At 63.5% G+C, this 55,775-nt stretch carries 53 protein-coding genes and 1 riboswitch (1 of these 54 running past the window's edge); of the genes, 24 read left to right on the top strand and 29 right to left on the bottom strand.

Going from position 1 to position 55,775, the window contains the following annotated elements; all coding sequences use genetic code 11:
- Positions 1 to 321: 321 nt before the first annotated feature.
- Positions 322 to 1,518: a formaldehyde dehydrogenase, glutathione-independent gene (gene fdhA / locus K7H91_RS09720; protein WP_230720036.1), complete on the top strand. Its 1,197-nt coding sequence runs from the start codon at positions 322 to 324 to the stop codon at positions 1,516 to 1,518.
- 257 nt (positions 1,519 to 1,775) lie between these two features.
- On the opposite strand, the gene nth is transcribed toward fdhA, so the two are convergent.
- On the bottom strand, positions 1,776 to 2,507 hold the full coding sequence (gene nth / locus K7H91_RS09725; protein WP_230720037.1) for an endonuclease III: 732 nt from the start codon (positions 2,505 to 2,507) through the stop codon (positions 1,776 to 1,778).
- A 24-nt stretch (positions 2,508 to 2,531) separates the two neighbouring features.
- Between nth and K7H91_RS09730 the strand changes: the two genes are divergently transcribed.
- The 3 genes from K7H91_RS09730 (at position 2,532) to tal (ending at position 5,198) form a co-directional block, all read left to right on the top strand.
- A complete protein-coding gene (locus tag K7H91_RS09730; RefSeq protein WP_230720038.1) occupies positions 2,532 to 3,017 on the top strand; it encodes a DUF2244 domain-containing protein in 486 nt (161 codons plus the stop codon).
- 75 nt (positions 3,018 to 3,092) lie between these two features.
- Complete coding sequence (locus K7H91_RS09735) at positions 3,093 to 3,977, top strand: methylated-DNA--[protein]-cysteine S-methyltransferase (protein ID WP_230720039.1); 885 nt, start codon at positions 3,093 to 3,095, stop codon at positions 3,975 to 3,977.
- 264 nt (positions 3,978 to 4,241) lie between these two features.
- Positions 4,242 to 5,198 (top strand): transaldolase, encoded by a 957-nt coding sequence (gene tal, locus K7H91_RS09740; protein WP_230720040.1) that lies wholly within the window; start codon positions 4,242 to 4,244, stop codon positions 5,196 to 5,198.
- Positions 5,199 to 5,222: 24 nt separating this feature from the next.
- Here the strand turns inward: tal and K7H91_RS09745 are convergent, their stop codons facing one another.
- Complete coding sequence (locus K7H91_RS09745) at positions 5,223 to 5,372, bottom strand: hypothetical protein (RefSeq protein ID WP_230720041.1); 150 nt, start codon at positions 5,370 to 5,372, stop codon at positions 5,223 to 5,225.
- 130 nt (positions 5,373 to 5,502) lie between these two features.
- Between K7H91_RS09745 and K7H91_RS09750 the strand changes: the two genes are divergently transcribed.
- The 9 genes from K7H91_RS09750 to K7H91_RS09790 all read left to right on the top strand — a co-directional run bounded on the left by K7H91_RS09750 (position 5,503) and on the right by K7H91_RS09790 (position 12,434).
- On the top strand, positions 5,503 to 5,739 hold the full coding sequence (locus K7H91_RS09750) for a hypothetical protein (protein WP_230720042.1): 237 nt from the start codon (positions 5,503 to 5,505) through the stop codon (positions 5,737 to 5,739).
- A 68-nt stretch (positions 5,740 to 5,807) separates the two neighbouring features.
- Positions 5,808 to 6,044 (top strand): hypothetical protein, encoded by a 237-nt coding sequence (locus K7H91_RS09755; RefSeq protein WP_230720043.1) that lies wholly within the window; start codon positions 5,808 to 5,810, stop codon positions 6,042 to 6,044.
- A 59-nt stretch (positions 6,045 to 6,103) separates the two neighbouring features.
- A complete protein-coding gene (locus K7H91_RS09760) occupies positions 6,104 to 6,340 on the top strand; it encodes a hypothetical protein (RefSeq protein ID WP_230720044.1) in 237 nt (78 codons plus the stop codon).
- A 60-nt stretch (positions 6,341 to 6,400) separates the two neighbouring features.
- Positions 6,401 to 6,610: a hypothetical protein gene (locus tag K7H91_RS09765; protein WP_230720045.1), complete on the top strand. Its 210-nt coding sequence runs from the start codon at positions 6,401 to 6,403 to the stop codon at positions 6,608 to 6,610.
- A 296-nt stretch (positions 6,611 to 6,906) separates the two neighbouring features.
- Positions 6,907 to 8,085: a Gfo/Idh/MocA family protein gene (locus K7H91_RS09770; RefSeq protein WP_230720046.1), complete on the top strand. Its 1,179-nt coding sequence runs from the start codon at positions 6,907 to 6,909 to the stop codon at positions 8,083 to 8,085.
- Between the two features lie 11 nt (positions 8,086 to 8,096).
- Positions 8,097 to 8,981 carry a carbohydrate ABC transporter permease gene (locus K7H91_RS09775; protein ID WP_230720047.1) on the top strand — a complete coding sequence of 295 codons (885 nt, stop codon included), beginning with the start codon at positions 8,097 to 8,099 and terminating at the stop codon, positions 8,979 to 8,981.
- Entirely contained in the window at positions 8,978 to 9,835 is an 858-nt protein-coding gene (locus K7H91_RS09780; RefSeq protein WP_230720048.1) for a carbohydrate ABC transporter permease, read from the top strand. The genes K7H91_RS09775 and K7H91_RS09780 overlap by 4 nt, the downstream gene beginning before the upstream one ends.
- Before the next feature lie 154 nt (positions 9,836 to 9,989).
- Positions 9,990 to 11,207, top strand: a complete 1,218-nt coding sequence (locus tag K7H91_RS09785) for an ABC transporter substrate-binding protein (protein WP_230720049.1) — start codon at positions 9,990 to 9,992, stop codon at positions 11,205 to 11,207.
- A gap of 90 nt (positions 11,208 to 11,297) precedes the next feature.
- Positions 11,298 to 12,434, top strand: a complete 1,137-nt coding sequence (locus K7H91_RS09790; protein ID WP_230720050.1) for an ABC transporter ATP-binding protein — start codon at positions 11,298 to 11,300, stop codon at positions 12,432 to 12,434.
- A gap of 66 nt (positions 12,435 to 12,500) precedes the next feature.
- Here the strand turns inward: K7H91_RS09790 and K7H91_RS09795 are convergent, their stop codons facing one another.
- The 11 genes from K7H91_RS09795 to K7H91_RS09845 all read right to left on the bottom strand — a co-directional run bounded on the left by K7H91_RS09795 (position 12,501) and on the right by K7H91_RS09845 (position 25,564).
- Positions 12,501 to 13,868, bottom strand: a complete 1,368-nt coding sequence (locus tag K7H91_RS09795; protein ID WP_230720051.1) for a GH1 family beta-glucosidase — start codon at positions 13,866 to 13,868, stop codon at positions 12,501 to 12,503.
- Between the two features lie 241 nt (positions 13,869 to 14,109).
- A complete protein-coding gene (locus K7H91_RS09800; protein ID WP_230720052.1) occupies positions 14,110 to 15,294 on the bottom strand; it encodes a Gfo/Idh/MocA family protein in 1,185 nt (394 codons plus the stop codon).
- A gap of 405 nt (positions 15,295 to 15,699) precedes the next feature.
- Complete coding sequence (locus K7H91_RS09805; protein WP_230720053.1) at positions 15,700 to 16,752, bottom strand: sugar phosphate isomerase/epimerase family protein; 1,053 nt, start codon at positions 16,750 to 16,752, stop codon at positions 15,700 to 15,702.
- Between the two features lie 141 nt (positions 16,753 to 16,893).
- Positions 16,894 to 17,808: a substrate-binding domain-containing protein gene (locus tag K7H91_RS09810; RefSeq protein WP_230720133.1), complete on the bottom strand. Its 915-nt coding sequence runs from the start codon at positions 17,806 to 17,808 to the stop codon at positions 16,894 to 16,896.
- Positions 17,809 to 17,916: 108 nt separating this feature from the next.
- Complete coding sequence (locus tag K7H91_RS09815) at positions 17,917 to 18,885, bottom strand: ABC transporter permease (RefSeq protein ID WP_230720134.1); 969 nt, start codon at positions 18,883 to 18,885, stop codon at positions 17,917 to 17,919.
- A 29-nt stretch (positions 18,886 to 18,914) separates the two neighbouring features.
- Positions 18,915 to 20,441, bottom strand: a complete 1,527-nt coding sequence (locus K7H91_RS09820; protein ID WP_230720054.1) for a sugar ABC transporter ATP-binding protein — start codon at positions 20,439 to 20,441, stop codon at positions 18,915 to 18,917.
- A gap of 224 nt (positions 20,442 to 20,665) precedes the next feature.
- The gene (locus K7H91_RS09825) at positions 20,666 to 21,844 is read right to left on the bottom strand and encodes an AI-2E family transporter (RefSeq protein WP_230720055.1); all 1,179 of its coding nucleotides are present in this window, start codon (positions 21,842 to 21,844) and stop codon (positions 20,666 to 20,668) included.
- A gap of 59 nt (positions 21,845 to 21,903) precedes the next feature.
- The gene (locus K7H91_RS09830) at positions 21,904 to 22,458 is read right to left on the bottom strand and encodes a gamma-glutamylcyclotransferase family protein (protein ID WP_230720056.1); all 555 of its coding nucleotides are present in this window, start codon (positions 22,456 to 22,458) and stop codon (positions 21,904 to 21,906) included.
- Positions 22,458 to 24,275, bottom strand: coding sequence for an ABC-F family ATP-binding cassette domain-containing protein (locus K7H91_RS09835; protein ID WP_230720057.1), 1,818 nt, complete (start codon positions 24,273 to 24,275; stop codon positions 22,458 to 22,460). Before K7H91_RS09835 ends, K7H91_RS09830 begins: the two co-directional genes overlap by 1 nt.
- Positions 24,276 to 24,281: 6 nt before the next feature.
- Complete coding sequence (locus tag K7H91_RS09840; RefSeq protein ID WP_230720058.1) at positions 24,282 to 24,932, bottom strand: thiamine diphosphokinase; 651 nt, start codon at positions 24,930 to 24,932, stop codon at positions 24,282 to 24,284.
- A gap of 92 nt (positions 24,933 to 25,024) precedes the next feature.
- Positions 25,025 to 25,564, bottom strand: a complete 540-nt coding sequence (locus K7H91_RS09845) for a MarR family winged helix-turn-helix transcriptional regulator (RefSeq protein WP_230720059.1) — start codon at positions 25,562 to 25,564, stop codon at positions 25,025 to 25,027.
- 121 nt (positions 25,565 to 25,685) lie between these two features.
- On the opposite strand from K7H91_RS09845, the gene K7H91_RS09850 reads away from it, so the two are divergent.
- Complete coding sequence (locus K7H91_RS09850) at positions 25,686 to 27,197, top strand: MDR family MFS transporter (RefSeq protein ID WP_230720060.1); 1,512 nt, start codon at positions 25,686 to 25,688, stop codon at positions 27,195 to 27,197.
- Here K7H91_RS09850 and K7H91_RS09855 read toward each other — a convergent pair.
- The 5 genes from K7H91_RS09855 to K7H91_RS09875 form a co-directional block, all read right to left on the bottom strand.
- Positions 27,189 to 28,376 carry an OpgC family protein gene (locus K7H91_RS09855; RefSeq protein ID WP_230720061.1) on the bottom strand — a complete coding sequence of 396 codons (1,188 nt, stop codon included), beginning with the start codon at positions 28,374 to 28,376 and terminating at the stop codon, positions 27,189 to 27,191. The two genes, K7H91_RS09850 and K7H91_RS09855, sit on opposite strands and share 9 nt — an antisense overlap.
- A gap of 5 nt (positions 28,377 to 28,381) precedes the next feature.
- Entirely contained in the window at positions 28,382 to 30,193 is a 1,812-nt protein-coding gene (gene mdoH, locus K7H91_RS09860) for a glucans biosynthesis glucosyltransferase MdoH (RefSeq protein ID WP_230720062.1), read from the bottom strand.
- A 73-nt stretch (positions 30,194 to 30,266) separates the two neighbouring features.
- Positions 30,267 to 30,443 carry a hypothetical protein gene (locus tag K7H91_RS09865; RefSeq protein WP_155122022.1) on the bottom strand — a complete coding sequence of 59 codons (177 nt, stop codon included), beginning with the start codon at positions 30,441 to 30,443 and terminating at the stop codon, positions 30,267 to 30,269.
- Positions 30,427 to 32,046 carry a glucan biosynthesis protein gene (locus tag K7H91_RS09870; protein ID WP_230720063.1) on the bottom strand — a complete coding sequence of 540 codons (1,620 nt, stop codon included), beginning with the start codon at positions 32,044 to 32,046 and terminating at the stop codon, positions 30,427 to 30,429. Before K7H91_RS09870 ends, K7H91_RS09865 begins: the two co-directional genes overlap by 17 nt.
- A 373-nt stretch (positions 32,047 to 32,419) precedes the next feature.
- Positions 32,420 to 32,857, bottom strand: a complete 438-nt coding sequence (locus K7H91_RS09875) for an FKBP-type peptidyl-prolyl cis-trans isomerase (RefSeq protein WP_230720064.1) — start codon at positions 32,855 to 32,857, stop codon at positions 32,420 to 32,422.
- A 227-nt stretch (positions 32,858 to 33,084) separates the two neighbouring features.
- Positions 33,085 to 33,183, top strand: a riboswitch (TPP riboswitch).
- Positions 33,184 to 33,219: 36 nt separating this feature from the next.
- On the opposite strand from K7H91_RS09875, the gene thiB reads away from it, so the two are divergent.
- The 4 genes from thiB (at position 33,220) to K7H91_RS09895 (ending at position 38,797) form a co-directional block, all read left to right on the top strand.
- The gene (gene thiB, locus K7H91_RS09880) at positions 33,220 to 34,239 is read left to right on the top strand and encodes a thiamine ABC transporter substrate binding subunit (RefSeq protein ID WP_230720065.1); all 1,020 of its coding nucleotides are present in this window, start codon (positions 33,220 to 33,222) and stop codon (positions 34,237 to 34,239) included.
- 673 nt (positions 34,240 to 34,912) lie between these two features.
- The gene (gene thiP / locus K7H91_RS09885; RefSeq protein ID WP_230720135.1) at positions 34,913 to 36,523 is read left to right on the top strand and encodes a thiamine/thiamine pyrophosphate ABC transporter permease; all 1,611 of its coding nucleotides are present in this window, start codon (positions 34,913 to 34,915) and stop codon (positions 36,521 to 36,523) included.
- A gap of 14 nt (positions 36,524 to 36,537) precedes the next feature.
- Positions 36,538 to 37,185, top strand: a complete 648-nt coding sequence (locus K7H91_RS09890; protein WP_230720066.1) for an ATP-binding cassette domain-containing protein — start codon at positions 36,538 to 36,540, stop codon at positions 37,183 to 37,185.
- Between the two features lie 103 nt (positions 37,186 to 37,288).
- Positions 37,289 to 38,797, top strand: a complete 1,509-nt coding sequence (locus K7H91_RS09895) for a M48 family metalloprotease (RefSeq protein WP_230720067.1) — start codon at positions 37,289 to 37,291, stop codon at positions 38,795 to 38,797.
- 20 nt (positions 38,798 to 38,817) lie between these two features.
- Here the strand turns inward: K7H91_RS09895 and K7H91_RS09900 are convergent, their stop codons facing one another.
- The 6 genes from K7H91_RS09900 to K7H91_RS09925 form a co-directional block, all read right to left on the bottom strand.
- Positions 38,818 to 39,681, bottom strand: coding sequence for an RNA polymerase factor sigma-32 (locus tag K7H91_RS09900; protein ID WP_230720068.1), 864 nt, complete (start codon positions 39,679 to 39,681; stop codon positions 38,818 to 38,820).
- Between the two features lie 207 nt (positions 39,682 to 39,888).
- Entirely contained in the window at positions 39,889 to 40,461 is a 573-nt protein-coding gene (locus tag K7H91_RS09905) for a CarD family transcriptional regulator (RefSeq protein WP_230720069.1), read from the bottom strand.
- Positions 40,462 to 40,905: 444 nt separating this feature from the next.
- A complete protein-coding gene (gene fdxA / locus K7H91_RS09910; RefSeq protein ID WP_230720070.1) occupies positions 40,906 to 41,244 on the bottom strand; it encodes a ferredoxin FdxA in 339 nt (112 codons plus the stop codon).
- Between the two features lie 177 nt (positions 41,245 to 41,421).
- Entirely contained in the window at positions 41,422 to 41,805 is a 384-nt protein-coding gene (locus tag K7H91_RS09915) for an RNA-binding S4 domain-containing protein (RefSeq protein ID WP_230720071.1), read from the bottom strand.
- 4 nt (positions 41,806 to 41,809) lie between these two features.
- Positions 41,810 to 44,959, bottom strand: coding sequence for a helicase-related protein (locus K7H91_RS09920; protein ID WP_230720136.1), 3,150 nt, complete (start codon positions 44,957 to 44,959; stop codon positions 41,810 to 41,812).
- A 361-nt stretch (positions 44,960 to 45,320) separates the two neighbouring features.
- Complete coding sequence (locus tag K7H91_RS09925) at positions 45,321 to 46,130, bottom strand: LytTR family DNA-binding domain-containing protein (RefSeq protein WP_230720072.1); 810 nt, start codon at positions 46,128 to 46,130, stop codon at positions 45,321 to 45,323.
- A 79-nt stretch (positions 46,131 to 46,209) separates the two neighbouring features.
- On the opposite strand from K7H91_RS09925, the gene K7H91_RS09930 reads away from it, so the two are divergent.
- The 3 genes from K7H91_RS09930 (at position 46,210) to K7H91_RS09940 (ending at position 47,335) form a co-directional block, all read left to right on the top strand.
- Positions 46,210 to 46,722 carry a DUF6622 family protein gene (locus K7H91_RS09930; protein WP_230720073.1) on the top strand — a complete coding sequence of 171 codons (513 nt, stop codon included), beginning with the start codon at positions 46,210 to 46,212 and terminating at the stop codon, positions 46,720 to 46,722.
- A gap of 239 nt (positions 46,723 to 46,961) precedes the next feature.
- Positions 46,962 to 47,117 (top strand): DUF3309 family protein, encoded by a 156-nt coding sequence (locus K7H91_RS09935; RefSeq protein ID WP_018067473.1) that lies wholly within the window; start codon positions 46,962 to 46,964, stop codon positions 47,115 to 47,117.
- A gap of 32 nt (positions 47,118 to 47,149) precedes the next feature.
- The gene (locus K7H91_RS09940) at positions 47,150 to 47,335 is read left to right on the top strand and encodes a hypothetical protein (protein ID WP_230720074.1); all 186 of its coding nucleotides are present in this window, start codon (positions 47,150 to 47,152) and stop codon (positions 47,333 to 47,335) included.
- A gap of 146 nt (positions 47,336 to 47,481) precedes the next feature.
- On the opposite strand, the gene K7H91_RS09945 is transcribed toward K7H91_RS09940, so the two are convergent.
- Positions 47,482 to 48,663: an acetyl-CoA C-acetyltransferase gene (locus K7H91_RS09945; protein ID WP_230720075.1), complete on the bottom strand. Its 1,182-nt coding sequence runs from the start codon at positions 48,661 to 48,663 to the stop codon at positions 47,482 to 47,484.
- A 199-nt stretch (positions 48,664 to 48,862) separates the two neighbouring features.
- On the opposite strand from K7H91_RS09945, the gene phaR reads away from it, so the two are divergent.
- The gene (gene phaR / locus K7H91_RS09950; protein WP_230720076.1) at positions 48,863 to 49,414 is read left to right on the top strand and encodes a polyhydroxyalkanoate synthesis repressor PhaR; all 552 of its coding nucleotides are present in this window, start codon (positions 48,863 to 48,865) and stop codon (positions 49,412 to 49,414) included.
- Between the two features lie 99 nt (positions 49,415 to 49,513).
- Here the strand turns inward: phaR and rpmF are convergent, their stop codons facing one another.
- The 3 genes from rpmF to K7H91_RS09965 form a co-directional block, all read right to left on the bottom strand.
- Positions 49,514 to 49,699, bottom strand: coding sequence for a 50S ribosomal protein L32 (rpmF, locus tag K7H91_RS09955; protein ID WP_230720077.1), 186 nt, complete (start codon positions 49,697 to 49,699; stop codon positions 49,514 to 49,516).
- Between the two features lie 179 nt (positions 49,700 to 49,878).
- Positions 49,879 to 50,526, bottom strand: coding sequence for a glutathione S-transferase family protein (locus tag K7H91_RS09960; RefSeq protein ID WP_230720078.1), 648 nt, complete (start codon positions 50,524 to 50,526; stop codon positions 49,879 to 49,881).
- 69 nt (positions 50,527 to 50,595) lie between these two features.
- Complete coding sequence (locus K7H91_RS09965) at positions 50,596 to 51,321, bottom strand: biosynthetic peptidoglycan transglycosylase (protein ID WP_230720079.1); 726 nt, start codon at positions 51,319 to 51,321, stop codon at positions 50,596 to 50,598.
- Between the two features lie 137 nt (positions 51,322 to 51,458).
- Here K7H91_RS09965 and K7H91_RS09970 point away from each other — a divergent pair, with 137 nt between their 5' ends.
- A complete protein-coding gene (locus K7H91_RS09970; protein WP_230720080.1) occupies positions 51,459 to 52,367 on the top strand; it encodes a polyprenyl synthetase family protein in 909 nt (302 codons plus the stop codon).
- A 29-nt stretch (positions 52,368 to 52,396) separates the two neighbouring features.
- Here the strand turns inward: K7H91_RS09970 and K7H91_RS09975 are convergent, their stop codons facing one another.
- The gene (locus K7H91_RS09975) at positions 52,397 to 55,357 is read right to left on the bottom strand and encodes a diguanylate cyclase (protein WP_230720081.1); all 2,961 of its coding nucleotides are present in this window, start codon (positions 55,355 to 55,357) and stop codon (positions 52,397 to 52,399) included.
- A gap of 186 nt (positions 55,358 to 55,543) precedes the next feature.
- Here K7H91_RS09975 and rocF point away from each other — a divergent pair, with 186 nt between their 5' ends.
- Positions 55,544 to 55,775, top strand: the 5' portion of a protein-coding gene (gene rocF / locus K7H91_RS09980; RefSeq protein ID WP_230720082.1) for an arginase. 692 nt of this gene lie beyond the right edge of the window; the window shows 232 of its 924 coding nt (coding positions 1-232); its start codon is at positions 55,544 to 55,546; its stop codon lies off the right edge, out of view.

The following is a 55,775-nucleotide window of genomic DNA, read 5'->3' on the forward strand; positions in this document are numbered from 1 at the left end:
ACCACAACAATCATAACACCTCTTCAAACAAACAATCCTCGCGCTCGACACGAGCATCCAGGCAACACGGCAAGGGTTCGCAATAAGTCTGCTGAAATTCAATGGCTTAAGTCGCCTGGATGCTCGGGGCAAGCCCGAGCATGACCCCTGTGGGGGAACGCCAGTGAAGACGTCAACCCACGCATGCAAGGGTTTGCCGTCAGTCTGAGGCCGCCATGCCAATGGCGGCCTTTTTGATATGCGATCATGTCGTTTTCAGACATGAATCGACCTTCTCCCAGGCAGATGATGTTCGTTCATAGCAAAGCCTGGGAGGAAGACATGACAAGTGCATCGAACCGGGGCGTCATATTTCAAGGCGCCGGAAAAGTGACCGTCGAAGCGATCGATTTTCCGAAACTGGCGCTGGGAGAACGCCGCTGCGATCACGGCGTGATCCTGAAAATCCTGACCACCAATATCTGCGGCTCCGACCAGCATATGGTGCGCGGTCGCACCACCGCGCCGCAGGGTCTTGTGCTCGGTCATGAAATCACCGGGCAGGTGATCGAGTGCGGGCGCGATGTGGAGTTCATCAGCGTCGGCGACATCGTTTCCGTGCCGTTCAACATTGCCTGCGGGCGCTGCCGCAATTGCAAGGAGGGCAAGACCGGCATCTGCCTCAACGTCAATCCGGCGCGCCCGGGCGCGGCCTATGGCTATGTCGACATGGGCGGCTGGGTCGGCGGGCAGGCCGAATATGTCATGGTCCCCTATGCCGACTTCAACCTGCTGAAATTCCCCGATCGCGAACAGGCGATGGAGAAGATCACCGATCTGACGCTGCTCTCCGACATCTTCCCCACCGGCTTCCATGGCTGCGTGACGGCGGGCGTCGGGCCCGGCTCGATCGTCTATATCGCTGGCGCCGGGCCGGTCGGCCTTGCCGCCGCAGCCTCCGCGAGACTTCTGGGGGCTGCCTGCGTCATCGTCGGGGACATGATCCCCGAGCGCCTGCGGCAGGCGAAAAGCTTCGGCTGCGAGGCCATCGACCTCAGGCAGGACGCCACGTTGGGAGACATGGTGGCCGAGATCACCGGCACGCCGGAGGTGGATGCCTTTGTCGATTGCGTCGGTTTCGAGGCCCATGGCTGCGGCCATGATCACAGCCACGAGCAGCCTGCCACCGTGCTGAATTCGGCCATGGACCTGACCCGCGCCGGCGGCCAGATCGGCATTCCGGGTCTTTACGTGACCGAAGATCCCGGCGCTGCGGACAAGGCCGCGCAGAAGGGCGCGCTCAGCCTGCGGTTCGGGTTGGGTTGGGCGAAGTCGCATTCCTTCCACACCGGCCAGTGCCCGGTGATGCGCTATAACCGGGCGCTGATGCAGGCGATCCTGTATGATCGGGTGGATATCGCAAAGGCGGTGAATGTCGAACTCATCACCCTCGACGATGCCCCGCGCGGCTATGCCGATTTCGATGGCGGGGCGGCCAAGAAATTCGTCATCGACCCGCATGGATCGGTCGCGGCTTAGCGAAACGACGAAAACAGATGCAAAGCCGGACTGCCGGCAAGCCATTGTTGCGGACACCCGGCGCTTGCCCATCGCTCCGTCACCCCGGACTTGTTCCGGGGTCCAGGGCGGCATAACGCTCTGCGCGCAAAGGGTTTATTCCTGATAGTCGCCGATATTCCGCCCTGGATGCCGGCTCAAGGCCGGCATGACGGAAGTGACCGTGAGGGCGCTTCGCCAGCGACCGGCTTCGCCGGAAAGGCGCCGGCACGATCGGTTCACCCGATCGGAACCAGTGGCGCCGGCATTTCGCTGGTCTTCTCCGCCGCCTTGCAGATGTCGGCGATCACGCAGGCCGGACAGTCCGGCTTGCGAGCTTTGCAGACATAGCGGCCGTGCAGGATCAGCCAGTGGTGGGCGTGGAACAGGTATTCGTCCGGGATCACCCGTTCCAGCTTCGCCTCGACCTCGTCCGGCGTCTTGCCGGGCGCAAGGCCGATACGGTTGGCGATGCGGAAGATATGGGTGTCGACGGCGATCGTCGCATGGCCGAACGCCATCGACATCACCACATTGGCGGTCTTGCGGCCGACGCCCGGCAGCGTCACCAACTCCTCGCGCGTCCTCGGCACCTCGCCGCCGAAATCGTCGATCAGCTTGCGGCTCATCGCGATCACGTTCTTGGCCTTGTTGCGGTAGAGCCCGATCGTCTTGATATGGGCAATCAGCCTTTCCTCGCCCAGCTCCAGCATCTGTTGCGGCGTCTCGACTTCCGCAAACAGCGCGCGGGTCGCCTTGTTGACGCCGACATCAGTGGCCTGGGCGGAAAGCGCTACGGCCACCAGCAGCGTGAATGGGTTGGTGTGCTCGAGTTCGCCCTTCGGCTCCGGCCGCTGGATTTCGAAGCGGCGAAAAATCTCGCGGATCTCCGCCTCGCTATAGGCGCTCGCCCGCGCGCGATTTGACTTTTTGCGCCTTTGGGTGCTGACTGTGGGTCTGGTTTTTGTCATTTTTTCAATCTGGCTCGACGCGCAATGACCGAAGCGCTTGATGACAGGCCGGTCTTTTCGGCTGAACTTTTCCCCCATCGCTCTCTAGGGCGCAAGGGTTTTCGCGTGCTGCTCATGCTCGCGGCCCTCGGCTTCGTGGCGAATGTGCTCTATTTCACCGTCCATGGCGCCTGGCCGATCGCGCTTTACTGCCTTGCGGCCTTCGCCGGTCTCTATGCCGCCTTCCGGCTGTCCTATCGCAGCGCGCTCGAGCGCGAGCATGTCCGGGTGTCGCGGCTCGAGATATCCGTCACCAAGGTGACGCCGGCGGGCAAGCGGCTTGAGGCGCATTACAATCCGTTCTGGGCGCGCTTCACCGTCGACCGTCACGATGAATTCGGCATCACCCAGATGGCGCTTGCGGGGGAGGGGCGGCGGACCGAGATCGGCGCCTTTCTCAATCCCGATGACCGCGAGAGCTTCGCCAGGGCCTTCCGGCAGGCGCTGGCCACCGTGAAACAGCGCATTTGAGCGCCTCTGGCAAGAATCGGGTGGCGGCGCGGAAAGAAACCGTGCTTCCTGCCGTGACGAAGGAGCACGAAGCCGATGAACGCCTTATTTGACACCATATCCGACAGCGCCGTAGAGACCACACCCTGCGGAGCGGACTACGACACAGTGCGCAGCGTGATCACGATGATCAGCGAGGACTATCGCGAACAGCCGGGGCTCGAGACCATCGCCGAGCGGCTCGGCATGTCGCCGACCGGGCTGCAGAAGACCTTCACCCGCTGGGCCGGCCTGTCGCCCAAGGCGTTTCTGCAGGCGATCACGCTGGACCACGCCAAGGAGCTCCTCGGCAAGGAGCGGCTTCCGGTGCTCGACACCTCCTATGAACTCGGCCTGTCCGGGCCCGGACGGCTGCACGATCTGTTCGTCACCCATGAGGCGATGTCGCCGGGCGAATGGAAGAGCGGCGGCGAGAGCTTGGTGATCCGCTACGGATTTCATGCCTCGCCCTTCGGCCGGTCGTTGCTGATGATCACCGATCGCGGCCTTGCCGGCGTCGCCTTCGCCGATCCGGGCGACGAGCGCACCGCCTTCGAGGACATGACCGCGCGCTGGCCCAATGCGACGTATATCGAGGACGAGCCGGCAACGGCGGCCTATGCGCGGCGGATATTCGACCCGGAGGAATGGTCCTCGGACCGGCCGCTCAAGGTCGTTCTGATCGGCACGGACTTTCAGGTTCAGGTCTGGGAAAGCCTTTTGAAGATACCCTTCGGCAAGGCGAAGTCCTATTCCGAAATCGCATCCGAGATCGGCCGGCCCAACGCCTCGCGCGCCGTTGGCGCTGCGATCGGGCGAAATCCGGTCTCCTTCGTCGTGCCCTGCCACCGCGCGCTCGGCAAGTCCGGCGCCCTGACCGGTTATCACTGGGGCGTGACCCGCAAACGGGCGATGCTCGGCTGGGAGGCCGGCAAGGCGTGAGCGCCGCGCTTGACCAAAACGGATATTCCAGCCGAACCGGTTGCCGTTTCGGCCCTTCGTTTCCATATCCTTTCTTGACTTTGAAAAGCCCGGCTTGCGATAGTCGCCGGGAAACCGCCGCCCTTGCATGGCGGGCCGATGTCTGCGAACAGTCATGAACGCATCACCGCGACCCGCTATCATCGCGGGAGCGCCGCGACGGCTTCGGCGGAACAGGATTGCGGCCGGCCTTCGGGCCCGGCCATAGAAGGAAGGATGAGGAAAATGGCTTCCAAGCTAGATCAATTGCGCGAGATGACCACGGTCGTTGCCGATACCGGCGATATCCGCGCTGTCGAGAAACTGAAACCGGTCGATTGCACCACCAATCCCTCGATCGTGCTGAAGGCGCTGTCCACCGACATGTTCGACGACGCCTTCGCCGAGGCGATCAAATGGGGCAAGGAGCAGGGCGGCGCCAAGGATGACGTTGTTGCAGCCGTCGCAAGCCGGCTCGCCATCGATGTGGGTGCTGCGCTGGTAAAGCTCGTGCCCGGCCGGGTTTCGACCGAGGTTGACGCCGACCTGTCCTTCGACACCGAGGCTTCGGTCGCCAAGGCGCGTGAGATCATCAAGGCCTATGAAGACCGCGGCATCGGTCGCGAGCGCATCCTGATCAAGCTCGCCTCCACCTGGGAGGGCATTCGCGCCTGCGAAATCCTGCAGAAGGAAGGCATCGACTGCAATCTGACGCTGCTGTTTTCCAAATGCCAGGCGATTGCCTGCGCCGATGCCGGCGCCTTCCTGATCTCGCCCTTCGTCGGCCGTATCCTGGACTGGTACAAGAAGGATACCGGCGAGACCTATACCTCGGAAACCGATCCGGGCGTGCTGTCGGTCCGCTCGATCTACAATTACTACAAGGCCAACGGCATCAAGACCGTGGTCATGGGCGCCTCGTTCCGCAATACCGGCGAGATCGAAGGCCTTGCCGGCTGCGACCGGCTGACGATCTCCCCGAACCTGCTGGAAGAACTCGCCGCCGACGAGGGCAAGCTGGAACGCAAGCTCACGCCGGATGTGTTCGAGGCCGAAGACAGGATCGAGATGGACGAGAAGACCTTCCGCTGGATGATGAACGAGGACCCGATGGCGACCGAAAAGCTCGCCGAAGGCATCCGCAATTTCGCCAAGGACCTCGGAAAATTGCGCACGCTGGTGGCGGAAAAGCTCGACGCCTGAAAATTTTTCGAAAAAATCACCCGATCAACCCGGCCTCGCGGCCGGGTTTTTTGTTGCCTGAAACAGCGCCGGAAGGCTTGCAAACGGTGGCGTCAATACTGATTTAATCAGTTGATTTATAATGGAAATTGTCGCGCGCTTCAGGCCGCCCTGTTCTGAAAAATAGAGCGTCATCAAAGACTTCGTAGTGGACCGTCAACAAAAAAACGACGCAGCGGCTCTAAAATGAAGACTTGTTAATCAACTGATTAAATCCCATCTCCCGGTCATCAAACGACACAATGATGATCAAAGGAGTTTCATCATGAACAAGTTCGCAGCAACCGCCGCCCTGGTCTCCGCTCTCGCAGCAGCCCCCGCGGCCTTCGCCATCCAGCCCTCCGCCGTTCCGGACACCGGCACGCTTTCCAAGGCCCCGGTCGGCTCCACGGTCCAGATCAACAGCACCGACAATTTCGGCGACCGCTATGTCAACTTCTTCCGCGTGAGCGAAGACGGCTCGCTGCAACTGGTCGATCAGGTTCGCCAGAGCAACGACTGAAGCCACCAATAATCGCGCGTCGGAAAACGGCGCCGCATCCGACTGAAATACCCAAGGAGTATTCTGAAATGAACAAGTTCGTAGCAACCGCCGCCCTGGTCTCCGCTCTCGCAGCAGCCCCCGCGGCTTTCGCCATCCAGCCTTCGGCCGTTCCGGATACCGGCACGCTCTCCAAGGCCCCGGTCGGCTCCACGGTTCAGATCAACGGCACCGATAACTTCGGCGACCGCTATGTCAACTTCTTCCGCGTGACCGATGACGGCTCGCTGCAGCTGGTCGACCAGGTTCGCCAGAGCAACGACTAAAACAAGCAGGGTGACCGGCGCCGGCAATGGCGCCGCACCCCTCTCAAGGAGTCATAAAAATGAAAAAGATCGCAGCGTCCGCCGCTCTGTTCTCCCTTCTGGCCGCCGCGCCGGCCGCCTTCGCCATCCAGCCTTCGGCCGTTCCGGACACCGGTACGCTTTCCAAGGCCCCGGTCGGCTCGACGGTTCAAATCAATGGCACCGACAAGTTCGGCGATCGCTATGTGAACTACTTCCGCGTGGCCGATGACGGTTCGCTCAAGCTCGTTGACCAGGTTCGCCAGAGCAACGACTGACGCGTCAGATAACCCGTGCGCGCCGGTCTCCGGCGTGGCACTCTTTCAGGAGCAATGGCAATGACAAGGTTCACGGTCCCCTCAGCCCTGGTCCTTTTGCTGGCCGCCGCGCCGGCGGCCTTTGCTCTCCAGCCCGCGGCGATCCCGATGGATGGCCTGCGGATGATGGTGTCCGCCGGCGGCGTCGACATTGAAAGCGCCGAGCGTTTCGACGCCGCGGAAAGCGCCGGAATGACGGTCAGCGACGAGGCCCAGCAGTCCGTCGACTGATACCGAGCAGAATGCGGCTTTCGCCGTTGGCGCCGGCGAAGCCTGACATCGGCTGCAATGCCCGAGGTGACTTGCCCCCCTACACCTCAACATGGCCCCGGTTTTCCGGGGCCTTTTTTTGTCATATGCCGGCGTTGCCGGCGCGCGGGGAGCCTTGGCGTCGAAGCCACATCCAATCCAAGTTTCTGAAAATCATTTTCATGAAGCCATTTTTTTGGCGAAAGTTTGTTGACGTTTCGGCTTTCTTGTCTCAGTCTGAAGAAAATAAATTACGAAAATGTTGGGAACAGTCCTCCATGAAGGTCGCTATTATCGGACTCGGTTTCCGTCTGGGTTATCTTGGCGCGGTGTTTTCCGAAATGGACCCCGATTTCGAGATCGTGGGTTATGTGGATCCTGCCCCCGCCGGGCTCGAAACGCTTGAAAAAGACGGCATTTCTCCCGGCAAGGCCTATGACACGCCCGAAGCGCTGATCGAAAACGAGACGTTCGATCTCTTGATGATCGGTTCGCCCAATTTCATGCATCTCGACCATATCCGCATCGGGCTTGAGGCGGGGCTGACCGTTTTCACCGAAAAGCCGATCGTAATGTCGATTGAGGAGAGCTACGCACTCGCGGCTCTCCTCCATACCTATGGCCACGACCGGCTGCTGGTCGGCCTCGTGCTGCGCTATTCGCCGCTTTACCGCGACCTGCGCGCCGCCCAGGCCGACGGCCGGCTGGGCGATGTGGTTTCGATCGAGGCCTCGGAGCATATCGCGCCCTATCACGGCGCGTTCTTCATGCGCGACTGGCGGCGCAACACGCGCTATTCCGGCCCCTTCATGCTGGAAAAATGCTGCCACGACCTCGACCTCTATAATGGCGTGGTCGGCGCGCGGCCGCGTTATGTCGCAAGCTTCGGCGGCCGAAAGAGCTTCACGCCGGCCAATGCGCCACAGGGCGCCGGCGCCAACGATATCGAGGTCTATCACCGCAAGCCGAGCGGCTGGATGGGATCGGACAAGGTGTTCGACAGCGACGGCGACATCATCGATTACCAGACCGCGACCGTCGAATATGAAAACGGCGTCGCCATGACCTTTCACACCAATCTGAATGTGCCCGACGAATTCCGCCGCTTCTGCGTGATCGGCGCGAAGGGCATGGCGGAGGGCGATTTCGTGCGCGGCTTCCTCGATGTCCATGACGCCCGCACCGGCGAGAAAACCGTGTCGCGCACCTATTCCGCTCCGTCGGAACGCTCCCAGCATTATGGCGCGGACGAGCAGATGGCCGAGGATGTGATCGCCCATATCACCCGCGGCGCGGCGCTGCCGGTCTCCGCGCTCGACGCCATCGAGGCCGGCATTCTGGCGCTCGCCATGGATGAGGCCCGCCGCGAGCGCAAGGTGGTCGATCTCGCCCCGGTCTGGGCCCGCTATGACGCGCTGCTTCACGGCGAGACCGCCGAAGCGAAAGCCGCGGGCTGAAGGGGACCGGGATGGATACCAAACGCTCAGCCGTCATCTTCGCCTGGCTCCTTCTCGCCCCCGCCCTGATCTATATCCTGCTGATCGTCGCCTATCCGCTGCTCGACACGATCAACCTCTCCTTCACCGACGCCTCGCTGAAGCGGACCTATGACTGGGTCGGGTTGGAGAATTATTTCAAGATTTTCGAGCGCGGCTTCGGCGAGGTGATCATCCGCACCTTCATCTGGACCTTCTTCTCGGTCGCCGCGAAAATGGTGATCGGCGTGTTCGGCGCGTTGCTCCTGAGCGCCGCCGTGCCCGGTCGCACCCTGTTTCGGGTGCTCGCCATGCCGCCATGGATCGTGCCGATGGCGATCGGCATCTTCATGTGGGGCTGGATGTATAACGGCCAGTTCGGCATGATTTCCGGCCTGCTGCAGCGCTTCGGCCTGCTCGATGGCCCGTTCCCGATCCTGGCGACCGGCACGTCGGCCTTCATCGCCACCATTGTTACCGATGTCTGGATCGGCGTGCCGATGGTCACGATCTACATGCTGGCCGCCGTGCAGTCGATCCCGTCCGATCTCTACGAGGCCGCCTGGACCGATGGCGCCGGCCGGTTCTACCGCTTCCGCCGGATCACCCTGCCGCTGATCGTGCCGGCTTTGGTGACGATGTCGATGATCTCGTTGATCTCGACCTTCAACTCCTTCGACATCATCTGGATCCTGACCAAGGGCGGCCCGTCGAGTGCCACCACCACGATGATCATCGATACCTACAAGGTCGCGATCGGCTCCTACAAGTTCGGCGCGGGCGCGGCCCGGGCGGTGCTGATCTGCATCTTCCTGTCGATCTTCTGCTACGTCTATTTCCGCGCCGTCAGCCGCTTTTCCGGGGAGGCCGCACGATGAAACCCACCGCCCGCATCCATCATTACAAGTGGTATGAGCTGATCGGCGTCTATGCCGGGCTCGCCGTGTTCCTGTTCTTCGTGCTGGCGCCATTCTTCGAGGGCTTCATGGTGTCGCTGAAGCCGCTCAACCACCTGTTCTCCGCGCCCTACAGGTTCTGGCCGGAAGACCCGTCGCTCGCCGCCTATTTCGACATGTGGGAGCGGGTGCCGCTGCTCGGACGCTATATCTTCAACTCGATCCTGATTGCCGGCATCGGCACGGCGCTTTCGGTGATCTTCGTGACGCCGGCGGCCTATGCCTTCGCCCGGTTCGAGTTCAAGGGCCGCGGCCCGCTGCTTGGCGCGTTTCTGGCGGTCAACATGTTCTCCGGCGCGGTGCTCCTGATCCCGCTGTTTAGGCTGATGCGCTCCTTCGGGCTGATCAACACCTATTTCGCGATGATCGTGCCCGGCGTCGCCTTCACCATCCCGACCGGCATCTGGCTGCTGCGCACCTATATGCTGCGCATTCCGCGCGAGCTGGAGGAAGCGGCGCTGGTGGATGGCGCAAGCCGGTTCTACACCTTCCGCCGGGTGATCGTGCCGCTCGCCATGCCCGGCATCGCCGTGATCGCGATCGCTGCCTTCCTGACGATCTACGCGCAGCAATTCATCTTTGCGCTGACCTTCAATTCGAAGTCCGAATACATGCCGCTTCCGGTCGGCCTCTACGCCTTCTTCGGGCGGCAGGAGGTGATCTGGAACGAGCTGATGGCGGCAAGCTTCGTCGGCATCCTGCCGGTGTTCATCGTGTTCCTGTTCCTTCAGCGCTACCTTGTTGCCGGTATGACGGCAGGCGCGGTGAAGACCTGACCCGGCGGTTTCGGCCGCCACCCTTTTGGCGATCGGGAGAACATGCGCTGCATGCGACCGCCAGTTCGAACGGCAGGGGTTTGACTGCCGAAACGCAAAGGCCCGCACCGTCCACGGGCGATCATCGAATGGACGAAAGATAGGGGAATTCAAAATGCCTGATCTGAAGAAACTCAGCCTCGGCGTCGCAACGCTCGCGCTCCTCGCCTCGGCCTCCGTCGCCTCCGCCGAAGACAAGGTCGTATCGATGATCCAGTGCGGCGACGAGCTTGCCGAAGGCTATGACGGCTTCATCGCCGAATGGGAAAAGAACAATCCCGGCTACAAGGTCGAGACCGAGGTTGTCGGCTGGGGCCAGTGCCAGGACAAGGCCACCAACCTCGCCGTTGCCGGCACGCCGATCGCCCTTGCCTATATGGGCTCCCGCACCTTGAAGCAGCTTTCCGAAAACGGCCTGATCGTGCCGATCCCGATGAGCGAGGAGGAAAAGGCTTCCTACTATCCGCACATCGTCGACACCGTCACCTTCGACGGCGCGCAATGGGGCGTTCCGGTCGCGTTTTCCACCAAGGCGCTCTACTGGAACAAGGACCTGTTCGAACAGGCGGGCCTCGACCCGGAGACCCCGCCGAAGACCTGGCAGGAACTCTACGACATGGCCGCCACCATCAAGGAAAAGACCGGCACGCCCGGTTTCGGCCTGACCGCCAAGAGCTTCGACAACACCATGCACCAGTATCTGCACTGGGTTTACACCAATAACGGCCAAGTCGTCGACGCCGACGGCAATATCGTACTCGACAGCCCGCAGAACCTGGAGGCGCTGGAATGGTACGGCAAGATGGTGGACGTCGCCCAGGAAGGCCCGACCGCCTACGAGCAGGACGAGCTGACGCCGCTGTTCAACGATGCCCAGGTGGCCATGATCGAGCAGGGCCCGTGGGTGAGAAACCGCGTCAATGACGATCTCAACTGGGGCGTGGCGCTGCTGCCGGTCGGCCCGCAGGGCGAGGGCCCCGGCACGCTGCTGATCACCGACAGCATGGCCGTGTTCGACGGTTCGGGCGTTGAAGAACAGGCGATCAGCCTCGCCAAATGGCTCACCAACCCGGAAAACCAGTTCTATTATGAAAAGACTCACGGCCTGACGCCGCTGCGTCCGGTGCCGGGCGTTCAGGAAATGGTGGCCGAGGACCCGACCTGGGCGCCCTTCCTCGACGGTATCGAGTTCGGCGGTCCGGAGCCGCTGTTCACCGATTACCAGGCGTTCCAGAACGCCATGGTCGACATGGTCCAGTCCGTCGTCATCGGTTCCGCCGAGCCGGCTGAGATCCTCTCCTCGACCGCGGCCGAGATCGAAGAATACAAGTAAAACGACGGCCGCCCGGCGAAAACCCGCCGGGCGGCTTCCCATTTGCAGGCCGGCCTGGAACGGCGGCCCGGATGCGGCAGGAGAGACCTCTTGGGACAGCTCAATCTCAAAAACATCTACAAGAATTACGGCATCTACGATGTCATCAAGGGCATCGATCTGGAGGTGCATGAGGGCGAATTCGTGGTTTTCGTCGGCCCGTCCGGCTGCGGCAAATCCACGCTTCTGCGCATGATCGCCGGCCTTGAGGACATCACCTCCGGCGACATCACGATCGATGGCGAGCGCGTCAACAATCTCGCCCCCGTCAAGCGCGGCATCTCGATGGTGTTCCAGTCCTACGCGCTCTATCCGCATATGACGGTCTACGAGAACATCGCCTTTCCGTTGCGCGTGCAGAAAATGGCCGAGCCGGAGGTGCGCGAGCGCGTCGAGGCGGCGGCGAATATCCTGCAACTCGGCGAGCGCCTGCAGCAGAAGCCCGGCATGCTGTCGGGCGGCCAGCGCCAGCGCGTCGCGATTGGCCGCGCGATCGTGCGCAAGCCGAAAATCTTCCTGTTCGACGAACCGCTCTCCAACCTCGACGCGGCGCTGCGCGGCGAAATGCGCATCGAACTGACGCGCCTCCACCACGACCTCGCGGCCACCATGATCTATGTGACCCACGACCAGGTCGAGGCCATGACCATGGCCGATCGGATCGTGGTGCTGAATGCCGGCGACATCGCCCAGGTCGGCGCGCCGCTCGAACTCTACCACAAGCCGCAGAACCTGTTCGTCGCGGGCTTTATCGGCAATCCGCCGATGAATCTCCTGAAGGTGACCTGCACCGGCGCCGATCAGTCCGGTGTCACCGTCGAATATGACGGCAAGAGCCTCACCGTCCCGGTGGAGCCCCGCGACGGCCTCGTCGGCGAAACGCTGACGCTCGGCATTCGTCCCGAGCACACCGTGCTTGGCGGCGGCGAGCTGGCGATCACCATCAAACCGACGGTAATCGAACGCCTTGGCATCAACACCATCGCCTATGCGGCGCTTGGCGAGGGCAAGACCTTCTGCTCGCTGACTTCGGGCTCGGCCCCGGTGCGCGTCGACGAGGACGTGGTGATCGGCATCAACGCCGCAGACTGCCACCTGTTCGATGGCGACGGCAATGCGCTGGAGCGCCGCGTCGAACTCAAGGATTTCGATTTCGAGAAAGTGCTGGCGCCCGAAGCCCAAGCTTGAGCCGGGGGCCAGCCATCGGCGGAGCAGGGGCACGCCGCCGATGGCGTCAAGCTCACGGTCGGCTGATCAGGCCTCTTCGTTTTCCCCGAAGGTCTCGGCCAGCGCCTTGTACCACTTGCCGGAGTCCTTGATGGTGCGTTCCTGGGTTTCGTAGTCCACGTGGACGAGGCCGAAACGCATGCGGTAGCCTTCCGCCCATTCGAAATTGTCCATGAGGCTCCAGGCGTAATAGCCCTTCAGCGGAATGCCGGCATCGATGAGGTCTGCGCAGACCGCAATGTGCTCGGAGAGATATTCGGTGCGCGGCGCATCGTCGACCACGCCGTCGACCGGGCCCATATTGTAGCAGGCGCCGTTCTCGGTGATGTACATGTCCGGCAGGTCGTAACGGTCGTAGAGCTGTTTGATCAGCTTGCCGAGCGACGGGGCGTAGACTTCCCAGCCGATATCGGTGAGGACATTGTTGACCGGGGCGGTCTCCCTTACCGCCGGAAACGCCGCGTCCGGGCTGCCGTCATGGGCGATGCGCATGGGGCGGTAGTAATTGAGCCCCCACCAGTCGAGCTTCTGGTTGATGGTCGCAAGGTCGCCGTCCTCGATCTCCGGCATGCGTTCACCATAGGCGGCCATGAAATCGGCCGGGTATTCGCCCTTCAGCATCGGATCGAAGAAGCAGGCATTGTGGAACTGGAAGGCCCGTTCGACCGCGGCCATATCCTCGGCGCGGTCAGAGGCGGGTTCGAGCGCCTGATGATTGCAGACGATGCCGACCGGCACGTTCGGCGCTTCCTGGCGGATCGCCTCGACGCCAAGGCCGTGGGCGAGGTTCATCGTGTGGAGCGCGGCAAGGGCGGCGTCGATCGACTTCTCGCCCGGCGCGTGAACGCCGTAGAGATGGCTGAGCCAGACGATGCACCAGGGTTCGTTGAAGGTCGCGACCATGTCGAGGCGGTCGCCGAGCCGCTTCATCACCGTCTGCGCATAGCGCTGGAAGGCATAGGCCGTCGAGCGTGCCGCCCAGCCGCCGTCGCCGGCAAGCGTCAGCGGCAGATCCCAGTGATAGAGCGTCGCGTTGGTCTTGATGCCGCGCTCCTTGCAGCCGTCAATCAGGCGATCATAGAAATCGAGGCCGGCCTCGTTGATCGGCCCGCGGCCATCGGGAATGATGCGCGGCCAGGCGATCGAAAACCGGTAGGTCTCGACGCCGAGCGACTTGATCAGGTCGAGGTCCTCGTCGAGGCGATGGTAGTGATCGCAGGCGACATCACCGCTGTCGCCGTTGAAGGTGCGGCCCGGCATGTGGGAAAACGCATCCCAGATGGAGGGCTTGCGGCCGTCCTCGCGGGCAGCACCCTCGATCTGATACGAGGCCGTCGCGACGCCGAACATGAAATCGGACGGAAAACGTCCGGCCAGAGCCTTGGGATCGATCATGCTGGATATCCTTTCGTCTCGGCCGGGATGAGGCGGTTCCACCCGGCCTTAGTCGTCTCGCCGCCGCAACGCCAGTGTGCCACGGCTTTTTCGAGGCCGATCTCTAGAAAATCCAAAGCGCTTTGTACAGAACGGGCCGCCGAAATCTGTAACGTTACAGAACTTATCCGCACAACGTTGCCGAATTGCGTCACCCGGCCCGGCATGGCGCCGTTGAGCGCGCATGCAGGGCCGAAGCGCATCAGACGTTCGGTTTCACCCAGGCGCCGTCCTTCTTGGCCGATTCGACGCAGGCCTCGACAAAGGCAAGACCGATCACGCCGTCCTCGATCGTCGGATAGATCACGTCGGGGACTTCTTCTCCATCGCGGTATGCCTTGATGGCGAGCGCTGCTTCGGAATAGATATTGGCGAAGCCTTCGAGATAGCCTTCCGGGTGGCCGGCGGGGATGCGGGAAACGCGGGTGGATTCCGGCAGGGCGCCGGCGCCGTTGCGGGTCAGCATCTGCTTCGGCTGACCGAACGGGGTGAACCACAGGATGTTCGGGTGTTCCTGCACCCATTCGATCCCGCCCTTGGTGCCGCAGACGCGGATTTTCAAACCGTTTTCAAAGCCGGGCGCCACCTGGCTGGCCCACAGCATGCCCTTGGGCCTAACGCCGTTCTTCTCCTTGAAGCGCAGCATGACATGGGCGTTGTCGTCAAGCTGCCGGCCTTCCACGAAACTGTCGAGATCGGCCGCGAGGCTTTCGACCGCAGCACCCGATACGAACAGGGCAAGGTTCAGCGCGTGGGTGCCGATATCGCCCAGCGCGCCGCCGGCGCCCGAGCGTTTCGGGTCGGTGCGCCACTCGGCCTGTTTCGACCCCTGCCTTTCAACCGGCTCGGTCAGCCAGTCCTGCGGATATTCGGCGTGGATCAGGCGGATGTCGCCGAGATCGCCGTTTGCCACCATGGCGCGGGCCTGGCGGATCATCGGGTAGCCGGTGTAGTTGTGGGTGAGGATGAACAGCGCATTGGCCTTGTCGGCGATCGCCTTCAGCGCCTTGGCGTCTTCCAGATTGGAGGTCACCGGCTTGTCGCAGATGACGTGGATGCCCTTTTCGAGAAAGGCCTTGGCCGGGCCGAAATGCATGTGGTTCGGCGTCACGATCGCGACCGCCTCGATGCCGTCCTCGCGCGCGGCTTCCTTCTCGGCCATCTCCTCGTAGGAGCCGTAGGTGCGCTCCGGGTCGAGGCCGAGTTCCTTGCCGGAGGCCAGCGCCTTTTCCGGCGTGGACGACAGCGCGCCCGCGACCAGCGTGTAGTGATCGTCAAGCCGCGCCGCGATGCGGTGCACGCCGCCGATAAACGCGCCCGAGCCGCCGCCCACCATGCCGAGCCGGATGCGACCGGAATATTTCTCGTCTTTGCCTTCAATCGCCATGTCGTGTTCTCCTGAATTGTCTTTGTGCGGGGTGAAAACCCCTCATCCGGCTGCCGCCACCTTCTCTCCCGAGGGGAGAAGGGATCGTGGGGCTGGTTCTCTGCCTATCACCCCGACCAGCGAGCCCCCTCGCCCCTTAGGGGAGAGGGTTGGGGTGAGGGGAGAGTCTGTCAGCCCGCGCCAGCCGTTGTGTTTGTCTGCGGCCCTCCGACTGCCGCTCTTCTCCGCTTCCTCTTTGCGCCTGCGCCCCTCATCCGGCTGCCGCCACCTTCTCCCCGGCGGGGAGAAGGGATCGTGGGGCTGGTACTCTGCCCATCACCTTGATCAGCGAACCCCCTCGCCCCTCAGGGGAGAGGGTTGGGGTGAGGGGGGAAGACCAACAGCCGCCGCCTGCGTCAGCGAACCTTACAACCCCAGCATCCGCTTGTTGGCGGCTTCGTCGGTGCCGCCGCCGGCGAAGTCGTCGAAGGCCCTTTCCGTCACGCGGATGATGTGGTGGCGAACGAATTCCGAGCCTTCGCGGGCGCCGTCTTCCGGGTGTTTCAGGCAGCATTCCCACTCAACCACGGCCCAGCCATCGAAGTCGTTGGCGGCCATCTTCGAGAACACCGCGCCGAAATCGACCTGGCCATCGCCGAGCGAGCGGAACCGTCCGGCGCGGTCGACCCAGCCCTGATAGCCGCCATAGACGCCCTGACGGCCGGTCGGATTGAACTCCGCGTCCTTGACGTGGAACATCTTGATCCGGTCCTTGTAGATGTCGATGTTGTCGAGATAGTCGAGGCACTGCAGCACGTAATGCGACGGATCGTAGAGCATGTTGGCGCGCGGGTGGTTGTTGACGTGGTCGAGGAACATCTCGAAGGTCACGCCGTCATGCAGGTCCTCGCCCGGATGGATCTCGTAGCAGATGTCGACGCCGTTCTCGTCGGCATGGTTCAAAATCGGCGTCCAGCGCTTGGCGAGTTCGGCAAAGGCGGTTTCCACCAGGCCCGCCGGGCGCTGCGGCCAGGGATAGAGAAACGGCCAGGCGAGCGCGCCGGAGAAAGTCGCGTGTGCATTGATGCCCATATTCTTCGAGGCGGAGATCGCCATCTTCACCTGGTTGACGGCCCATTCCTGACGGGCCTTGGGGTTGCCGCGCACTTCCGGCGTCGCAAAGCCGTCAAAGGCCTCGTCATAGGCCGGATGCACGGCGACGAGCTGACCCTGAAGGTGGGTGGAAAGCTCGGTCACCTCGACGCCGTTCTCGCGGGCCTGGCCCTTGAAGTCGTCGCAGTAATCCTTGGATTCGGCGGCCTTCTTCAGGTCGATGAGCTGGCCGGCCCAGGTCGGCACCTGCACGCCCTCATAGCCGCAATCGGCCGCCCATTTGGTGATCGCGTCCCAGCTGTTGAACGGGGCCTCGTCGCCCGCGAACTGACCGAGAAAGATGGCCGGTCCCTTGATCGTCTTCATGATATTTCCTCCGTTCTATGCGGTCGCGTCGTGTCGGTGGCATCCACCTCGGGTTTCCGGCGAAGCGGCCCTGCTTGTGCAGGGCCGGAGGCTCCGCCGGGGTATTCTGTCATGCCGCCCCCGACGGGGCGGCCTGCCGGATCAGTAAGGCGAATCCGGGAAGTAGTAGTCCTCGGCATTGTCCTCGGTCACCAGCGTGGCGTCGAGGATGTAGCTGCCGGCCACCGGAACCTGATCCATCAGGCCCGCGACCGTCAGTTCCATCGCCGTGCCGATCATCGCCGGCGGATAGAGCACGTCGACCGGGATCATGCTGTCGCCGTCCATGACCTTCTTGATCATGTCCTTCGAACCCGCGCCGCCGATGACATACTGGATGTCGTCGCGGCCGGACTGCTCGATCGCCTGCAGCACGCCGACGACCATGTCGTCATCCTGCGCCCAGACCACGTCGATCTTCGGATATTTGGTCAGATAGTCCTGCATCACGCGGAAGGCGTCGTCGCGGTTCCAGTTGCCGAACTGCTTTTCGAGAACCTTGACGTCGGAGCCTTCGAGTGCGGCGTCGAAACCGTCCTGGCGCTGCTGGTCGATCGGGATCGGCAGGCCGCGGATGACGACCACTTCGGCGTCCGGCGTGGTCTCGACGATGTATTCGCCGGCCACCGCGCCAAGTGCCGGATTGTTGCCGGCGACATAGAGGTCGCGGACATTGCTGTCGTTGTTCGACGGCGCGCGGTCCACCAGCGTCACGAAGGCGCCCTGGCTCTTGACCTGCATGATGGCGTTGACCAGCGGATCCGGGTCGGTCGGCAGGATCACCAGCGCATCGATGCCCTGCACGGCCAGATCCTGCACGGCGTTGGCCTGGCTTGCCGGATCGGGCGAGGTTTTGACGATGATCTCGAGATCTTCATACTCGCCCATCAGTTCCTCGGCCACGCGCTCGGCGTGATAGACGATGCCGGCGGTCCAGCCGTGGTCGGCGGCCGGGATGGATACGCCGACCGTCAGCGCCTGGGCTTCGGTGATGCCGACAAGCGATGTCGCCGCCATAAGGGTCGCGCCCAATACCATATGTTTCATGTTTACTCCTCCCAAGTGGCGGACCGGTTCAGTCCGGAATGTCCGGGCTGCGGGCGGTCCGTAAAACCCGCAAGTGCGTTAGCCTTTTTGCCGGTTGAACAGCGAGCGCTGCACCAGCATGGCGATGATGATGATCGTGCCCTGGATGGCGGCGATCAGATATTCGGAAATGAAGTTCGACAGCAGCATGATGTTGCCGACGACCTCCAGAATGAAGGCGCCGCAGATCGTGCCCCAGATGCGCCCGACCCCGCCCCTGAGTGCGGTTCCGCCGACGACCACCGCGGTGATCGCCTGCAGCTCCCATAATATGCCGGTGGTCGCCGATGTCGAACCGAGACGCGGCACGTAGAACAAGACGGCGACGGCGACGCAAAGGCCCTGGATCAGATAGGTCATGATCCGGATATTGCGCACCGAGATACCGGAATAGCGCGCCACCTCTTCATTGGAGCCAACGGCGGTGACATGGCGGCCAAAGCGGGTGCGATAGAGCACGAAGGCCCCGATCAGCGCCGTCACCACGATCGCGATCACGGGAACCGGAATCCCGAACACGGTGCCGAAATAGGCGGGGCGATAGGCGGACTGGACGTCGAAATCCTTCAGCGTAATCGCGCCGCCCTGCGACAGCCATGTCGTCAGCCCCCGGAATATCCCCATCGTGCCGAGCGTGACGATGAACGGCTCTATTCGCCCGACCGTGGTGATCACCCCGTTCAGGAGCCCGCAGGCCATACCGATCAGGATCGCCAGCACCATGGCGGCGGCGATCAGCAGATACGGGTTGGAAATCACCGCCGTGTTGATGAACATGATCATCAGGCTGGCGACGAAGGCGACCATCGAGCCGACCGAAAGATCGAGCCCGCCGGCGGAAATGACGAAGGTCGCGCCGACCGCGATGATCGCGATGAAGGCCGAACGGGTCGCCACGTTCATCAGATTGGTGACCGTCAGGAAATTCGGGTTGGAAAACGCGCCGAGCACCAGCAGCAGCGCCAGTGCCAGGAAGGGGGCCAGCACCCGAAGGTCGAGCCGGCTCATGAAGCCGGATGTGTTTTCAGCCTGTCCGCTCACGACGCCATCTCCCGCTTGCCGGAAACGCCGGTCGCCAGCACCACGATCTCGTTCTCGTTCATGTCCTCTCCCGTCACCTCGCCGGCGATTTCGCCCGACCGCATCACCACGATCCGGTCGCAAAGGCCGATCAGTTCCGGCATTTCCGAGGAAACCACGATGATCGAATGCCCGTTCTCTGCCAGGTCGGCGATGAATTTATAGATCTGTTCCTTGTTGCCGATATCAATGCCGCGCGTCGGCTCGTCGATGATCACGATCTCGGGTTCGAGCAGCATCATCTTGGCAAGCAGCAGCTTCTGCTGGTTGCCGCCCGACAGTTCGCCGGCGGCAAGTTCCTTCGAACCGGTGCGGATATCGAAGTCGCGGATCGCCTCGTCAAGCGCCTTGTCCTCGGCCTTGCGGTCGACCTGCAGGTTCTTCGTGAACCGGTCGAGGGCGGAAAGCGTCAGATTGGTTCTGAGGTCCTTGGTCAAGAGCAGGCCCTTGCCCTTGCGGTCCTCTGAAAGATAGACGATGCCGGAGCGAAGGGCCGCGATCGGCGCGTTGAAATTGACCGCCCGGCCATTGAGCCGCACCGCGCCCTTGCCGGGCCTGAGCCCCAGCAACCCTTCCATCAGCTCCGTGCGTCCGGCGCCGATCAGACCGGCAAAGCCGAGGATCTCGCCCTTCCTGAGCGTGAACGAACAGCGTTCTGCATAGCCCGGCACGGTAAAATCTTCGACCTCCAGCACCGGCAGGCCGGCGCCGTCATGGGCGCGGTCGGGATAGAGCTTGGAGACGTCGCGGCCGACCATCAGCCGGGCCATGTCGGCGGGCTCGAGCGTGTCGGCGTCGCGGCTGGCGATCAGCTGGCCATCGCGCAACACGGTCACCGTGTCGGCGATCGCCTTCACCTCGTTGAGGCGGTGGGAGATGAACAGCACGGCAACGCCGCGATCGCGGATCGCGCGGATCACCTTCAAGAGCGCCTCGGTCTCGAATGGCGTCAGCGAGGCGGTCGGCTCGTCGAAGATCACCACCCGGTGCGGGGTCAACAGCACGCGGGCGATCTGCACGAGCTGGCGCTTGGCGATCGACAGCCTGGAAACGAGGGTATCGGGCGCGATATCGGTGCCGAGTTCGAGCAGCGCCTTGTGGGCTTCGGCGTTCATCACCCGGTCGTTGACGGCAAGGCCGCGCCGGACTTCGCGGCCGAGGAAAATATTCTGCGCCACGGTGAGATCGGGCGCGAGCAGGATTTCCTGATGCACCAGCACGATGCCGGCGGCTTCCGCTTCGACAGGGTTTTCGAAACTGACAGGCGTGCCGTCGACCTTCACGGAACCGGCCGAGGGTTTCAGATTGCCGGCCAGAAGCCGCATCAGCGTGGATTTGCCGGCCCCGTTTTCGCCGATGACGGCATGAATTTCGCCGACGCGAACGGAGAGGTCGATGCCGTGCAACACCTCGATCGGGCCAAAGGACTTCCTGAGCCCCTCGGTCTGCAGAATAGCGGCGTTTCCGCCCGCTTTCTCAATCATGATCCTCCCCAGGCGCTGTTGCCGAAGCGCTCATTTCTCTCCGGCGCGCCGCGCCGGAAGATGTTCCTCCGCGCCGCCTTCCCGAGCGGCGCAAAATGGGCGCGGCTTCACCCTTGCGGCGACGGCTGCCCTTTCCCTGATGAGCCTAGCGGGAAAAATGATGTACGTAAAGCATGTTTCGCCGTCGCAACCGTCTCCAGGAGGCGGGTTAGGGCGATGTCGGTTCAGTCCTGGCTGACTGCGGTCGGGCCTTGCGCAGGCGGGGGCTCGGCCTCGGCCGGTTTTTCGGCGGCGGCGAGGTTTGCCTCCAGCACCCATTCGCGCCAGATCGCGACGATCAGCGCCATCAGCACCGGGCCGACGAACAGCCCGATCAGCCCCATGGTCTTGACCCCGCCGACAAGGCCGAAAAAGGTCGGCAGGAAGGGCAGCTTGATCGGCCCGCCGACGAGGCGCGGCCTCAGCGTCTTGTCGACGATGAAAAGCTCGATCGTGCCCCAGGCAAACAGCGCGATGCCGTGGATCGGCGTGCCGCGCGCCACCAGATAGGCCGAGATCAGCGTGAAGGTCAGCGGCGCGCCGCCGGGCACCATCGCCATCACCGCCGTCAGCAGGCCGAAGGAGACAAAATTCGGCACATCCGCCAGATAATAGGCGAAGCCGAGCACGACGCCCTCGCCCATGGCGATCAGGGTCATGCCGGTGACGGTCGAGGAGATCGTCGCCGGCACCACGCGCGAGATCCGGTACCAGCGGTCGGGAAACAGCCGCTCGCCGATCATGTCGAGCTGGGCGGCGAACTTGTCGCCGTCCTTGTAGAGGAAGAACAGCGCGATCAGCATGAACAGCGCCGCCAGCGCCAGACCGAACACCCGGCCGCCGACAAACAGGGCCGTGCGATAGATGCTGCCGATATTCTCGCCGCTGACGGCCTGGATCAACTGCCCGATATCACCGGGCTGGCCGAGATAATCCTGCCATTTTTCCGAAACCCATTCGCCGATCACCGGCAGGTTCATGATCCAGTCGGGAACCGGCGCGCCGATGCGGTTAGCCTCGGCGGCCCAGGTGATCCACAATTCCAGTTCGCGCGACATGTAGATGACCGCGAACACGATCGGCAGGATCAGGAACAGTAGGATCAGGAAGATCGCGATCGCGGCGGAAATCTTGCGCCGCCCGCCGAGCCTGCGGTCAAGCTTGCGATAGACGGGCTGCGAGGCAAAGGCGATGATCAGCGCCGCCAGAACCGGCACCAGGAAGCCGTGAAAGAAATAGATCGCGGCGAGCGCCACGCCGAGCAGCAGCCAGCGCGCGGCGGTGACGGAGGGGATCAGCGGCGCGCGGGCGGCGGCTGCCGTGCCGATCCAGCTTTGCGTCCTGTGATGCGGTTTCTGATCCATCGCCTGTTTCTTTCCCGTCGGACAGCCCGGCATTATCTATGCTGCCCCCATATCGCCTTTCAAGGTCGATAGCCAGCAAAAGCCCCGTCGCCATCAAAGCCCGCGCCCGCCAGAACCTCTCTCGCCTCGATCCCGGACGGACGTGAACGGTCGGGATCGGCGCGGCAAGGGGCGGCGGCGAGCCAGTCGACGTAATCCGCCGGCAGACCGTGCTGGCGCGCGCCGGCGATCACCAGCGCGTGGTACCAGTCGAAGGGCAGCAGCGCCGGATCGCGGAAGGCGGGCGGGGCCTTGTAGGTGCAGGCTGAGACCATCGCTTCGTCCTTCAGCAGGCGCACCGCGCAGTCATCGATCCGGTCATAGCCATTGCCTCTGCCCTCGAACGCATCAAGCAGACCGCGTTCGCTCAGGTCGAGCATGAAGACCACGCCGAACACCGTCTCGCCTGGCCGCTCCACGAGCGTCGCCTTGCCAGAACCCTCATTGCCGATCTTGGAAAAGGCGAGCGCGTGGTTCTCCAGCACCGCCGGAGCAACGGGCCGCGCTGAGGGGCAGCGGCGAACCAGCCGTTCGGTCAGCATGTTGGAGCCGTAGGCGAAATAGGCGAGCGCCATCAGCCCTCCAGTTCCTCGCGCAGCATTTCAAGCTCCAGCCATTCCTCTTCCTTGGCGGCGAGCGTCGCGCGCTCGCGTTCCAGCACTTTCGCGGCCTTGGAGAAACCATCGGGATCGCGGGCGAAGAATTGCGGATCGGCCATGCGTTCCTCGAGCTTGGCGATATCCGCCTCGATCTTCGCCATTTCCTTCGGCAGGTTTTCCAGCGCGAATTTCTGCTTGTAGGAAAGTTTTCCTTTCGCCTTGGCGGGTTCGGGCGCAGCCTTCTCCCGGGCGGCCTGTTTTTCCTTCTTTTCGGCCGCCCTGGCCTCGGCAGCAGCCCCCTTGCGCTGGGCCATCATGTCGGAATAGCCGCCGGCATATTCCAGCCACTCGCCATCCGGCGACAGCGGATTGGCCGGCGCGATCGTCGAGGTGACGGTGCGGTCGAGGAAATCGCGGTCATGGGAAACGAGAATGACGCTGCCGGCAAAACCGGCGACGATCTCCTGCAGCAGATCCAGCGTCTCGATGTCGAGATCGTTGGTGGGCTCGTCGAGGATCAGCACGTTTGCCGGCCGCGCCAGGATGCGCGCCAGCATCAGCCGCGCGCGCTCGCCGCCGGAAAGGTTGCGAATCGGGGTACGCGCCTGTTCGGGCTGGAACAGGAAGTCCTTCATGTAGCCCGCGACATGGCGCTGCTCGCCATTGACCAGCAGCGTGTCGCCGCGCCCGTCGGTGAGGTAATGCGCCAGCGTGTCGTCGGGATCGAGTTCCTCGCGCTTCTGGTCGATCACCGCGATTTCGAGATTGACCCCGAGGCGCACCCAGCCGCTGTCGGGCGCAAGCTGGCCGGTCAGCATCTTCAAAAGCGTGGTCTTGCCCGCGCCGTTCGGGCCGACGAGACCGATGCGGTCGCCGCGCGAAACCCTGAGCGAAAACGGCTTGACGATCACCCGTTCGCCGAAGGATTTGGTGATGTTCTCCGCCTCGATCACCAGCTTGCCGCTTTCGCGCACATCGCTGACCGTGGCGTTGACCGTGCCCTGCGGGCCTTGGTGTCCGCGATGCCGGGCGCGCATGTCGTGCAGTTCACCAAGGCGGCGCATATTGCGCTTGCGCCTCGCTGTGACGCCGTAGCGCAGCCAGTGCTCCTCGCGCACGATCTGGCGCGCCAGCTTGTGCTGCTCGGCCTCTTCCTCCTCCAGCACCTTGTCGCGCCACTCCTCGAAATGGGCAAAACCCCGGTCCATCCGCCGCGCAATGCCGCGGTCGAGCCAGACGGTGGCGGTCGAGACGTTTTCGAGGAAGCGCCGGTCATGCGAGATCAGCACCATGGCCGAGCGCGTGCCGGCAAGCTCCTCTTCCAGCCATTCGATGGTGGTGAGGTCGAGGTGGTTGGTCGGCTCGTCGAGAAGCAGGATATCGGGTTCTGGCGCCAGCACGCGCGCCAATGCGGCGCGTCGCGCCTCGCCGCCGGAAAGCTTTTTCGGATCAGCCGAGGGCGAAATACCGAGATGCTCCATCATGTAATCGGCGCGGTAGTGCTCGTCACCGGGCGCAAGACCCGCCGCGACATAGGCCTCGACCGTTGCATAGCCGGAAAAATCCGGCGCCTGTTCGAGATAGCGGATGGTGGCCGACGGCTGGCGGAAGATTTCGCCCGACTGCGCCTCGACCAGACCGGCGGCGATCTTCAGCAGCGTCGACTTGCCCGAACCGTTGCGCCCGACAAGGCAGATCCGGTCGCCCGGCTCGACCTGCAGGCCCGCGCCGGCAAGCAGCGGCGTTCCGCCGAAGCTCAGATGGATATCGTCCAGTTTCAAAATCGGCGGCATAAAGCCTCATACTCCCGAAAAATCATGCGGCCGGAGAATGATGATCCCCGAACCGTTTTTCAAGCCGAAGCGCACCGGCCCGCCCTTCGCCTTGTTCGACACGCCGCGCGCAGCACCAAAGGGCAAGGCGAAATCCTCAAGCGGGTAGACGGCGTTGCCGATCGAAAGGCCGGCAAGGTCGGAAACGCCCAGCACGGAAAACAGCGCGCCTTCCGGCATCTCCACCACCGTCTCGCCGGCAAGCAGGGGATGGGCCTCTTCTTCGCCCGAGGTCAGCACGATGTCGATGCCGTCGCCGGCCAGTCGGACGGCGAGCAGCAGGTTCATCAGCCCGTGATCGGTGCGCTCGCCTTGCAGCGCGCCGGCCATCACGATCCGCCGCGCACCGCGCTCCAGCGCTTCCTCGACGGCAAGCGCGCCGTCGGTCAGGTTCTTGGCGGGCGGAAAGCTCTTGCGCGTGATGTCCGGGAAGCGCGCCACAAGTGCTGCATCGGTGGAATCGAAATCCCCGACCCAGACTTCCGGCTTTACACCCAGCGCCTCGGCATGGCGCATACCGCCATCGGCGGCGATCACCCGGCTTCCGGCCACAAGCGCCAGCACCCGGTCATCAACCGTAAGCGCGCCGCCCAGCAATATCGTGAAGGTCTCGTTCATCGCCTACGCAATAGAGCGGATCCGGGCCAAAGGGAAGGGCGGCACGCACGCCGGAGGTGTTCGCCTGTCGATCCCCGCCCGGTCCATTCTGCTCAGCTCGCGGTGCGGGCCTTGGGCGCGATCTCGGCGGCTTCGCCGGCATGGTCGCGGGCATAGTCCTCGAGGCCGTCGACGAAGCGCTGATAGAGCCTGGAGAACGTGTCTAGGTCATCGGCCGACCAGTTTTCCGTGACGCTTTCCAGAAGGCGCCGCTTCACCGCGTGCACCTCGTTCAGCAGCGCCCTGCCCTTCGGCGTGATCACCAGGATCGAACGGCGGGCGTCGTTCTGGCAAACGCGGCGTTCCAGCACGTTCTGGGAAACGAGTTCGGCGACGATGCGGCTTGCGCGCGAAGGGTCGATCCGCATGCCGTCGGCCACCGAGCCGATCGTCGCACGGTCATTCTCGCCGGCGCGATGGACCACGTCGAGCACATCGAGATGGGTGATTTCCAGCGCCGGCGCGACATTGGCGATCGCGATCCGCCCGATGATGCGGCGGCGCATCATCAGCCGCTGCTGCGTCATGGTGTCGGAAATCCGCTGCATGGCATCGGCCTGATCGGGGGCTGTCGTGTCGCGCTTTTCGTCCATGCTCTCTGTCTATCAGATCATCGGAAAATTTGAAACATGCATAGTGCATATCCATGCTGTTGACAAATATTTGCTTTCAGCACATGTATCGGCGATGCGTTCCACTGAGACAGCCCCGCCCATGGACCAACAGAGCCCGTTCGTCTCGCTGGTAGAGCATCCGCGTCGTCGGGTCATCGCCTTCCTGTTCCTGCTGATGTCGATGTTCCTGGCGACCCTCGACAACCAGATCGTCTCCACCGCGCTGCCGACGATCGTCGGCGAGTTCGGCGCCGTCGAGCGGTTCGGCTGGGTCGCCTCGGCCTATTTGCTGGCGTCCTGCGCGGTGATGCCGATCTACGGCAAGCTTGGCGATCTTATCGGGCGAAAATATGTGCTGATGGCGGCAATCGTGATCTTTCTGGTCGGCTCGCTGACCTGCGGGCTGGCGGTCTCGATGAACACGCTGATCGCGGCGCGCGTTCTCCAGGGTTTCGGCGGCGGCGGGCTGATGGTGTCGATCTTCTCGCTCAATGCCGACCTGTTTCCCGCGCGCGAGCGGGCCAAGTATCAAAGCTATGCCAGTCTCGTGCTGATGACGTCGGGCGCGCTCGGCCCGATCCTCGGCGGCACGATGACGGCCGCTTTCGGCTGGCGCTCGATCTTTCTCGTCAACCTGCCGGTCGGGCTGGTCGTGCTTGTGGGCCTCCACATCCTTCTCCCCAACCGCAAGACCGGGCGCAGGCCGAAGATCGATTTCCTCGGCGCGCTGCTTCTGGCGCTGATGGTGACGGGGATCGTGCTGTGGTGCGATTCCGGCGAAATCTTCGGCTCGATGCTGTCGCCGGCAAGCCTTGGCGTGGTGGCCGCGGTCGCCGTGCTCACCGGCCTGTGGGTGATGGTGGAACGGCGCGCGCCCGAGCCGATGATCCCGCTCTCGCTGTTTTCCAACCGGACCGTCGTGCTGCTGCTGATCGTCTCGATCGCCAGCGGCAGCATCGCGATCGGCATGGTCAATTATCTCGCTTTGTTCCTGCAGACCGTTCACGGGCTCTCGCCCACGGCGGCGGGCCTGTTCTTCATTCCGGTCACCATTGGTCTGGCTGTCGGCGCGCTCACCGGCGGGCGGCTGATGTCGATCACCGGACGATACCGGCCATTCGCCATTCTCGGCCTGTCGATCTCGACGCTGGCCTTTGTGACGCTTTCGCTGTTTGCCGTCTCCGCGCCGCTGGCGCTGATGGCGGCGATCCTCGGTCTGCACGGGCTCGGCATCGGTTTCGGCCAGCAGGTGCCGGTGCTCGGCGTTCAAAATGCCGCGCGCGGCGGCGATGTCGGGGCTGCCACCGGCACGGTGACGCTGTCGCGCATGGTGGGCGCCTCGGCCGGCATTTCCATCTACGGCGCGATCCTGGCCCATGGCCTTGGCCGTTCCGCGTCCATTCCGGGCGTCGGCTCGCTGACCGAGCTTTCTCCCACGGCCATCGCCGCATTGCCGGAGCTCGCCCGCGCGCTGGCGATCGGCGGTTACGGCGATACATTCACCATGCTGTTCATGTTTGCGGCCGTCGTTTGTCTGATCGGCCTTGTCGCGGCCCTTGCGCTACGGCCCATGCTGCTCGGCGCGCCGGCCAAGGCCGGAAGCTCAGCCTGACCGCTTGATGGCGGCCTCCGGCGGCGGCGTGATCGCGGCCGGTACCGCCGCAGCCCTGGCCTTGCCGGCGCGGGCAAGCGCCATGCGGGCGGCAAAATACTGGATCGCAATGCCCGCCAGCAGCAGCAACGTATCCCCCAGAACCGTAACGCCGGTCATTTCGCGCAGGATCTGAAACGCGAAGGCGGTCAGCGAGCCGGTGACGAAGGTGGCAAGGCTCGCCCGGCCCATGACATTGATCGGCTCGAAGACCGGGAGCGACAGGAAGCGTTTGAGCCCCGGCATGTAAACCACGATATAGGCGAGCGCCAGAATGTGGGCGATGCGCGGCAGGCTGAGCCATTCCTTGCTGGTATCGGCGATGAATTCCGGCATGAAGGCGGGGAACGGGAAATTATACTCGCCGATCAGCCGCCACCAGACGGAATAGACCACAAAAGCCACGGACGCGGCGTAAAGCGTGGGGTGGAACGCGACCAGCGCCTTGCCGCGCCGGTTGGCGATGCCAACCGCGAGGCCGATCGCAAACAGCAACTGCCAGCAGAACGGGTTGAAGAACCAGGCCCAGTCGGCCGGATAGGCCGGCAGCCGGATCTCGAAATAGCGCGCCACCACCCAGACCGCGAACGAGACCGACAGCATCAGGCTAATACTGCGCTTGCCGAGCAATAGCAGCGCCGGCAGGGCCGCGAACAGCACGATATAAAGCGGCAGGATGTTGAAATAACTGACCTGATAGGTGAGCAGGGCGGAGCCTGCGACCGTGCCGAGCGGTTGTTCCCAAAGCCATGACAGTCCGTTCAGCTCGGCAAATTCCTCCATGCCGAAGCGCACCAGAAACGGCGTCGCAAGCGCTAGAACCACGAGCGTGGAAAACAGATGCGCGCCATAGATCGTGCCGGCCCGGCCCCAGATGCGTTTCGCCGTCTCCATCAGCGAGCCGGCCACGAACCGGCCGCTATAGGCAAGGCCGGCGGAAATGCCAGAGATCAGCACGAAGGCTTCGGCGGCATCGGAGAAACCATACATCCGCATGGTGTAGAACGAGTAGAGGTTTTCCGGCACATGGTCGATGAAGATGATGATCAGCGCCAGACCGCGCAGAACATCGAGGCGCGGGTCGCGCTTGCTTTTCACCGGTGCCGCCGGGGCGGCGGCATTGCTCCTGATTACGTCCAAAGGCGTTATCCCTGCGCGGCCGAATAGGCGGGCTCGATTGCATCCGTCCTCGGCGCGGCGGTCTCCCTGTCAACAACCGGTCTCTCGTTCCAACGCGCAAGAACGCGGTCGCGTTCCCTGACGATCGCCGGACGCGCCAGTTCCTCGGGCGTGCGGAACAGCTGGCAGCGATAGGCGAACCGTCCGCTCGCCGGCGATGAACTGGCGGCAATCAGCAGCGGCGCGATGATCTGCGGACCGGCAATCGGCGTCAGCCACCAGAACAGGTCCGGCGCGAGCGTCCATGAGCCGACGAGCGTCAGAATGCCGGTCAGCACGATCCACCAGCTTGCCCGGAAGGCTTCGCTGAATTTCAGCGTCTGGCCCTCGCGGTCGGAAGACGGCCAGCCGCCATCCATGCCGAAGATCACCTGCATCACCGAGCGGCTCTGGTACATCAGCGTGATCGGCGCGAGCAGCGACGACCAGATGATCTCCGCGAGCGTGGACAGGAACACCCGGAAGAAGCCCCCGAAACGGCGGGCTTCGCCGGAGACGCCAGCGCGCAGCGCGATCAGCAGTTTTGGCCCGATCAAGAGCCCGCCGACCCCGACCAGCAACGTGACCGCGAGCGCGGTCTCGGCCCGAGGAAAGATCGCCGGCAGATAGGGGCTTGGAAAATAGTCGATCGCGGGCGCAAACAGCGGCGCGACGATCGAGGCGACGATGAACGCCATCCACAGCGGCGAGCTGATATAGGCCATCACGCCCTGCAGAAAGGTGAACCGGTTCCAGCCATGCAGGCCGGGCGCGGTCAAAAGGCGGATATGCTGGAGGTTGCCCTGGCACCAGCGGCGGTCGCGCTTGGCATAGTCGATCGCGTTCTGCGGCCCCTCCTCATAGGAGCCCTCCAGATCCGGGTCGACGCGCACGATCCAGCCCTGACGCCGCAGGAGCGCCGCCTCGACATAGTCATGGCTCAGGATATGGCCGCCGAAGGGCGGCGCGCCGGAAAGCGCCGGCAGGCCGCAGCTTTCCGCAAAGGCATTGGTGCGCACCATGGCGTTATGGCCCCAGAACGGGCCTTCCTCGCCCTGGATGCGGGCAAGCCCGCGCGTGAACATCGGCGAAAACAGGCCGGCGGAAAACTGCAGCGCGCGCGCAAACCAGGTCTTCGACGCGATGATCTTGGGCAGAGTCTGCAACAGGCCAAGCCTTGGCTCGGCTTCCATGCGGCGCAGCATTTCCACGATCGTCTCGCCTTCCATCAGGCTGTCGGCGTCGAGGATCAGCATATAGGGGTAGCGCGCGCCGTGGCGGCGGACGAAATCGCCGATATTACCGGCTTTCTTGCCGGTATTGTCGGTGCGGCGGCGATAGAACGCGCCGATCTCGCGCGGCATGTCGGCGTGAAGGGTGAGGAACCACGCCTCCTCCTGCGCGATCACCTCGGGGTCGCGGCTGTCGGAGAGGATGGCGATATCGAAAAGCCCGGCATAGGGCGTTTGCGCCAGCGAATGCGCCATCGCGGCGGCCGACGAGAACGTCGCGCGCGGGTCTTCGTTATAGACCGGGATCAGGATGGCGGTCTTTGCCGCCTGGCCGCTTTCGGCAAGCGAGGCGCGCGGCGGCGTCTTGAACCTGCGGCCGATCAGGCCGCCAATGCCCAGCGCCGCGCCCCAGGCGATCCACGCGGCGGTCGCAGCGCACAGCGCGATCCGCACGAAGTCGACCCAGTCGGCGCCGTCGGCGAAGAAAACGTCCATCGCGATGCGAGACGCCGCAATCGCGATGATTGCGGCGAATACGATCGAAAAGGTCCGTCTGAAGGCCAGCATCGGTTATCCCTCTATCCTTGCGGGCCTCGCCGTTGAAAACGGGAGGCCGCCCGGAAAAGTCATCTTCCGGTTTCTAGAGCCGTGCCGAGCGCGGGCGCTGCCACACGAGAACCGGCGACAGGATCGTTGCGATCACGCCGCGGCGCCGCGGGCGCTCAAGAAGCTGCTCGGGCATGGGAAGCGGCGCGGACGCCGGAAGAAACCGGCTGAATTCCATGTTCTGATCCGACCCGTTAATTTGGTTGGTCATCGCCTTTTCTCCACTGATATAACCATATTTCACTCACGTCGCGGCTTCCGTCCGTCAGCGCCCCGACAATTTCCACCGGCGCGTCGCCGGCGGGCTTGATATCGATTGCCAGACGCCAGACGCCCTGGCCTCTGATCGCCGAGACCGTGGAATGCACGACCTCGCCATTGGTAATGTGCAGGCGCTCCTGCAGTTCCGAGCCGGGCGCCATGTCGTCCAGCGGGCCGCCGGCGAAATCGACCACGAGCTTGCGCACGTCGTCATCGTCATTGGCCACGCCCGAAACGCCGCCCTCGCCGCTGCGAATATCGATGACGCGGGCGAGCCTGGCCTGGTCTTCCTCGATCGCGCCCCAGGTCAGCCGGTAGCCGAATTCGGCCGATCCGCCTTTCTTGGCGGGCGCTTCCGGCTGCCAGAAGCAGACGATATTGTCGTTGACTTCCTTGTCGGTCGGAATCTCGACAAGCGAAATCGTGCCCTTGCCCCAGTTTCCGGCCGGCTCCACCAGAAGCGAAGGCCGCCGCTCGTAATGGGCCTCGGCGTCCTGATAATCCTCGAACGCGCGATGGCGCTGGTAAAGGCCGAACGCCCGCGGATTGGTTTCGCCGAAGAACGAATTGGCGAGCGTCTTGGCATTCTGCAGATTACGCCAAAGCTCCGTGCCGTCGGCGCGCACGATCTTGAGACCCTCGCTGTCGTGGACCCGTTCCCGATAATCATCAAAGGCGTGATGGTTGGCGGGACCGAACAGGAACATGGAAGTCATAGGGGCAACGCCGAGACGCTCGATATCGTTCCGGAAAAAGAGTCGCGCGGTGACATCCATGCGCGTGTTCTTGCCCGGCGTGATCACGAAACGGTAGGCGCCGGTCACGCTCGGACCATCAAGCGCGGCGAAGACAGTGATCTTGTCGTTCTCCGTTCCCGGGCGCATGATGTAGAAGGCGGAAAAGCGCGGAAACTCCTCGCCCTGGCTGGTCGCGGTGTTGACCGCGAGCCCGCGTGCCGAAAGGCCATAGAGATTGTTCTGGCCGAGCGCGCGGAAATAAGACGAACCCAGAAACGAAATCAGCTCGTCTGAGACTTCCGGCCGGTTCAGCGGATAGTTGATCCGGAAGCCCGCGACCCCCGGCAGCTTGACGCCATGGAACTGCGCGACGTCGAGCGGCGCGCGGTAGATGAAGTCATCGCCCGTAAACTCGAGTTTCTGCGCCGCGCCATCGGCGACCTCGTAAATATCGACCGGCGTCTTGAACAGCCAGCCGAGCGCGAAGGCCTGAAGCTGGAAATCGGACTGGTCGCGCCAGATCGCCTTGTTGGGATCGTAGCGGATCGCGCGGTAATCATCATATTGAAGGTCCCGGAACGGCTCGGGAACCTCCTGGGACGGCTCCTGATAGGGCTCGCCGGCCCTGGCCTTCATCTGCTCGGTAAGCGTGTCGAAAGTGAACGCGTCGGGAGGCGGCGCTGACGCCTCGACCGTTGCGTTGGCTTCCGGCATCTTTCCCGGCTCGACCGCCTGCTGCGCGAATGCCTTGCCGCCCATTCCGGAAAGGGCGAGCGCGCCAACCGCGGTCTGGGCCAGAAAGGTTCGTCTCTTCATGCGTAAATCCCGTTGGCTTTAAATGGATAGATAATATGAAATGGTGCAGAGCAGCATACTCATTCCCTTCGCCCGCCGGAAGCGCGCAGGCGCGGTTGCGCAAATGCCCGGCGCCAGAAGGGCGCGGACGAGTCACAAACGAGGCAGGCCCGTTTCGGTTCCATCGGTGAAGGAGAATATTTTCGATCGATAAAATAGACGTTCCGGGAATCCGGCATGGGGATGGCTCATCAAAAAGGGCTGACACACACATTTGCGTACCAGCCCATTATTAGCAAAGCCATTCAGCCAAAGAATGGCAAAATCATGGCAATGTGCCACCTTCGCGCCGCAATATTTTCACATAGTTCGAAAACCGTGCGGCAGGCCCTGATCAGGCGGCCTTTACGATCTCGACCAGCTCGACCGCAAAATTCAAATCCTGGCCCGCGAGCGGATGATTGGCGTCGACGGTGACTTCCTGTTCCTCGACCTTGGTCACGATCAGCGGCACGGTCTGGCCATCGGGCGTGCGCGCCTGAAGCTGCATGCCGGGGGCCACTTCCACTTCCTGCGGCATGGCGGAGCGCGGCACAACCTGCACCTTCTGCGGGTCATGCGGGCCATAGGCTTCGCTGGAATCGACCTTCACATCGCGGCTGTCGCCGACATTCATGCCGGCGATCTCGCGGTCGAGGCCGGGAATGATCTGACCGGCGCCGACGGTGAATTCCAGCGGCTGACGGCCATCTGAACTGTCGAAGGTCGAACCGTCATTGAGGGTTCCGGTGTAGTGAATACGAACGGTATCGCCCGCTTTTGCTTCTGTCATCTCGTGTGCTCCTTCCTTGAAACACTGCACGCTGGCCGAGATCGGCCGCGCCGTTTCCGGTTTTCCAGAGTGCTTTCGCCCCTGAAGGATGAGCCGACACGCTTTATTTCGCATGACGACCGACTTTTCGTCCGGCACGCCGGACACGCTCTTACCTAATGCTTCCGGGCCGTTTTTTCAAATCGCGCGCCTCTTGAAATGCCGGGTGCGCCGCGATAGGTGTTTGGTCAGCTCTAACGGGGTGCGATTTTCGCTGAGAGGCTTTGAGCCAACCCGAAGAACCTGATCCGGCTAGCACCGGCGGAGGGATTAGACGCGCAAGACGCCGTTTTCCCCTCAGTTACCGAACAAAAGGAGGCGTCATGACCTATCGTACGACCATCGCCATTCTCGCGCTTGCGGCCCTTCCGGCGCTGCCGGCGCTGCCGGCGGCCGCTCAGGAGGACAAGGTCCTCACCGTCTACACCTATGAAAGCTTCGATGCCGAATGGGGCCCGGGGCCGGTGGTGAAGGAAGCCTTCGAGAAGACCTGCGGCTGCACGCTGAAATTCGTCAGCGTCGAGGACGGCGTTGCGCTTCTCAACCGGCTGAAGCTCGAAGGCCAGTCGAGCCCGGCCGATATCGTGCTCGGCCTCGACAACAACCTCATCCACGAGGCGAAGGAAACCGGCTTCTTCGCGCAATCCGGCGTATCGACCGAGGCGGCCGATATTCCCGGCGGTTTTTCCGACGATATCTTCGTGCCGTTCGATTACGGCTGGTTCGACATCGTCTATGACACCGAAAGCATCGACAACCCGCCGACAACGCTCGATGAACTGGTGAACGGACCCGCCGACCAGAAACTGGTGATCCAGGACCCGCGCACCTCCACGCCGGGCCTCGGCATGCTGTTGTGGATGAAATCGGTCTATGGCGATGACGCCGCCGCCCAATGGGAAAAGCTCTCCGACCGGATCCTGACGGTCGCGCCGGGCTGGTCGGAGGCCTACGGCCTGTTCACCAGCGGCGAGGCGCCAATGGTGCTGTCCTACACCACATCGCCGGCCTATCACGAGATCGAGGAGGGGAGCGAGCGCTACAAGGCGATCGATTTCAAGGACGGGCTCTACATCCAGATCGAGGTCGCCGGCATGACGACCATGGCCGATGATCCGGAGCTCGCCCGATCCTTCCTCGAGTTCATCCTCACCCCCGGCTTCCAGGACGCGATCCCGACCCATAACTGGATGATGCCCGCGGCCGCGACCAGCGAACCGCTGCCCGCCGCCTTCGAAAACGCCGTCAAACCACAAAAGACCCTGCAATTTCCCCCCGACGTCGTCGCCGAGAACCGCCAGAAATGGATCGACGAATGGCTGAACGCCATGAGCGCGCGGTGAGAGTGATAGGTCCGGCGGTGAGGCGAGGGCGCGAAGCTGCCTCCTTCTCAGACCTGAGACGACGCCTCGCTATGCCGCCTCGCCGCATAGCCCCCCAATCTTCTCGCCCCGGAGGGGAGAGATGTCGCGACAGCGACAGTGACGGGGGAGTCTATCACCGCGAGCGCTCTCACAATTTGTCATGCCCCGCCACCCTCACTGCCCCTGTCGGGGCATCTCTCCCGCCAGCGGGAGAGAGTATTGGGAGCAAGACCCCACGCCTGCATGCAACAGACCCGCTCCTTTATAAGCGAGGTGGTGGGCTGGCTGTGCGGTGGGTGCGTGACATTGCCTCACCTCCAGCATACTGCGGCGAACCATGCCGCATAGCCCCCAAATCTTCTCGCCCCGGAGGGGAGAGATGTCGCGAAAGCGACAGTGAGGGGGGAGCCTATCACCGCGACCGCCCTCACATTTGGAAATGCCGCGCCACCCTCACTGCCCCTGTCGGGGCATCTCTCCCGCCAGCGGGAGAGAATATTGGGAGCAAGACCCCACGCCCTGATGCAAAAAGCCGGCCTTGGAGGAGGCGGAATGATCGGCCGGCTCCGCGGCGGCTCGCCGCTTTCCATTCCAGACGCTGTCGGGCCGACCTGCCCGCCTGCGCCTGAGCGAGAGGGCCGCCCCCGTGCTGATGTCCTCCTCGGAACGCCGCCGCAGCTATGGCTACGGCATCGCAGCCCTTGCGGGCGTGATCGGCTTTATCGCGATCGCCATTGTCGCGCTTTCCGGTTTCGGACGGTTGCAGGCTTCGGTCGCGGTGTTCGACGAGCCCTATGTCTGGCGCATCCTGCGTTTCACGCTGTGGCAGGCCACGCTGTCGACGCTGATTTCGGTGGCGCTGGCCATCCCGGTTGCGCTGGCGCTGGCGCGGCGGCCGCATTTTCCGGGCCGGCTCTGGATCGTGCGGCTGATGGCGGTGCCGCTCGGCCTGCCGGTGCTGATCGGTGCGCTGGGGCTGATCGGCATCTGGGGCCGGCAGGGGATATTCAACGATCTGCTGACGCTGGCGGGTTTCGGCCGCCCGCTCCAGATCTACGGCCTGCAGGGCATTCTGCTGGCCCATGTCTATTTCAACCTGCCGCTCGCCGCCCGCCTGTTTCTGGCGGGGCTGGAGCGGGTGCCGCAGGAATATTTCAAATCGGCGGCGATGCTTGCGATGCCCGGCCGCGCTGTGTTCCGCTTCGTCGAATGGCCGGTGATCGCGCCGCTGATCGCCGGTGTCGCCGGGTTGATCTTCATGCTGTGCGCCACCTCGTTCACGCTGGTGCTGATATTGGGCGGCGGGCCGGCGGCGACCACGATCGAGGTCGCGATCTATCAGGCGCTGCGTTTCGATTTCAATCCCGCCCGCGCCGTCGCCCTTGCCGGCATGCAGATCGCGCTGACCGGCCTGGTGCTGATCGCGCTCGCCTTCCTGCCCAAGGCCGACGATCCCGGCACCAGCGCCGACACCGCCATTGCCCGCCCGGACGGCGCGGGCCGGTTCAAGCTTGCGGCCGATGCCGGCATCATCGCGCTGTTCACGATCACCCTCGCCCTGCCGCTCGCCATGATCGTCATCAAGGGCGTGGAGGCCGACCTCATCAAGCTGCTCGGCGAACGGATTTTTCTGCGGGCGACGGCGACCAGTCTGGCGATAGCGCTTGGCGCCGCGCTGCTCTCGCTTCTCGTGGCGCTTGCCTTCATCGCCGCGACCGGGGCGGTGGCCGCGGCAAAGCGGCCGAGCGTGGTCGAAAAGGGTTTCAGCGCGACGATGGCGGCGATGGGATCGCTGGTGCTGCTGGTGCCGCCAATCGTGCTGGGCACCGGCTGGTTTCTGCTGCTCCGCCCCTTCGGGCTGACCGACGCGGCCGCGCCGCTGGTGGTCGCCGGCATCAACGCGCTGATGGCGCTGCCCTTCGTGCTGCGCGTGCTGCAGCCGGCGATCGCCGTTCACAGGGCGCGCACCGCGCGGCTTGCGGCAAGTCTCGGTCTTTCCGGTCTCTCTCGGCTGCGCATTGTCGACTGGCCGGGGCTCAAACGTTCGCTTCTGACCGCGCTCTCCTTCGCCATGGCGCTGTCGCTCGGCGATCTTGGCGCCGTGGCGCTGTTCGGCGGCGATGATCTCACCACGCTGCCCTGGCTGCTCTACAGCCGGCTCGGCAGCTATCGCACGGCCGATGCCAACGGGCTGGCGCTGATCCTCGGCGCGATCTGCCTTATCCTGATGGTCGCCGGCACCAGCCGGCAGGCTGCGCGATGAAAGGGAAAGCGACCATGCCCGTCGATATCACGCTTGACGATGTTGCCCTCAAACTCGGCGACAAGAACTTCCTCTTCGATGGCCATATCGCGGGCGCGAAGGTGAGCGCGGTGACCGGCCGCTCCGGCTCCGGCAAGACGACGCTGCTGAACCTGATCGCCGGCTTCGAAAAGCCCGACAGCGGCGAAATCCTGATTGCCGGGGAGCGGATGAACGGGCTCCACATCTCCAGACGACCGGTGACGGTGGTGTTTCAGGAAAACAACCTGTTCGCCCATCTCGATATCTTCACCAATGTCGGGCTCGGCCTGGACCCGGCGCTGAGGCTTGACGAGGCCGGACGCGAGAAAGTGCGCGACGCGTTGAAACGGGTCGGGCTTGCAGGCTATGACAAGCGCAAGCCCGCGACCTTGTCCGGCGGCGAACGCCAGCGCGCCGCCTTTGCCCGGGCGCTGGTGCGCGACCGGCCGGTTCTGCTGCTCGACGAGCCATTCGCGGCGCTCGATCCCGATATGCGCGGCGAGATGGGCAGGCTGCTGCTTGAACTTCACCGCGAATCCGGCAATACCGTCGTTATCGTCTCGCATGAGCCGGACGAGGTGGAGGCGATCGCCGACCACCGGTTGGTTGTCGAGGACGGGCAACTTTCCGCGCGCTATTGACCCTTGGCGTGCGGAACGTCAAATATGATAGAGTGAAACAAGCGCCGGCCGGCTTTCGCCGGACCGCAGTGATCAGGGACGCGTTCATCCGGACGCGACAGGCATGGTGAATAAGGTCGGCCGCGGCCTCACGCAAGACAGACGCAGGCGCTTCCTGCCGGGAGTGCGGCCATCCGTGTTCGTACTGATCGCGGCGCTGGGGCTCGCCTCGTGCCAGACCAACGACACATTCTTCATCTTGCCGGAGACCCCGGCAAGCGCCGAACAGACCGTCGACGCGCTGACCCGCAACGATCCGAATGCGGCGATGGGCGCGCGCGAGCATCCGCGCATTCTCGAGACTTATGGCGGCCAGTACCGCGACCCGCAGGTGGAAAAACTGGTGGCGCGCGTCGCCGGGGCGCTGACCGCCGTTTCGGAAAATCCGCGTCAGACCTACCGGATCACGATTCTGAATTCGCCCAGCATCAACGCCTTTGCGCTGCCCGGCGGCTATCTCTATGTCACCCGCGGGCTTCTGGCGCTTGCCACCGACGCCTCCGAGATCGCCGCCGTGCTGTCGCACGAAATGGCGCATGTCACCGCCAATCACGGCATCGAGCGCCAGCGCCGCGAGGAAGCGGAAGCGATTTCCAACGAGGTGATTTCCGAGGTTCTGCCGGGCAATCCGGAAGTCGACCAGATCGCCGCGCGCGGCAAGATGCGCCTTGCCGCCTTCTCGCGCCAGCAGGAGCTGGAGGCCGACGCGATCGGCATCCGCATGCTGGCGGAAGCCGGCTACGACCCCTATGCCGCATCGCGATTCCTGCGCTCCATGGCAGCCTATGCGCAATATGAATCGGCGGGCGCGGAGGGCGAGAGCCTCGACTTCCTGTCGAGCCATCCCAACACGCCGCGCCGTATCGAACTCGCCGCCCAGCAGGCCGCGCTCTATGCCAATGTCGGAGCCTCGGAAGTCGGCCGCGATTATTTCCTGAATGGAATCAACGGGCTGCTTTACGGCAGCAATCCGGAGCAGGGCTATATCCGCAACCGCGATTTCTATCATCCCAAGCTGCAGATCGCCTTCCAGGTCCCGCCCGGTTTCGTGATGACGGACAAGGCCAATGCGGTGGTCGCCACCGGTCCCGGCGATGTCGCGATCCGTTTCGATGGCGTCAAGGCCAATGGCCGGCGCGATCTCGAGGAGTATATCAGAAGCGGCTGGGTGACGGGTCTGGTAGACGGCTCGGTCCAGTCGACCACCGTCAACGGCATGCCGGCCGCAACCGCGAAGGCGGTTGCCGGCGACTGGGTGTTCGATGTCACGGTGATCCGCGATGGCGGCGATATCTATCGTCTGCTGACCGCCGCGCCGCGCGGCAGCGGCGCGCTGGAGGATACCGCCTTTTCCGTGCGGTCTTCGTTCCGCAAGCTTTCGCCCGCCGAAGCCGCCGATCTGAAGCCCTTGAGAATTCGCATCGTCACCGTTCAGCCGGGCGACACGGTCGCCAGCCTCGCCGCGAAGATGATGGGCACAAACCGCAAGCTCGCGCTGTTCCAGGTGCTGAACGCGCTGCCGCCGGGGGCAACGCTTTCGGCGGGCGAGACGGTGAAGATCGTTTCGCAGTAACGGGCGGGCAACGCGCGTCTTCAGGCGATCGCCAGCTCTCCGGTGTTTTCCGACGTCATCGCCATCTTCAGCTTTTCAAGCGCTCGGTTTTCGATCTGGCGGACGCGTTCCTTGGAGATGCCGAGCTCGGCGCCGAGTTCGGCGAGCGTGGCGCTGTCGTCGGCCAGCTTGCGGGCGCGGATGACGCGGTTCTCGCGGGCGGTCAGCTTGGTCAGGGCGCGCTTCAGCCGCAGATGAAGCCGCTCGCCGTCGATAATGCCGGAAACCTGTTCTTCCGGCAGCGGCGCATCGCAGACCAGAAGATCGATCCGCTCGGCGCCCTCCTCGCCATCATTGCCCACGGGGGCCTGAAGCGAGGCGTCATTGCCGGAAAGCCGTGCGTCCATGACCTGTACGTCCGAGACCGAGACGCCGAGGCTGGCGGCGATTTCTTCGTAGATTGCCTGCGAGCTCATGCTCCGGTCGCGCGCGGCGATCTTGGCGCGCAGGCGACGAAGCTTGAAGAAAAGCGCTTTCTGGGTGGAACTGGTGCCGCCGCGCACGATCGACCAGTTGCGCAGCACGTAGTCCTGCATCGAGGCCCGGACCCACCAGCTTGCGTAGGTCGAAAACCTGACGCCGCGCTGATGATCGAACCGGGCGGCCGCTTCCAGAAGGCCGACATAGCCCTCCTGCACCAGATCCGCCTTGGGAAGGCCGAAGCCGCGGAACTTGCCGGCCATCGAGACCACCAGCCGCAGATGCGCCATGGCGATATCATCGCGCGCATCGCTGTCGTCCTTGACCCGCCAGCGGGTGGCAAGTTCGGTTTCCTGTTCGCGTGAGAGATAGGGCGCTGCCATTGCTGCGCTGGCAATGCGGTGGTCCTGTACGTCGATATCCATGGCGTGGCTCCCGGAAGGCGCGTTGTTTGGGCCAACGAGGACTTCGGGACGACAAGCGCATCCGTTGCTCCTCGAAAAGATCAACGCAAAGTGGGGCCATTTAGTTCAACATGGAATTCATTTTTTCAGTTCAAAGGGCTGGATCATAAAAAAATCCGGCCTAAAAGACCGGATTTTTCATTCAATACGCTGCTGGAAGCGCCTTGATCAGGCCGCTTCCTCGCGGGCGTCGTCTTCGTCTTCCGCCGCCTTGCCGCGCTTGGGACCCTTGGCAAGGTGGGTTTCGATCAGGCGGACAGCCTCGGTTTCCGACATCTTGTTGACGGCGGCGATTTCGCGCGCCATGCGGTCAAGCGCCGCCTCATAGAGCTGGCGTTCGGAATAGGACTGCTCCGGCTGGTTCTCGGCGCGATAGAGATCGCGGACCACCTCGGCGATCGAGATCAGGTCGCCGGAATTGATCTTGGCATCATATTCCTGCGCGCGGCGCGACCACATGGTGCGCTTCACGCGGGCCTTGCCCTGCACAACCTTCAGCGCGCGCTCGACGAAATCGGTCTCCGACAGCTTGCGCATGCCGATGCTCATGGCCTTGGCCACCGGCACCTTGAGGCGCATCTTGTCCTTGTCGAATTCGATAACGAAAAGCTCGAGCTTCATGCCGGCCACTTCCTGCTCCTCGATCGCGCTGATCGTGCCAACGCCGTGGGCAGGGTAGACGATCGACTCGCCGGGCTTGAAACCGTGGCGGCCGGCAGGTTTTTTCTGTTGTACTGTCATAGGCTTTCAAAAACTCCCTGTTACGCATCCGGCGGGCGCCGGTTCCGGACATGCATGATCCGGAGGGTGGGGCAACGGAGGTTGCCACCCACTGTTTCCATCGAACGGGCAACGAAAAGCGACACGAAATCCTGATCTGAAGACGAAGGCCTTCAAAAAAATTCCGATTATTCGACGTTTGGGTTGATTTCTTTCTTCGGCTTTTAAGACAAAGCTGCCGTTTTATGGGTCAGTGCCAATTATATAGCATGTTGTGCAGCAGAAATCAATGAGCCGTGCACCCGTGACGCGTCGTCACCGGCGGGAGGGTGGTCCATGGCCGACACGTAACCGAATTGGGCCGCTTCGCCAAGCCCAAAATTGTGCCCCGGCCGGAAAAAGCGGCGCTTGTTGACGATGCGTCAATCACCGGAGCGTGCGCTGATCGCGTGGCCGGACCGACGCTCAGTCGCCCGCGCCGGGCTTGTCGGAGAAGAATTTCTCGAATTTGTTTTCGACGCCATCCATCTCCTCCGCTTCGGGCAGCGGCTCTTTCTTGATGGTGATATTGGGCCAGGATTCGGAAAAATCGGCGTTCAGCTTCAACCACTTGTCGAGGCCGGGCTCGGTATCGGGCTTGATCGCCTCGGCGGGACATTCCGGCTCGCAGACGCCGCAATCGATGCATTCATCGGGGTGGATGACGAGAAAATTCTCGCCCTCGTAGAAACAGTCCACCGGGCAGACTTCGACACAATCGGTATATTTGCACTTGATGCAATTATCGGTCACGACATAGGTCATGAAAGACTCCAGAAAAGCGGCCGGCGCGCGCCCTTTGAAACCGAAAACCGGTTCGCCGCGGGCTTCGCACCCATAAACTCTGCCCGGGAGTACCGGCTTTCAAACGGCCGGGCAAGACCATTTCATGCTCGAAACCGGGGCGTGACGGGTAGAACTTTCCAAACACGCGCCGACAATTCAGTCGCCGCGCAGTTTCGAAAGGTCACGGCGCTCCTTCTTGGTCGGACGGCCGGAACCGGGGACCCGCTGGGCCTGTTCGAACGCGTTGAGCCTGGCGCGCGCCTCCGGCGGCGGGCTGATATCCTCGTAGAGCGTCTGCGCTTCGGCAAACGGTCCCCGCCTTGTGCCGGCCGCGCGCACGATCACATGGACATCGCGCCGTTCCAGCGCAACGACGAGCTTGTCGCCGTCGCTGACATCGACGCTCGGGCGGATCACCCGCGACCCGTTGAGCCGGACATGGCCGTCGCGCACCAGTTTCTGAGCCAGCGAGCGCGATTTGACGATGCGCGCGAAGAACAGCCATTTGTCGATGCGCTGTTTTTCGGCGGCCTCGTCCATGGTTCTAGCGCTTCATCTGCTCTTTCAAGGCAGCAAGCTTGGCGAACGGCGAATCGGGATCGATCGGCTTGTCCTTTTCGCGGCGCGGCGGGCGCTGGTTCGCATGATCGTCCTTGTTGCGGTCGCGGCGCGGACCCTTGCCGCCTTTGCCGCCCTTTCCGCCTCTGTCGTTTCTGCCGAAACGCTCGCCATCGCCCCGGTTTTCACCGGCTTCGCCGCCGCCCTTGCGGCCGCCCTGCTGTCCGCGACCGCGGCCTTCGCCGCGCTGCTGGCCACGGCCGTGCTGGGGACGGGCGTTGCGCTCGTTGCGGCCGGCCTGACGCCACAGCAGAACCGGCTTGGCCTCTTCTTCCGGTTTGTCTTCCTCGGTCGCCTCGTCAGCTTCCTGGGCCGTCTCTTCCGGTTTTTCGGGGGCAGGCGCGGCGGCTTCGTCCGTGACCGGCTTTGCGGCCTCGGTCGACAGCGCTTCAGCCGTTTGCGCGTCGGTGGCTTCCGTCTCGGCTGCCGGCGCTTCATCGCTTGCAGAGGCCTCGGACGTGGCCGTTTCCTGGGCGACGGTTGAGGTTTCTTCGGTCTCGGTCGCGGGTTTTTCGGCTTCGGCAGGCTTGTCAGCGACGGCCTTCTTGGCGACGGTTTCCACCGTCACGCCGCTCGGGGCCTGGCGGGCGGCCTTTTCGGCGTCGCGCGCGGCCTGGATTTCGGCAAGCGTGGCCACCTCTTCTTCCGAGGCGATGTCAGCGCGATAACCGAGACCCTTCAGGATTTCCTCCATGTCGTCTGCGGTGGCGCCGAGGATCGACATCATCGCCGGCGTGGTGACGAAGCGGCGGCCGTCGAACGCGCCTTCCGGCCGGGGCGAGCCGCCTTCCGGCTTCCACTGCGTCAGCGGGCGGATCAGGTCGGCGAGGCGCTCGAGAATATCGATGCGCACGGCGCGCTTTCCGAGGAAACGGAAGCCGGCAAGCTTGTAGAATTCGCGCTCATAGGTCGGATCGGTGACGACCGAGGTGCGGCCGGCGGCCAGCACCGAGATCAGATCGCCATAGCCGGGCTTCTCAAGCCCGTCATTCTTCAGCGCCCACAGCAGCGTGATCATCTCCGCCGGAGCGGGCTTCAACAGCGCCGGCATGAACACGTGATAGGCGCCGAACCGCACACCGTAGCGGCGCAGCGAGGCGCGCGCATCCTGATCCAGCGACTTCACCTCATTGGCGACATCGCGGCGGAACAGCACGCCGTAGGCTTCGACAAGCTGGAAGGCGAGGCCGCGGGCAATGCCTTCGAGATCCTCGGCATTGGCGAGATCGTCGAGCGGCTTCAGCACGGTCTGGATCTGGTGGTTGACGTAGCGCTCGATACGGGCGGCGACATGATCGCGCGCCGGACCGGTCAACTGCTCGTCGGCCAGCACGATCACGCGCGGGCGCAGGACATTGTCGGAGGCGACAAGTCGCGCCACCGGATCGCCAAGCCAGCGCACGGTGCCCGACGCATCAAGCGCCAGGTCGCCATTGCCGGAAGCGTGCAGCCGCGCGGCGCGCGCCTCGAACTCCAGCGCGAGCGCTTTCAGCGCCGCCGCTTCGATCGCCTTGGCATCGGGACCCTCGGCCCCGGACACGGCTTTGAAACGGAAGCCCGCCAGTTCCCCCACATGATGTCCTTCCACGAAGACATCACCATTCACGCTCACTTCAGCTTCAAGCATCGCATTCTCTCTCAGGCGCTTCATCAGCACAGATGTCCTGCGGTCAACGAAGCGTTTCGTCAACCTCTCATGCAGCGCATCTGACAGCCGATCCTCGATTTTCCGTGTCTTTTCCTGCCAGTGTGTCGGATCGGCAAGCCATCCGGGCCGGTTGGAAACATAAGTCCATGTTCTGATCTGGGCAATGCGCGCCGACAGCGTATCGATTTCGCCATCGATCCGGTCGGCGTGTTTTACCTGATTTGCCAGAAAATCCTCGTCCACCGTGCCGTGCTGGACAAGGTCGAGATAGAGCGAGGCGATCAGCTCGGCATGCTGGGCGGGGGTGATCCGGCGATAATCCGGCAGCGCGCAGGCTTCCCACAGAAGCTCGATGCGGGCGCGGCGGTCGGCCTTGCCGGCAACGTCGGGGTTGCGCGCCAGAAACTCGAGCGCGCGCTGGTCGACCGCCGGCAGCGCCCGCGTCAGGCCCGGCACGCGCGGCACGTCGTCAAGGCTCGCCTTCAGGCTGTCGAGCGAGGTGAAATCGAGCGCCTTGGAGCGCCATTGCAGCACCCGCACGGGATCGAACTGGTGCGATTGCAGCCGTTCCACGAGTTCATCATCGAACGGCGCCACCCGGCTGGTCACGCCGAACGTGCCGTCGCGCATGTGGCGTCCGGCGCGGCCCGCGATCTGGCCGAGCTCTCCGGGATTGAGATTACGGTACTGATGGCCGTCGAACTTGCGGTCCTGGGCGAAGGCGACGTGGTCGACATCGAGATTGAGCCCCATGCCGATCGCGTCGGTCGCCACCAGATATTCGACGTCGCCATTCTGGTAGAGTTCCACCTGGGCGTTGCGGGTGCGCGGAGAAAGCGCGCCCAGCACCACGGCCGCCCCGCCGCGCTGGCGGCGGATCAGCTCGGCGATCGAATAAACTTCCTCGGTGGAAAAGGCGACGACGGCGGAGCGCCGCGGCAGGCGGGTGATCCGCTTCTGGCCGGCATAAAAAAGCTGCGACAGCCGGGGCCGCTCGACCACGGAAATGCCGGGAAGCAGTTTCTGCAGGATCGGCCGCATGGTCGCCGAGCCGAGAAGCAGCGTCTCCTCGCGTCCGCGCAAATGCAGAATGCGGTCGGTGAAGATGTGGCCGCGCTCCATGTCGCTGGCGAGCTGCACCTCGTCGATGGCGACGAAAGCGACATCGGCCTCGCGCGGCATGGCTTCCACGGTGCAGACGCTGAAACGCGCTTTCGGCGGGGCGATCTTCTCCTCGCCGGTGATCAGCGCGACATTGTTGACGCCGACGCGCTCGACGATGCGGGTATAGACCTCGCGCGCCAGAAGGCGCAACGGCAGGCCGATCACCCCGGAGGAATGCGCCACCATGCGCTCGATCGCGAAATGGGTCTTGCCGGTATTGGTCGGACCGAGCATCGCGGTCACGCCGCGCCCGCTCAAGATCATTGCTTCAGAATTCAATGTCCGGTCCCGAATGATGTGGTCAGGGCCAAATCCTCGCCCCCGACGGTCTTTGATATCCGCGCGGGCCGGCTCCATCGGCCCGCAGCGGTCGCTCGCCTATAGATGGCCTGCCGACCGCCGACAAGCAAGAGGGCCGCGCGATTTCGGCCGCGAAAAGGCCGTTTCGTTAAGTTTTGGAACAGATGCGAACGAATCACAGACGAATCGCTGACTCTGCTGTTTTCCCGGTTTGTTCACGGCTAGATGTTGCGGAAACGGACTGCGCGCGGTCCACATCTGGATTCGGATTTCTTGCGGGATCATAGCGAAAGGCCGGATTCGGCCATCGCGTTAACCATTTACCTCAACGCGGCAGAAGGCCCGCCTGGCGCAGATCATCGACACAGGAACGGCTGACGGGCAGGCGGTCGCCGGCGGTGGTCTCGACAAACACCTTGCCGTTCTCGCGCCGGACGGCGGAGACGGCGTCGAGCGCAACCCAGTGGGAGCGGTGGATTTGCAGGCCCGCTGTCGGCTCGGTCTCCTCGATCGCGTCCTTCAGCCGGATCAGCAGCAGGTGGCGGCCCGCGCTGGTGGTGACCTCGACATAATGATCGCTGACGCTGAGCGAGATCAGCGGTCCGCGCCGTTCGACCGGCAGGCGCGTTAGCAGTCGCGGCGGTTCGGGCCTTTGCGGCGTCTCCGCTTCCGCCGGCTTGTCGCGCGCAAGAAGCTCCATTGCCGCAACCGCGGCGGTGGCGATGATGAAGGCATGGGTCGCGGTCGCGGCAATCGCAGACGGCGCGAGCGCCGCAATGCCTTCGACCGCGATCGTGACCGGCAGCACGGCGATGGTGGCGGCAAGGCCCGCGACAAGGATGACGGCCACAAGCGCGTAATGGCGCGGCGTCCGGCGGGCTCTCAAGTGAAACCGCGTCCACTTTGCAAAGAAATGCGCCGCCCAATAGGTTAGAAACGTGGTTGCCGCCCAGAAGGCGAAGCGCCCGGCGAGCGAAAACGCCGATTGCGTATCGAAGGGGCCGGACCAGGCGAGCACGGCGGCGAGGATAAGAAGCAGGCCATGCACCCGCCAATTGGCGAGATCGCGCCGCATCTGGCGAAGCGTGAATTGCAGGCCGCTGTCATTCGCGAAGTTTTCGCGCAGTTCGTTCATTCCCTGTTTTCCCGATGGCTCGGAATGTTATGGCAGCGGTCGAGGTTATCGTTTCCCCAAGATGAAAGGAACAGCGGAAATGCTCATCGACATTATCACAGGCACGCCCCTTTACGTCTGGCTCATTCTGGCGCTGCTCGTCTATCGTGGCGTGAAGCGGCTTTATCCGCGCGATGTTCATCTGCGTGCGTTCGTGATCCTGCCGCTTCTGTTTCTGTTTCTCGCCGGTCACCGGCTGGCTACGCTTGACTACACCCATGCGGTGCTTGTCGGGCTCGTCGGCGGCCTGGTTGTCGGCGCGTTGCTGACGGTCATGCTGCGGCCGCAGGATCGGCTTTCCTATGCCGGCGGGAACCACGCCCATGTCGAGGGCGAATGGCACACGCTGGCGATGGTCCTGGCGCTGTTTGCAGCGCTATATGCGCAGAATGCCGGCCTCGCCGTAAACCCGGGTCTGGCCAACAACGTGCCGTTCATGCTCGCGGTCAACGCCGTCATCGGACTTGCCACGGGCTTTTCCACCGCTCGCGCCGCGGCCTATCTGCTCAAGGTAAAGAGGCTCGCAAAAGCCGGTGAAAGCGCTCCCCGTTAACTTTCAGGTCAAAGCCGGAACGAATCAGCGACGAATCGCTTACCCGTCGATCTTCCGGTTTTGTTCACCGCTAGATATGGTGCGGGAAGAATTTGTTAACCATATATTTCAAGCGGTTGGCGCGGGGGGACGCGTGCCGCCGTTAACCTTTTCCGCGCCGCCTTCGGAAGATGGGCCGGGAACAAAATTTTGCCCGACCGCGTTTAGGCTGCGAACATCTGAACGGAGAGGGCAATCACATGCTGGGCACCATTCTTCTCATTATTCTGATATTGCTGCTGATCGGCGCGCTGCCGCGTTGGGGTTATTCGACCAACTGGGGCTACGGGCCGTCCGGCGGTCTCGGCCTCGTGCTGCTGATCGTCATAATCCTGCTTCTGGCAGGCTATATCTGACAAAGACCAAAGATAATTGGAGACATGACCGCATGAAAAAGACCGTTCTCGCCATCGCAATCCTTCTTCCGCTTGCAGCATGCAGCACGCAGCAGCGCAACGCCACAATCGGTGGTGGCCTGGGCGTAGCGACCGGCGCCGCTGTGACGGGCAACACGACCGGTGCTGTTGCCGGCGGGCTTATCGGCGCTGGCGTCGGCGCTGCAACGGCCAACTGATCGCCAATGCGCCGGTCGGGCGAACCCCGGCCGGCGATCCTTACCGAAAGCGGCGCGCGCCTCGGGTTGTCGCGTCAAGATCGGCTCGCAGCATCCCCCGCTCGTCGATCCAGGCGTCGCTTCTTGCGACGCCTTTTCTTTTGCGCTCAGGCGCGTTCCACGCACATCGCAACGCCCATGCCGCCGCCGATGCAGAGCGTGGCGAGACCCTTTTTCGCACCGCGCCGGCGCATTTCGTAAAGCAGGGTCGTCAGCACCCGCGCGCCCGACGCGCCGATCGGATGGCCGAGCGCGATCGCCCCGCCATTGACATTGACCTTTTCCGGATCGAGCGCCAGTTCGCGCGCCACCACGCAGGCCTGCGCCGCGAACGCCTCGTTGGCCTCGATCAGGTCGAGATCGCCGATCTGCCACCCGGCTTTAGCGAGCGCTTTCTTGGAAGCGGGGATCGGGCCCGTGCCCATGACCTGCGGATCAACGCCGGCGGTCGCCCAGGACACGATCCGCGCCAGTGGCTCGATGCCGCGCCGTTCAGCGTTTGCCGCGTCCATCAGCACCAGCGCCGCCGCGCCGTCATTGATGCCGGAGGCATTGCCGGCGGTCACACTGCCGCCATCCATGAAGGCCGGGCGCAGGCGTTCCAGCGCTTGCGCCGTCATGCCCTCGCGGATGCCCTCGTCCTGATCGACCACCACCTCGGATTTGCGGCCGGCAACCGTGACCGGCACGATCTCGTCGGCGAAGCGGCCGGCGGCGCGGGCGGCCTCGGCGCGGTTTTGCGAGCGGGCGGCATAATCGTCCTGCACCGCCCGGGGCAGGCCCCAGCGCTCGGCGATGTTTTCCGCCGTCACGCCCATGTGATAGCCATAGAATGCGTCGACCAGCCCGTCCTTCAGCATGGTGTCCACCATGGCGGCGTCGCCCATCCTCGTTGCGCTGCGAAGATAGGCGCAATGCGGCGATAGCGACATCGATTCCTGGCCGCCCGCCACCACGATTTCGGCATCGCCGGCAAGGATCTGCTGCATGCCGAGCGCGACCGCCCTGAGCCCCGATCCGCAGAGCTGGTTGATGACGAAGGCGGTCTTCTCGGCCGGCATGCCGGCGGCCATCGCCGCCTGTCGGGCGGGGTTCTGGCCGGCGCCCGCCGTCAGCACCTGGCCGAGGATCGCCTCGTCGACTTCAGCCGGCGAAACGCCCGCGCGGGCAAGCGATTCGGCGATCGCCACGGCCCCCAGCTCATGGGCGGGCACGCTGGAAAGCGCGCCGCCCAGAACGCCGATCGGCGTGCGCGCCGCGCCTGCAATAACAATGGCCGAACCGGACATGTTTCTCTCTCCCCGTTTCATGATAGCGGCAATGTGCAGAAGCCGGTTTGCGAAGTCAAACGGGCCGCCGCCGCCGCTTTGCCGCGCAGGAAAGGCCCCGCCGCCGGCGTCGCTGCATTGCGACAAAATCATTGTACCGGGCCCGGTTTTGAGGTTACATCAAGGCGGGAAGAGGAAACAGATCGCGGGAGGAGGCACAATGCCCGTAAGCGACGGACCAACCATCATCAAGAAATACGCGAACCGCCGGCTCTACAATACCGGCACCAGCAGCTACGTCACGCTGGAAGACCTGGCCGACATGGTGAAAAGAGGAGAGGATTTCACCGTGAAGGACGCCAGGGCCGGCGACGACATCACCCACACCGTGCTGACCCAGATCATCTTCGAACAGGAGGCGAAGTCCGATCAGGCGATCCTGCCGGTTTCATTCCTGCGCGAGATCATCGGCTATTACGGCGACCAGATGCAGGCCATGCTGCCGGGCTTTCTCGACAACGCCATGAAGGCGTTTTCCGAGCAGCAGAGCCATATGCGCGAGCAGATGGACAAGGCGCTCTACGCCAATCCGCTGAAACGCGAATATTACCGCAAGGAAGAGGCCGCGCGTCAGGCGGGCCTCGGCGCCACCAGCTACCGCGCCGCGGCAGACGAGGAGGAGCTCGGCGGCCTGCACACTGCGGCGGCCGGCGATCTGGACGATCTCAGGCGTCAGTTGCGGGTGCTGCAGGACCGTATCGACAATATGTGAGCGACGCCGGGCGGAAACGCCCGGCATTCGACGCGCAACAGCAAAAAGCCGCCCCTTTGGGACGGCTTTTTCAATTCAGCGGAAAGGCTGCCGGATGGATCAGGCGCTTTCCTTCGGCGTCAGAACCTGGCGGCCGCGATACATACCGGTCTTCAGATCGATATGGTGCGGACGGCGCAGTTCGCCGGAATTCTTGTCTTCGACATAGGTCGGAGTCTTGAGAGCGTCTGCAGCACGGCGCATACCGCGCTTGGACGGGGTCGTTTTTCTTTTCGGTACAGCCATTGGACTACTCCACTTGAGGCGCAAGGCTCAATCGACGGCGGGTGAAACCACCGCAAGATCGTCCCTGGAATTCTTGAAATTTGGCGCGCTTATACAGGGCAAACCGGAGTTTGACCAGTCCCCCCGGCATTTTTTTGACTCTTGCGGCAACTGAACGGCAAGGGGGACGAAACCGGGCCTCAGACTTCGTCTTCGGGAACCACCCAACTTTCGGCAAGCGCGCCGTCGCGCCAGCGCTGGAAGGCCGGCACGCTTCTGATCGCGGTCATATAGGCGAGCGAGGTCGGATTGTCGGTGAGCTCATAGACCTCGAAGCGGTTGACCACCGGCGCATACATCGCATCGGCCGCCGAAAAGCTGCCGAACAGGAACGGCCCGCCCGAAGCCTCCAACGCGTCGGCCCACAGCGTTTCGATCCGGCGGACATCGGCTTTGACGGCGTCATCGACGGCAAGCGGCGCCGGCTTGCGGCCGAAATTCATCGGGCAGGCCCCGCGCAGCGCCCTGAAGCCCGCATGCATTTCCGCCGAGACCGCGCGCGCCGCCGCCCGCTCCACCCTGTCGGCTGGCCAGAGCTGGGCTTCGGGATAAAGCTCGGCGACATATTCGATGATCGCCAGCGATTCCCAGACCCGGAACTTGCCGTGATGCAGCACCGGCACCTGACCGACCGGCGAGACCTCGCGGAAGCGCGGATTGCCGGCGGGAAAATCAAACGGGATCAGCACTTCCTTGAACGGGATTCCGGCAGCCTCCATCGCCAGCCACGGGCGAAGCGACCAAGAGGAATACTTCTTGTTGCCGATATAAAGCGTCAGATCGCTCATGCTTCACCCTTCCGTTTGCGCGGGAGTTAACCGCATTTTCCCGCCCCGCGCCAACAACAATGTCGAATGTCAGTCATAAAGGCAGGTGATATAGGCGCCCGAGCGCCCGGCCAGCCGTTCCACCCTGGCGGCAAGGTTCAGCATGTGGCGGCTCGGGGCGGCGGCCTGGCGGCCCACCGGATCGGGCAGGGAGACGGCGAGCAGTGCGGCCTGCCGCGCCGTGAGGTCCGAAGCCGAGACGCCGAACTGTTCGCGCGCCGCCGCCTCGATGCCGAAGGTTTCCGGCCCCCATTGCGCGATGTTGAGATAGATCTCCATGATCCGCTTCTTGGGCCAGACGATATCGGCGGAGATCGCCAGCGGCAGTTCCAGCGCCTTGCGCAGATAGGAGCGGCTGTTCCAGAGATAGAGGTTCTTCACCGTCTGCATCGGTATCGTGCTCGCCCCGCGCACGGCCTTGCCGGCCAACGCATCCTCGACCACGGCCTTGTACTCGCCCCAGTCGATGCCGTCGTGATTGCAGAACTGCCCGTCCTCCGACATCATCACCGATTGCACCAGCACCGGCGCGATCTCATCGAACGGCACCCATTGCCGGTCGTAGCCGGTAAAAAGCCGGGCCATCATCGGCACCGAAACCGGATGGACGAAGGACGGCCGGTAGAGCGGCAGCAACAGATACGGCAAAAGCACGATCACGATGATTGCGATCACGCCATAGCGGATCAGGCGGCGAAACAGCGACCGGCGGGGAGCCTCATCCTCATCGTCTTCCGGCATGTCGTCGTCACGCATTGGTTCATTAGCTTTCGTGAAATCCGCCCCTTCCATAGCGTGATGCCGACGCCAAGAAAAGCCGTTGCCGTCCGTGCATGAGAGCGCGTCGCGAAACCGCTTGAACGCCGCGCGCCCCCATGCCAAGACATGGCCCCATGTCAGAGACCGAATTCACCACCCGCCTTGAAAGCGCCCGCAAGGACGTCGAAGCCTGCCTCGACCGACTGCTCGGCCCCGAACCGCTTGACGGCGAAACCGCGCGGCCGGAAACGCTGATGGCGGCGATCCGCCACGGCGTGCTGAACGGCGGCAAGCGCTTCCGCCCGTTTCTGGTGATCGAGACAACGCGGCTTCTTGGCGGGCCGGCAGATGCGGCGCTCAGGGTGGCCGCGGCGCTGGAATGCATCCACTGCTATTCGCTGATCCATGACGATCTGCCGGCCATGGATGACGACGATTTGCGCCGGGGGCGACCGACGGTGCACAAGGCCTTTGACGAGGCCGCCGCGATCCTCGCCGGCGACAGCCTGCTGACGCTCGCCTTCGATATCATCGCCGATGACGCGACCGGGCTTGAGCCCGCAGCCCGTCTTGCCCTTGTCAGCGCGTTGTCGCGGGCGGCGGGCATTGGCGGCATGGCGGGCGGTCAGGCGCTCGATCTGGCGGCCGAGAAGACCCCTCCGGACGAGGCCGGCATCGTCACCCTGCAGGCGATGAAGACCGGGGCGCTGATCCGTTTTGGAGCGGAGGCCGGCGCAATCATTGCCGGCGCGGGAGCGGGCGAGCGCGCCCGGCTTGCCCGGTTCGGCGCGGCGATCGGCCTTGCCTTCCAGCTTGCCGACGATCTTCTCGATCTGAGAGCCGATGCCGAGACCATGGGCAAGGCAACCGGCAAGGATGCCGGGCGCGGCAAGGGCACGCTGGTATCGCTCCACGGCACGGACTGGGCTGAGCGCAGGCTGTCGGAACTGGTCGAAGAGGCCGAGGCCCTGCTTGCCCCGTTCGGCGCGCGGGCGGCAACGCTGATCGCCGCCGCCCGCTTCGTGGCGTCCCGTCAGAACTAAGGTTTCCGCGTATCGGATGAAGGCCGCGCTTAGTCGCTGCCGATGACGCGGTTGCGGCCAGCTTCCTTGGCTTCGTAGAGGCGCTGGTCGGCCTCGGCGATGAAGCGATCGAGCGTGTCGCGGTCGCCGGGAATGGCGGAATAAAATCCTATACTCACCGTCAGCGGCTGGACGTAATCGTCATGGCGCACCGGGCTCGCCTCCACCTTGGCGCGCAAATCCTCGATGAAAGCGCGGATTTCCTCCGGTCCGCCCGCGATGTGATAGGCGATGAACTCCTCTCCGCCGTAACGCGCGACCATGTCGTCGGCCCTCTGGAAGTGGGACCGGAAGACTGCGGCGAGATGTTCCAGACAGGCATCGCCGAAGACGTGGCCCAGCCGGTCGTTGATCGGCTTGAAATGGTCGACGTCGAGCATGGTGAGGGTAAAACGCTCGCCGTCGCGCCTGCATTGTTCAAAGGCAATTTCGGCGCGCGCGATGAAATGGGTCCGGTTGTAGAGCCCGGTCAAGCCATCGGTGATGGAGGACTGTTGCAGCAGGTCATTGGCCGTGTTCAGCGCCCTGTTGAGCAGCCGCAGCTTGCGCACCCAGTAGAGGAAGACGAGGAACACAATGGCGATCAGGGCCGCGGTTGCGAACAACAGGCGATAATCGATCGTGCGCTTGAACGGCGCGAGCTTCTGTCGGTTGAGAATCCGGTCGACCTCGGCGGGGTCGAGCGTAGCGATCAGTTTTTCGAAAATGCCGCCGAGCATGGGCTCAGCCGCCGTCGTGGCTGCGACCACCTGGACGTTCTCGGAGATTCGGCCGGAGATCTTGATGTCGTTGGTGTTCCTGGCGGCGATCAGATAGACGAGCGTGTCGAGCGGGCCGACGACCGCGTCCAGTTCGCCGCCCAGCACGGCATCGAGCCCGGCGCCTTCACTGTCCAGCGCCACGATCGCGACATCGGGATAGCGCGCCTTCAACATCGTCAGCGGCGCATGGCGCGACACCACCCCGACACGCTGTCCTTCAAGGTCGCGCATGCTTTCGACGAAGGGCGCCTGCAGCGGGCTTGCCACGGCAAGCGCCATTTCGAGATAGGAGGGCGTCAGATCGTAGTCGCTTCCGGCGAAATCGGCATTGGCGACGAATGGCAGCACGTCGCAACCGGCAAGGGCGGCCTCACGCTCGCTGTCGGAGGTGAGCGGCACCGGCTGAATCTGCCAGGAAAACTCGCCGTTCTCACCCAGAAGCGCAAGGATATCGGCAATCGCTCCGGTGAAATCGCCGTCGCGTTCGATCATCGTATAAGGCGGCGATCGCGGATCGACGCAGACCCTGAGCGGCCCTCTGTCGTGCAGATAATCGCGTTCGTCTTCGTCGAGCACGGCGCGGCGGCGATCGATCCCGGCCAGCGGCGGACCGAGCCAGCGGTTTTCCATCTCCTGCCAACGCGCGAGCGGGATGGAGGCGAGCGAACGGTCGATGATGCTTTCGAGATAGGGATATTTCGGCGAGACGCCGAAGCGCAGATCCTCGCGCTCGACCCCGTCCATCAGGAACTCGCCGCCGATCTGGATATTGATCAGCCCGTCGCGGCGGATAATGGAATTGCCATTGCTCAGCGACGCGATGGCGGCGTCGATCTCGCCGTCGGCCAGCGCGTGGATCAGCGCTTCCTGGCCATCGAACTGGCGCACGTCGTCAAACCGCGCCGAAACAGCATCGGCGTAATAGATGTCGCGGCCAATCCCGATCCGCTTGCCGTCGAGATCGGCGATGTCGCGATAGGGCCCGAAGCCGGAGCGCACGAACACCGCATTGGGGATGCGGTGATATTCCTCGGAAAACAGCGTGAATTCGCTGCGCTCCTCGGTGCGGGAGATATTGGTGATAATATCGAGGTCGCCGGATTTGAAGCGCTGCAGCAATTTCGCCCAGTTGTCATAGACCGGCTCGAACGAGAGGCCCGTGCTGGCGCTGATATACTGGGCAAGATCGACGGCAAGGCCCTGGCCGCGACCGTTCTCGAGATAGCTGAAGGGCTGGTAATCGATGATGAAGCCGATCGAGAGCGTCGGCGCTTCCTCGATGAAGGCCTGCTCCTCCGGCAGCAGCCGCAGCAGGCCGCCATTGCTGGTGCGCCCCGTGCGGTAGCTCAGCCAGCGGTCGGTGATCTCGTCCAGGGTTTCGGGCGGCAGCGCCAGCACGGCCTTCTGCAGGATCGACGACAGGAGCGCGGCATCGCCGGCCTGAGCGAGGACGCCGAGGCGGAAGTCTTCCAGTGACACCGCTGTCAACGGCAGCGCGCCGGCGGCCGCCACATTGGTGAAACCGTTCTCGCGGATGAAGAAATTCCCGGTCAGCTCGGCGGCGAGCGCGCCGTCCACCCAGCCGAAGGCGACCGCCGCCATCAGATCGCGATAGGTCGCATATTCCTGGAGCTGGAATCCTGCATCCTTGAGCGCGTTGGCATAGTAAATGTCGCGGATCACGCCGATCCGCCGCGCTTTCAACGCCTCCGTGTCGGCGAGATCGCCGAGCGGGCGGTCGACGTTTTCGAACAATATCGTGCGACGCAGGTGGTAGGGTTCGGTGAAGAGAATGAACGGGTCCCGCTCCTCGGTGAAGGAGATGTCGGCGATCACGTCCAGCCCGTCCTGGCGGAACTGGCCGTAGATTTCCGGCCACGAGCCCAGCCGGACCGCGAAATCGAGGCCGGTCATTCCGGAGATCGCGTCCAGCACGTCCACCGACCAGCCCATGATCTTGCCATTGAGGTAGAAGGAATAGGGCTCGTTGTCGGCCACGAGCCCGATGGTCGCCACGGGGTGAGCGGCGATATAGGCCCGCTCCTCATCGGTCAGGTCGACCGGTTCGGCCGCAAGCGGACTGGCGGCAAGGGAGATGATCAGCAGAATGAAGGCGAAGACCGGTTTGGTCATCTTCTGGAAAAAACGGCCGGCCGATTGCCGGGCGTCGCTCAAACAGATTTCATCCATGCCGCCTTCTCAATTCATGCCTCGCCGTTTCCCTTCGACATCAAATAGCACAGAACCGGCCCGGATCGATATTCCTGCTGACGCATGGCTCCTGCAATTCATGGCGTTGTGGCGGTTCTCTTTTGCGATCATTCGTGTTTGCATGCGCCGGATACCCGATTCTTTGGCGGGGTTGTGGAGAATGACATGGACTGTATCTTGCTGGGCGTGCCGGTCGAGTGTGGCTCGGGGCGCAAGGGCTGCAATATGGGGCCCAACGGGCTCAGAGCCGCGGGACTTCCCGAGGCGCTGAGGGAACTCGGCCATACCGTGCGCGATCTCGGCGATCTGAGCCCCGCGCCCCGGCGCGCGGTGTCCCATCAAAATACCGCGCTGAAGGCGCTGGCCGAGACCGTCTCCTGGCTCGATGCGCTGGACG

The sequence above is a fragment of the Martelella mediterranea genome (assembly GCF_021021415.1).
Lineage (GTDB): Bacteria > Pseudomonadota > Alphaproteobacteria > Rhizobiales > Rhizobiaceae > Martelella > Martelella mediterranea_C.

Bases quoted from the DNA above. Each gene is read 5' to 3' on its own strand.
- K7H91_RS09920 (WP_230720136.1), bottom strand. From the start codon at position 44,959: ATGATCTTGAGCGGGCGCGGCGTGACCGCGATGCTCGGTCCGACCAAT.
- phaR (WP_230720076.1), top strand. From the start codon at position 48,863: ATGCCCGTAAGCGACGGACCAACCATCATCAAGAAATACGCGAACCGC.
- K7H91_RS09745 (WP_230720041.1), bottom strand. From the start codon at position 5,372: ATGACGCTCTATTTTTCAGAACAGGGCGGCCTGAAGCGCGCGACAATT.
- K7H91_RS09905 (WP_230720069.1), bottom strand. From the start codon at position 40,461: ATGACAGTACAACAGAAAAAACCTGCCGGCCGCCACGGTTTCAAGCCC.
- K7H91_RS09835 (WP_230720057.1), bottom strand. From the start codon at position 24,275: ATGCCGCCGATTTTGAAACTGGACGATATCCATCTGAGCTTCGGCGGA.
- K7H91_RS09810 (WP_230720133.1), bottom strand. From the start codon at position 17,808: ATGGCGGCGACATCGCTTGTCGGCATCACCGAAGCCCAGGCGCTGACG.
- K7H91_RS09895 (WP_230720067.1), top strand. From the start codon at position 37,289: ATGGTGAATAAGGTCGGCCGCGGCCTCACGCAAGACAGACGCAGGCGC.
- thiP (WP_230720135.1), top strand. From the start codon at position 34,913: ATGTCCTCCTCGGAACGCCGCCGCAGCTATGGCTACGGCATCGCAGCC.
- K7H91_RS09850 (WP_230720060.1), top strand. From the start codon at position 25,686: ATGGACCAACAGAGCCCGTTCGTCTCGCTGGTAGAGCATCCGCGTCGT.
- K7H91_RS09770 (WP_230720046.1), top strand. From the start codon at position 6,907: ATGAAGGTCGCTATTATCGGACTCGGTTTCCGTCTGGGTTATCTTGGC.
- K7H91_RS09960 (WP_230720078.1), bottom strand. From the start codon at position 50,526: ATGAGCGATCTGACGCTTTATATCGGCAACAAGAAGTATTCCTCTTGG.
- K7H91_RS09900 (WP_230720068.1), bottom strand. From the start codon at position 39,681: ATGGATATCGACGTACAGGACCACCGCATTGCCAGCGCAGCAATGGCA.
- K7H91_RS09925 (WP_230720072.1), bottom strand. From the start codon at position 46,130: ATGAACGAACTGCGCGAAAACTTCGCGAATGACAGCGGCCTGCAATTC.
- fdhA (WP_230720036.1), top strand. From the start codon at position 322: ATGACAAGTGCATCGAACCGGGGCGTCATATTTCAAGGCGCCGGAAAA.
- mdoH (WP_230720062.1), bottom strand. From the start codon at position 30,193: ATGCTGGCCTTCAGACGGACCTTTTCGATCGTATTCGCCGCAATCATC.
- tal (WP_230720040.1), top strand. From the start codon at position 4,242: ATGGCTTCCAAGCTAGATCAATTGCGCGAGATGACCACGGTCGTTGCC.
- K7H91_RS09865 (WP_155122022.1), bottom strand. From the start codon at position 30,443: ATGACCAACCAAATTAACGGGTCGGATCAGAACATGGAATTCAGCCGG.
- K7H91_RS09765 (WP_230720045.1), top strand. From the start codon at position 6,401: ATGACAAGGTTCACGGTCCCCTCAGCCCTGGTCCTTTTGCTGGCCGCC.
- K7H91_RS09795 (WP_230720051.1), bottom strand. From the start codon at position 13,868: ATGATCGATCCCAAGGCTCTGGCCGGACGTTTTCCGTCCGATTTCATG.
- K7H91_RS09940 (WP_230720074.1), top strand. From the start codon at position 47,150: ATGAAAAAGACCGTTCTCGCCATCGCAATCCTTCTTCCGCTTGCAGCA.
- K7H91_RS09830 (WP_230720056.1), bottom strand. From the start codon at position 22,458: ATGGCGCTCGCCTATTTCGCCTACGGCTCCAACATGCTGACCGAACGG.
- K7H91_RS09775 (WP_230720047.1), top strand. From the start codon at position 8,097: ATGGATACCAAACGCTCAGCCGTCATCTTCGCCTGGCTCCTTCTCGCC.
- K7H91_RS09930 (WP_230720073.1), top strand. From the start codon at position 46,210: ATGCTCATCGACATTATCACAGGCACGCCCCTTTACGTCTGGCTCATT.
- K7H91_RS09800 (WP_230720052.1), bottom strand. From the start codon at position 15,294: ATGGCGATTGAAGGCAAAGACGAGAAATATTCCGGTCGCATCCGGCTC.
- K7H91_RS09815 (WP_230720134.1), bottom strand. From the start codon at position 18,885: ATGAGCCGGCTCGACCTTCGGGTGCTGGCCCCCTTCCTGGCACTGGCG.
- K7H91_RS09945 (WP_230720075.1), bottom strand. From the start codon at position 48,663: ATGTCCGGTTCGGCCATTGTTATTGCAGGCGCGGCGCGCACGCCGATC.
- K7H91_RS09890 (WP_230720066.1), top strand. From the start codon at position 36,538: ATGCCCGTCGATATCACGCTTGACGATGTTGCCCTCAAACTCGGCGAC.
- K7H91_RS09805 (WP_230720053.1), bottom strand. From the start codon at position 16,752: ATGAAGACGATCAAGGGACCGGCCATCTTTCTCGGTCAGTTCGCGGGC.
- K7H91_RS09970 (WP_230720080.1), top strand. From the start codon at position 51,459: ATGTCAGAGACCGAATTCACCACCCGCCTTGAAAGCGCCCGCAAGGAC.
- K7H91_RS09750 (WP_230720042.1), top strand. From the start codon at position 5,503: ATGAACAAGTTCGCAGCAACCGCCGCCCTGGTCTCCGCTCTCGCAGCA.
- K7H91_RS09965 (WP_230720079.1), bottom strand. From the start codon at position 51,321: ATGCGTGACGACGACATGCCGGAAGACGATGAGGATGAGGCTCCCCGC.
- K7H91_RS09755 (WP_230720043.1), top strand. From the start codon at position 5,808: ATGAACAAGTTCGTAGCAACCGCCGCCCTGGTCTCCGCTCTCGCAGCA.
- K7H91_RS09870 (WP_230720063.1), bottom strand. From the start codon at position 32,046: ATGAAGAGACGAACCTTTCTGGCCCAGACCGCGGTTGGCGCGCTCGCC.
- K7H91_RS09935 (WP_018067473.1), top strand. From the start codon at position 46,962: ATGCTGGGCACCATTCTTCTCATTATTCTGATATTGCTGCTGATCGGC.
- K7H91_RS09825 (WP_230720055.1), bottom strand. From the start codon at position 21,844: ATGGATCAGAAACCGCATCACAGGACGCAAAGCTGGATCGGCACGGCA.
- K7H91_RS09730 (WP_230720038.1), top strand. From the start codon at position 2,532: ATGACCGAAGCGCTTGATGACAGGCCGGTCTTTTCGGCTGAACTTTTC.
- K7H91_RS09820 (WP_230720054.1), bottom strand. From the start codon at position 20,441: ATGATTGAGAAAGCGGGCGGAAACGCCGCTATTCTGCAGACCGAGGGG.
- K7H91_RS09875 (WP_230720064.1), bottom strand. From the start codon at position 32,857: ATGACAGAAGCAAAAGCGGGCGATACCGTTCGTATTCACTACACCGGA.
- nth (WP_230720037.1), bottom strand. From the start codon at position 2,507: ATGACAAAAACCAGACCCACAGTCAGCACCCAAAGGCGCAAAAAGTCA.
- thiB (WP_230720065.1), top strand. From the start codon at position 33,220: ATGACCTATCGTACGACCATCGCCATTCTCGCGCTTGCGGCCCTTCCG.
- K7H91_RS09915 (WP_230720071.1), bottom strand. From the start codon at position 41,805: ATGGACGAGGCCGCCGAAAAACAGCGCATCGACAAATGGCTGTTCTTC.
- K7H91_RS09975 (WP_230720081.1), bottom strand. From the start codon at position 55,357: ATGGATGAAATCTGTTTGAGCGACGCCCGGCAATCGGCCGGCCGTTTT.
- K7H91_RS09785 (WP_230720049.1), top strand. From the start codon at position 9,990: ATGCCTGATCTGAAGAAACTCAGCCTCGGCGTCGCAACGCTCGCGCTC.
- K7H91_RS09760 (WP_230720044.1), top strand. From the start codon at position 6,104: ATGAAAAAGATCGCAGCGTCCGCCGCTCTGTTCTCCCTTCTGGCCGCC.
- K7H91_RS09845 (WP_230720059.1), bottom strand. From the start codon at position 25,564: ATGGACGAAAAGCGCGACACGACAGCCCCCGATCAGGCCGATGCCATG.
- fdxA (WP_230720070.1), bottom strand. From the start codon at position 41,244: ATGACCTATGTCGTGACCGATAATTGCATCAAGTGCAAATATACCGAT.
- K7H91_RS09840 (WP_230720058.1), bottom strand. From the start codon at position 24,932: ATGAACGAGACCTTCACGATATTGCTGGGCGGCGCGCTTACGGTTGAT.
- K7H91_RS09735 (WP_230720039.1), top strand. From the start codon at position 3,093: ATGAACGCCTTATTTGACACCATATCCGACAGCGCCGTAGAGACCACA.
- rpmF (WP_230720077.1), bottom strand. From the start codon at position 49,699: ATGGCTGTACCGAAAAGAAAAACGACCCCGTCCAAGCGCGGTATGCGC.
- K7H91_RS09780 (WP_230720048.1), top strand. From the start codon at position 8,978: ATGAAACCCACCGCCCGCATCCATCATTACAAGTGGTATGAGCTGATC.